Source organism: Parapedobacter sp. ISTM3 (assembly GCF_016533505.1).
Lineage (GTDB): Bacteria > Bacteroidota > Bacteroidia > Sphingobacteriales > Sphingobacteriaceae > Parapedobacter > Parapedobacter luteus.
Map to the genome: position 1 here is coordinate 230,685 of NZ_JAENGN010000005.1, position 57,671 is coordinate 288,355.

General features: G+C 49.5%; 36 protein-coding genes and 1 pseudogene (2 of these 37 cut by a window edge). 19 read left to right on the forward strand and 18 right to left on the reverse strand.

Going from position 1 to position 57,671, the window contains the following annotated elements:
• From JHJ32_RS09405 to JHJ32_RS09435, 7 genes are all read right to left on the reverse strand, one after another.
• Positions 1-553: the beginning of a glycoside hydrolase family 140 protein gene (locus tag JHJ32_RS09405; protein ID WP_200120820.1), read on the reverse strand. Its footprint begins 827 nt before the window's first position; only the first 553 of its 1,380 coding nucleotides appear in the window; the start codon lies at positions 551-553; the stop codon falls past the left edge of the window.
• Positions 550-2,694, reverse strand: coding sequence for a PQQ-binding-like beta-propeller repeat protein (locus tag JHJ32_RS09410; protein WP_200120821.1), 2,145 nt, complete (start codon positions 2,692-2,694; stop codon positions 550-552). The genes JHJ32_RS09405 and JHJ32_RS09410 overlap by 4 nt, the downstream gene beginning before the upstream one ends.
• Positions 2,694-4,886, reverse strand: a complete 2,193-nt coding sequence (locus JHJ32_RS23175) for a GH32 C-terminal domain-containing protein (protein WP_200120822.1) — start codon at positions 4,884-4,886, stop codon at positions 2,694-2,696. The genes JHJ32_RS09410 and JHJ32_RS23175 overlap by 1 nt, the downstream gene beginning before the upstream one ends.
• A 28-nt stretch (positions 4,887-4,914) precedes the next feature.
• Positions 4,915-6,687, reverse strand: a complete 1,773-nt coding sequence (locus tag JHJ32_RS09420; RefSeq protein WP_200120823.1) for a RagB/SusD family nutrient uptake outer membrane protein — start codon at positions 6,685-6,687, stop codon at positions 4,915-4,917.
• A gap of 20 nt (positions 6,688-6,707) precedes the next feature.
• Entirely contained in the window at positions 6,708-10,172 is a 3,465-nt protein-coding gene (locus tag JHJ32_RS09425; protein WP_200120824.1) for a SusC/RagA family TonB-linked outer membrane protein, read from the reverse strand.
• Between the two features lie 214 nt (positions 10,173-10,386).
• The gene (locus tag JHJ32_RS09430; protein WP_200120825.1) at positions 10,387-11,592 is read right to left on the reverse strand and encodes a FecR family protein; all 1,206 of its coding nucleotides are present in this window, start codon (positions 11,590-11,592) and stop codon (positions 10,387-10,389) included.
• 68 nt (positions 11,593-11,660) lie between these two features.
• The gene (locus JHJ32_RS09435) at positions 11,661-12,260 is read right to left on the reverse strand and encodes an RNA polymerase sigma-70 factor (protein WP_079715324.1); all 600 of its coding nucleotides are present in this window, start codon (positions 12,258-12,260) and stop codon (positions 11,661-11,663) included.
• A gap of 166 nt (positions 12,261-12,426) precedes the next feature.
• Here JHJ32_RS09435 and ligD point away from each other — a divergent pair, with 166 nt between their 5' ends.
• On the forward strand, positions 12,427-15,147 hold the full coding sequence (ligD, locus tag JHJ32_RS09440) for a DNA ligase D (protein WP_200120826.1): 2,721 nt from the start codon (positions 12,427-12,429) through the stop codon (positions 15,145-15,147).
• Between the two features lie 87 nt (positions 15,148-15,234).
• Here the strand turns inward: ligD and JHJ32_RS09445 are convergent, their stop codons facing one another.
• The 10 genes from JHJ32_RS09445 to JHJ32_RS09490 all read right to left on the reverse strand — a co-directional run bounded on the left by JHJ32_RS09445 (position 15,235) and on the right by JHJ32_RS09490 (position 33,375).
• Entirely contained in the window at positions 15,235-16,770 is a 1,536-nt protein-coding gene (locus JHJ32_RS09445) for a RagB/SusD family nutrient uptake outer membrane protein (protein WP_233632573.1), read from the reverse strand.
• Positions 16,771-16,853: 83 nt separating this feature from the next.
• Positions 16,854-19,997, reverse strand: a complete 3,144-nt coding sequence (locus tag JHJ32_RS09450; RefSeq protein ID WP_200120827.1) for a SusC/RagA family TonB-linked outer membrane protein — start codon at positions 19,995-19,997, stop codon at positions 16,854-16,856.
• Positions 19,998-20,165: 168 nt separating this feature from the next.
• Positions 20,166-21,317: a FecR family protein gene (locus tag JHJ32_RS09455; RefSeq protein ID WP_200120828.1), complete on the reverse strand. Its 1,152-nt coding sequence runs from the start codon at positions 21,315-21,317 to the stop codon at positions 20,166-20,168.
• 67 nt (positions 21,318-21,384) lie between these two features.
• A complete protein-coding gene (locus JHJ32_RS09460) occupies positions 21,385-21,993 on the reverse strand; it encodes an RNA polymerase sigma factor (RefSeq protein WP_079715328.1) in 609 nt (202 codons plus the stop codon).
• Positions 21,994-22,149: 156 nt separating this feature from the next.
• Positions 22,150-24,312, reverse strand: coding sequence for an alpha-amylase family protein (locus tag JHJ32_RS09465; RefSeq protein WP_200120829.1), 2,163 nt, complete (start codon positions 24,310-24,312; stop codon positions 22,150-22,152).
• On the reverse strand, positions 24,305-26,503 hold the full coding sequence (locus JHJ32_RS09470) for a hypothetical protein (RefSeq protein WP_200120830.1): 2,199 nt from the start codon (positions 26,501-26,503) through the stop codon (positions 24,305-24,307). The genes JHJ32_RS09465 and JHJ32_RS09470 overlap by 8 nt, the downstream gene beginning before the upstream one ends.
• Before the next feature lie 9 nt (positions 26,504-26,512).
• Complete coding sequence (locus tag JHJ32_RS09475; protein WP_200120831.1) at positions 26,513-27,988, reverse strand: RagB/SusD family nutrient uptake outer membrane protein; 1,476 nt, start codon at positions 27,986-27,988, stop codon at positions 26,513-26,515.
• 19 nt (positions 27,989-28,007) lie between these two features.
• Positions 28,008-31,340: a TonB-dependent receptor gene (locus JHJ32_RS09480; protein ID WP_200120832.1), complete on the reverse strand. Its 3,333-nt coding sequence runs from the start codon at positions 31,338-31,340 to the stop codon at positions 28,008-28,010.
• Positions 31,341-31,546: 206 nt separating this feature from the next.
• Positions 31,547-32,704: a FecR family protein gene (locus JHJ32_RS09485; protein WP_200120833.1), complete on the reverse strand. Its 1,158-nt coding sequence runs from the start codon at positions 32,702-32,704 to the stop codon at positions 31,547-31,549.
• Between the two features lie 98 nt (positions 32,705-32,802).
• Complete coding sequence (locus tag JHJ32_RS09490) at positions 32,803-33,375, reverse strand: RNA polymerase sigma-70 factor (protein WP_217698081.1); 573 nt, start codon at positions 33,373-33,375, stop codon at positions 32,803-32,805.
• Positions 33,376-33,932: 557 nt separating this feature from the next.
• Between JHJ32_RS09490 and JHJ32_RS09495 the strand changes: the two genes are divergently transcribed.
• The 8 genes from JHJ32_RS09495 to JHJ32_RS09530 all read left to right on the forward strand — a co-directional run bounded on the left by JHJ32_RS09495 (position 33,933) and on the right by JHJ32_RS09530 (position 46,019).
• On the forward strand, positions 33,933-34,805 hold the full coding sequence (locus JHJ32_RS09495; protein WP_079715336.1) for a class I SAM-dependent methyltransferase: 873 nt from the start codon (positions 33,933-33,935) through the stop codon (positions 34,803-34,805).
• 265 nt (positions 34,806-35,070) lie between these two features.
• On the forward strand, positions 35,071-35,637 hold the full coding sequence (locus tag JHJ32_RS09500; RefSeq protein WP_079715337.1) for an RNA polymerase sigma factor: 567 nt from the start codon (positions 35,071-35,073) through the stop codon (positions 35,635-35,637).
• Positions 35,638-35,713: 76 nt separating this feature from the next.
• On the forward strand, positions 35,714-36,952 hold the full coding sequence (locus tag JHJ32_RS09505; RefSeq protein ID WP_200120834.1) for a FecR family protein: 1,239 nt from the start codon (positions 35,714-35,716) through the stop codon (positions 36,950-36,952).
• 255 nt (positions 36,953-37,207) lie between these two features.
• Positions 37,208-40,696, forward strand: a complete 3,489-nt coding sequence (locus tag JHJ32_RS09510) for a SusC/RagA family TonB-linked outer membrane protein (protein WP_200120835.1) — start codon at positions 37,208-37,210, stop codon at positions 40,694-40,696.
• A gap of 19 nt (positions 40,697-40,715) precedes the next feature.
• Complete coding sequence (locus JHJ32_RS09515; protein WP_079715339.1) at positions 40,716-42,737, forward strand: RagB/SusD family nutrient uptake outer membrane protein; 2,022 nt, start codon at positions 40,716-40,718, stop codon at positions 42,735-42,737.
• Between the two features lie 44 nt (positions 42,738-42,781).
• Positions 42,782-43,888 carry a glycoside hydrolase family 105 protein gene (locus JHJ32_RS09520; RefSeq protein ID WP_233632574.1) on the forward strand — a complete coding sequence of 369 codons (1,107 nt, stop codon included), beginning with the start codon at positions 42,782-42,784 and terminating at the stop codon, positions 43,886-43,888.
• Positions 43,889-43,968: 80 nt separating this feature from the next.
• Entirely contained in the window at positions 43,969-45,222 is a 1,254-nt protein-coding gene (locus JHJ32_RS09525) for a thioredoxin family protein (protein ID WP_200120836.1), read from the forward strand.
• A gap of 200 nt (positions 45,223-45,422) precedes the next feature.
• Positions 45,423-46,019 (forward strand): hypothetical protein, encoded by a 597-nt coding sequence (locus JHJ32_RS09530; protein ID WP_200120837.1) that lies wholly within the window; start codon positions 45,423-45,425, stop codon positions 46,017-46,019.
• Between the two features lie 95 nt (positions 46,020-46,114).
• On the opposite strand, the gene JHJ32_RS09535 is transcribed toward JHJ32_RS09530, so the two are convergent.
• A complete protein-coding gene (locus tag JHJ32_RS09535) occupies positions 46,115-46,630 on the reverse strand; it encodes an ankyrin repeat domain-containing protein (RefSeq protein WP_200120838.1) in 516 nt (171 codons plus the stop codon).
• 148 nt (positions 46,631-46,778) lie between these two features.
• On the opposite strand from JHJ32_RS09535, the gene JHJ32_RS09540 reads away from it, so the two are divergent.
• From JHJ32_RS09540 to JHJ32_RS09585, 10 genes and pseudogenes are all read left to right on the forward strand, one after another.
• Entirely contained in the window at positions 46,779-47,330 is a 552-nt protein-coding gene (locus JHJ32_RS09540) for a ferritin-like domain-containing protein (protein ID WP_200120839.1), read from the forward strand.
• 36 nt (positions 47,331-47,366) lie between these two features.
• Positions 47,367-49,589 carry a catalase gene (locus JHJ32_RS09545; RefSeq protein WP_079715345.1) on the forward strand — a complete coding sequence of 741 codons (2,223 nt, stop codon included), beginning with the start codon at positions 47,367-47,369 and terminating at the stop codon, positions 49,587-49,589.
• Between the two features lie 91 nt (positions 49,590-49,680).
• Positions 49,681-50,703, forward strand: a complete 1,023-nt coding sequence (locus JHJ32_RS09550) for an LLM class flavin-dependent oxidoreductase (RefSeq protein WP_079715346.1) — start codon at positions 49,681-49,683, stop codon at positions 50,701-50,703.
• 655 nt (positions 50,704-51,358) lie between these two features.
• On the forward strand, positions 51,359-52,291 hold the full coding sequence (locus JHJ32_RS09555; protein WP_079715348.1) for a hypothetical protein: 933 nt from the start codon (positions 51,359-51,361) through the stop codon (positions 52,289-52,291).
• 108 nt (positions 52,292-52,399) lie between these two features.
• Entirely contained in the window at positions 52,400-52,951 is a 552-nt protein-coding gene (locus tag JHJ32_RS09560; RefSeq protein ID WP_079715349.1) for a UpxY family transcription antiterminator, read from the forward strand.
• A 3-nt stretch (positions 52,952-52,954) separates the two neighbouring features.
• Positions 52,955-53,344 carry a helix-turn-helix domain-containing protein gene (locus JHJ32_RS09565; protein ID WP_200120840.1) on the forward strand — a complete coding sequence of 130 codons (390 nt, stop codon included), beginning with the start codon at positions 52,955-52,957 and terminating at the stop codon, positions 53,342-53,344.
• Between the two features lie 660 nt (positions 53,345-54,004).
• Entirely contained in the window at positions 54,005-55,255 is a 1,251-nt protein-coding gene (locus tag JHJ32_RS09570) for a site-specific integrase (protein ID WP_101726667.1), read from the forward strand.
• Positions 55,256-55,832: 577 nt separating this feature from the next.
• Positions 55,833-56,905, forward strand: a pseudogene (locus tag JHJ32_RS09575) (DUF932 domain-containing protein).
• Between the two features lie 51 nt (positions 56,906-56,956).
• Positions 56,957-57,364, forward strand: a complete 408-nt coding sequence (locus JHJ32_RS09580) for a hypothetical protein (protein ID WP_024566579.1) — start codon at positions 56,957-56,959, stop codon at positions 57,362-57,364.
• 2 nt (positions 57,365-57,366) lie between these two features.
• On the forward strand, positions 57,367-57,671 hold the 5' portion of the coding sequence (locus JHJ32_RS09585) for a hypothetical protein (RefSeq protein ID WP_200120841.1). It continues 211 nt past the right edge of the window; the window shows 305 of its 516 coding nt (coding positions 1-305); it begins with the start codon at positions 57,367-57,369; its stop codon lies beyond the right edge, outside the window.

Below are 57,671 nucleotides of genomic sequence, written 5' to 3' on the forward strand. Positions count from 1 at the left end.
TGGGATACGTCTTGTAACGTTCGCCAAGGAATTTCCCATATGCAAAAGCGTTTTCCTTCGTAAAAATCTCCGGGCCTACACCCCATTGTTTATCCACTTTATCGCCCCATGTAGGTAGCATGCCGATAAATAGGCCCTTTTCCTGAGCTTTTTGCACCACCCAGTCCACATGAGCAAAATAAGGTTCATTGGGAAGCAGCGGGTTGTTGTCCTTGAGTGGTGTATCGCCCGCCGGCGTGGGTTTGCTGAGGCCATCCAATTCGGCCAATACGACAGCCTGGATCACGGTAAACCCCTTTTCCCTTCGATTTTCAAGGTATTTTTCTGTGTTTTTTTGATCCAACCGGTGGAATAGCTCCCATGCCGTATCTCCGAAATACAAGAAGGGTGTACCATCTTCAAAGGCAATATGCCGTTTTGACGTATCCACGATGAGCTTTCCATGACTGAAATCGACGGAAGGCCCCGTCCATGTGACTTCCTGCGCACACAAGTGCTGTTTAGATAAGCAGCACAGCAATAGCGAAACAAAAAATAAACAGTTGGTCTTCATTTTTTTAGCGTTTGATAATCAGGTAATGTATAAGCGACGTAAGCATCGCCCTTCGGTGTCCCCAGTTTCGTTCCACCGGCCGCAATGACGATGTATTGCTTTCCGTTTACGGTATACGTGCTGGGCGTTGCAAAGCCCGCAGCGGGAAGGCTATCTTCCCAGAGCAGTTTTCCGTTCGTTTTATTAAATGCCCTGAACATACCATCCTTCGTGGCGGCGATAAACAACAATCCGCCAGCAGTGACCACCGGCCCGCCGTAGTTTTCGGTTCCCGTTGGTGGGTGGCCTTGGGCGGTGAGTTCCTTGAATTCGCCCAACGGCTGCTGCCACAACTGTTCGCCCGTATTCAGGTCAATGGCCGTCAGCGTCCCCCAAGGTGGGGCTATCGCAGGATAACCACGGTTGTCCAAAAACTTATTATATCCGTCAAACCGGTAGGGCGATTTCGTCTGCAACGTGTTGGCGACGGTTGCAGTCTCCTGTGCTTCCGTTTTCTCGGTGCCAAGCAAAAAATCAATGATCGCTTGTTTATCCGCCGTATTCAGATGGCCAAATCCCGGCATCATGCCCTTCCCATTCGTCACGATTCTTTCAAGTTCCGGGCGCCGAAAGGATTTCCGTACCTCCACCAATGCCGGGTATCCGCTGGTCGGATGGCCTTTTAAATCCACGCCGTGGCAGCTTGCACAATGTTTATTAAACAGCATGTTTCCTGCTGTGAGTCCCGCCGATTCGTTGTCCGTCCCTTGGGGCGACAAGCTGAATAGCCAGGCCATTTCATTCGCATTGACATACATGATGCCCTTGTCGTCTACTGCCGCGCCACCCCATTCCGCCCCCCCATCAGCGCCTGGAAACAAAATCGTTTGCTTGCCCACCGCCAAAGGCTGAAACACGCCCTTGCTGGCCGCATGATAGGCGGTCAGCAGTTCCGTACGATTTTCAGCCAGCTCGCTGATGTCCTTTTCAGTGAGTTGTTGCCGGGCAAAAGGCTTGGGCAGGGTAGGGATGGGCTGGGTGGGCCAGGCCGCCTCGCCGGGCACATCAGAAGCAGGAAAAGCTTGCTCTTCAATCGGGAATAAGGGCGTCCCGGATACGCGATCAAACACAAACACGTGGCCGGACTTCGTCACTTGTGCTACGGCATCGATTTTTTTGCCCTGCCGGTTCAGAGTCACGAGGTTCGGCGGAGCAGGCAGGTCCCTGTCCCAGATGTCGTGGTGGACAAACTGGTAATGCCAGATGAGCTTGCCTGTACGTACATCGAGCGCCAGCAGGCAGTTGGCATACAGGTTTTGGCCGTGCCGCCTGCCGCCATAAAAATCGAATGCCGGTGATCCGGTAGGTGCATAAAGGATACCGCGTTTGCGATCTATCGCCATGCCCGCCCAACTGTTTGCTCCGCCGATGATTTCGTGCGCCGCACCGTCGTGCCAAGTCTCATACCCCGGTTCACCCGGTTGGGGAATCGTGTGGAACACCCACACCAATTTGCCGGTTTTTACGTCAAAGGCCTGGATGTGCCCCGGTGCGGCGCCGTCTCCTTCGCCCACCCGTATAGGCATCACTATCAAGTCTTCGTACAGTGTCCCCGGTGTGGTGGAGCCCACAAATTTATCTTTTGCCGTCGGTCCGAGGCCAGCCTTCAGGCTTACATGTCCGGCTTCGCCAAATGTCTCGATGACTGTACCAGTACGTGCATCCAGCGCCGTCAGCCACTCGCCATACGAAAACAGAATCCGTTTATCGTTGCCCGATTCCCAATAGCTGACACCCCGGTTCACGTTACCGGAAAAACGGGCACTGGATGTATCGGTCCATAGTTCGCGTCCCGTGGCCGCATCGAGCGCAAAAACGAAGTTTGATGCGGTCACACCGTATAGCACATCGTCTACAATGATGGGATTACATTGCACTTGCCCTGAATCGCGCGTATGGTATACCCATGCCACCTGCAAGTTGGCTACGTTTGACGTGTCGATTTGGCTGAGCGTGGAATAATGATTTCGGTCTGGGCCACCAAGGTATTCGCGCCATGTCGTTTCGGTGGCAGGCGAATGCCCGCATCCCATCACAAACAGCTGGCAGATGCCCACTATCGGAGCCAGGAAAGGAACTGCAAGTTTTCCAAATTTTAACATTACATTTCGGGTTGTATATTCCAAATGGTTAACGAATCGACATTAATCGGCCCTACCTCGCAGAATGGCCTGAAGGTGATTGCCCGGCAATCGCCGCTAAGCACGCCCGTGCAAGACTGTCCATTGACAAATACCTCTATCAATGAACCATCAATGAGCACGCGCATGGATACCGAACGGCCATCCTGAGGCAAAAACGCGGGGGCACTCCCCAGTTCGGGATAGTCTATCGGCATTTTTATGCCTCCTTTCACGCCAAAGCGGTTTGACGTCAGATTCAAAAAAACCGACGCTGTGTCTCCCGGACGTGTACCTGAGGTCACGTAAAATCCGAAAATCCCCCGTTGACCGCCCGGCACCTCGATCAAGATATCGGCCCTTCCGTCTTTCAATGTTACGAATTTTTGTTGGACAGCCGAATCCAGCTGAAAATTAACTGTTTTGCTGTGGAGTTTCCGTAATTTTTCAAGCTCAGGGATCGGCGTTTGTGTCAATCGCCGTTCGGTGAATTCCAGTACCCGTGGGGTGACATGAGTGCCTGACCAACGGATGCCATCTACCTCACCCGAGGCATAAAGCTGCAGTGCGTGGATGATGCGGCGTTCGCCTCCTTGCGGTCCGCAGGAGTCTACCATCAATGGGTTAAAACAGTGAAACGGATTGAGGTAATCGAGCAACATGCCTTCGGGATCGTCGGGTATAAACGCCGCCGAATCCTTATCAAACTCGCCCACCCAATAACGTGCCGGCCGGGTACCCAACATCAATACGTATTTGTCGCCGAAAGGCAATAGATAGGGATATTCGGCGAAGCCCCATTGTTGTTGGTTGTCTTTCGGGTTGCGGTGTTTATGCGCGCTGAACAGCGTTCCGCGGGTCTCCCACTGCATGAGGTCTTTTGACATCAGCAGGACGATATCATCGCCTAAGCTATCGGCTGAACGTCCCCAATGTTGGCGCGTGGTGAGCGCGTAATAGCGATCGCCGTCTTTCCACACGTGGCCATCGTGATGTTCCATATCATCCATCACGAGCCTCTTATTGCCGAAAGACGTCAGGCCGTCATCGCTTTCCGCCATCACGCCATATTTCCCCGACTGGCCCAGGGCCGTATAGAACATTTTGGGTTGCCGGTGGTCCTCCAGCCACAGGTTGCCCAGCCAGATTCCATATGTATCCAACGGACTGTCCGGCCAAAGTGCTATCGGATAATCTTCCCAATGCAGCAGGTCATCACTTACGTAATGTGCCAGTGGCGTATATGCCAATAGCGATATCATATTCCGATAGCTGAATAGGTGGTATTTGCCACCATGATACACCGCCCCCGCGGGGTCCAGGATGGCATCCATGGGTGCCGTGAGATGAAACGACGGCCTTCGCGGATCACGGGCCATATAGTGCCGCATCGCTTTTCCGATCGCGCGCACCCCTTCCACATCACCTGCGCGGGATTGGTCAAAAAACGCATCGTATTGCTCGTACATCACGCTGGCCGGGTCTTGCACGTCTTTGATGCCCCGGGTATGGCAAAGGCCGGCTACAGCCTGATCATCCAGTAGGTAATCCCAATATGCCATATAGCGTATATGGCCGGTAAACCGCCTTTCGAAGAGAAAGTCCTGCACACCCTTCGGGAAATTTCCGACCGGTGGGTCCGTCGCCTTCCATGCCCCGATAAGTACCGCCCCGGGCGCCTGCGGATGAATCGATCCATGTAGTTGCTTGGCCAGCAAGCGCGCGCCACCGACCACTACCTCCAGCTGCCGGTCCGCATAGTTGATCACCAGCTGATGCCATTGCCCCAGCGCCAACTTTCCAACGGGTATTTCGCGGAATAAGCTGCCTTTTTCGTCCACCGTACTTACCATCACTACCAAGGTACGGTCGTCGGTGATGGCCATGGATAGGCTGGGGGTCCAAAAAATCCCCCCCGCCTGTGTGGGTTTTACTTCCAGGGCAATTGTGCCAGCTACTGGCAGGCGGCTGCCGAACCGGCGATGTGCTACCTCCAGGTAACCCTGGCCGGTAAATGATGCACCTTCGTGGTCGTCAAAGCTGATGCCATTGCCGACCAACCTGTCCCATGCCCGCTCTTCCGTATGCAGGTGGGTCAATACACACCGGTAAGTAGCTCCGGCCAGTATGTCGGCTGTGGTGTTGCCTGCCAGCACGCACGCAGGACAACACACCAGCCAAAAAATAAGCCACGCCCTCACCTTAATATCCCGGATTTTGGGTCAGCGTCGGTATTCCACCGATCGAACTATTGATGATTTCCGTCTGTGGCACCGGGAGATATTCACTCTTTCCCCGTGTAAACGAGGCACCATTAAGATACGTCCGCTTTTCTTTTTCCGTTAGGAAATAGCTGTTCAACACCTGATCGGCGACCTCCCAACGGACGAGGTCGTAAAACCGGTGGCCTTCCATGGCCAATTCCAGCCGCCGTTCAAACCGGATGGCTTGCATGGCGTAATCTTTCGAAGGCCAGGAAGCCGTATAAGGTTCAATATGATAGTTGGCCGCTGGAGCGTCCGTGTCCGCACCATTGTCATCTAATTTTTTGACGTAGCAACCATTCTTGGCGCGGTTCCGAACCTGGTTTACGTAGGCGCGCGCCTTTTCCAAATCGCCCAGCTCCGCTTCGCACTCCGCGGCCCACAGCAATACATCAGCAAAGCGGATGACCGTATAGTTGTTGGCATTCGGACCACCAGCCCATCCCGTGGTGGTAGATTGCGTACCTTGTTCTTCTTTCCGGTAGACACGTTTTTTAGGCGAATACGGCCCGCCATCGCCAGCAGGGTTTACCCAGGTCTCACCGCCATGAGGACCCCAGTCGAGGTAGGCGATACCCCTTCTTCCCACGGTATGATCCAGCCGTGGGTCCAGAGGCGTCTCTCCATCAGGTTCGAAGGGTTCGGAAGACCGGATGCCCTCGTCGTTCTTCAGGTCGCTGTCGTTAAACGAATCAAACAAGGGAAAGCCGTCAGCTGAAGTTTTAAAGGCATTTACCAAGTTTTGCGATGGTTGGAAGAACCCGCAGCATTGACCTGGCCCCACCAACGGAAAATTCAGGTGTTCGCCGTAGTTCGCGTTCAACGGCCCACCGCTGCCATCGTTTACCGACATCTGTACAGCAAATACAGACTCTTTGGAGTTTTTGGTTGCGATGTTGAAATTATCGTAATAACAGTCATTCAGGCCATATTTCAAGCCTCCGGAGGTGACACCGTTGGCAATGATGTCGTCAAGTAGCGTTTTTGCTTCCACAAACTTCTGCTGAAAAAGGTAGCACTTGGCCAGGAAAGCCTTAGCTGCCCAGGCGTTTGCCCGGCCCACCTCCGCTTGCGTCACCGGCAGGTTGTCCGCCGCAAACTGCAGGTCGGCTTCAATGAATGGCCATGCTTCCTGATCATTTGGCACGCGCGTATCAAACACCGTTTCGTCGATAATCGGGACACGGTAGTAGATTTTCCGCAGTTCAAACAAGTAGTATCCCCGCAGGAAACGAGCCTCCGCCGTCTTGCTGCTTACAAAATCAGGGTCAAGACCTTCCGTGTTTGCGATTGTCCGCAAGACCTCGTTGGATCTGGAAATGCCGTCATAGAGTGCAATCCACTTATCTGGCACAAAATTATTGGTAGGCAGAATGCTATTACGCTCGAATGCGTTCATCTCCGGTAGATCGGATTGCGTAGATCCTTTATATGCATCGTCCGACGCAACATCGCCGATCAACCAGTTGGTCACTGCCGAGGCCCGACCCTCATTCCGACCTGTCCATCCATCGGTACTGGCACCCACGCCGTCGAGCAACGAGTATGCACCAATGAGCAGTTTGTCAATGCCTTCGGGATTTTGCATCTGCACCTGGCTTGCTGTTCCCAACGGCGGTGTGCTGAAAAAATTTTCCGAACAAGCTGTGAATAATACCGCGATGATAATTCCCTTTCCGACGCGGCCGATAATGTTTATGCTGTGTTTCATCGTTTCGTAGTATCTTGTGTTTATAAACCGACAGTTAGCCCTAGGTTAAAGGATTGAGCGAGTGGATATATCCCCCTGTCCACGCCAATATCACGGTCCGCACCGGCACCGTATTGCGATAGGTTGACTTCCGGATCCAAGCCGTTATAATTCGTCAATGTGAAGAAGTTGGTGGCCTGTACGTAGACGCGCAATTGCTGCATATTCAACCGGCTAGTCCACCGAGAAGGAAATGTATAGCCTATCATCACATTTTTCCCACGCAGGTATGACCCATCTTCTATGAAGTAGGTAGATGCCTGTGACTCAAAACCCGTAGCAATTGAGTTTGTCTTCGGTAGGGTTGCATTGGGGTTTTCAGGACTCCAGCTGTCCAACATCCGGACACTCCGGTTGCCGGTAAGGTTCTGAAAATCTGTCCACCACTTTTGGTAATTGTAAATGTCATTGCCTTGTACACCCTGTATAAACACGGATAAGTCAAATGATTTGTAGCTCACACTGAGGTTCAAGCCATAGGTAAAGTCGGGATGCGGGTTGCCAATAAACGATTCATCGTTTGCATCGATGACACCGTTTTGATCGATATCACGAAACTTGAACCGTCCTGGTTGGTTGTACAGTGCCCGGTCGCCGCCCTGCGTCGCATGCGCGTCAGCCTCCTCTTGTGTCTGGAAGATGCCATCAATGGTATACCCATAGAAGGCTGAAATGGGTTGGCCTACTGCGGTACGGGTGAAAGGAGCTTGCCTAGTGGAAAATCCCGGAATGAAGGTTTCCGAGCCCCCATATAGTTCAGTGACCCGGTTGCGGTATACCGACCAGTTGAGTCCCACGTCATATCGCCAGTTGCTGTTTTGTGATCTGTTGCGGTAGTTGAGGGCGATATCCAGGCCTTTGTTTTGAATACCGCCAATATTTACGGCAGGCCTGCGATTCTGGCCGTCGGTAGCCGGGCTCGGTATCACCAGCAGCAGATCGGAAGATTTCCGGTTATAGGCGTCCACCGTTACGGCAAATTTACCGTTAAAAACGCTCAGGTCTACACCCAGGTTGGTCATGGTTTGTGCCTCCCAACGTGCATCGGGGTTGCCCTGTGCGCCAATATAGAAGCCGGGCACCAGTGCATTGTTCTGGCCATCGATGGAATAGGATGACGTATGCAGGTTTGTCGCATAGGTAGTAAACTGATTGTAGCTATCAATCTCTTGGTTGCCGGTTTGTCCCCAGCCACCCCTAAGTTTCAGCTCATCGATAAATGTTACCCTTTCCAGGAATGGTTCTTCACTGAGTCTCCAGCCGACACTGAAAGCGGGGAACGTACCCCATCGGTTGGCCGTCGAAAAGCGGGAGGATGCATCCCGCCGGATGGTCGCCGATACCAGGTATTTTTCATCAAGGTTATAATCCGCTTTGCCAAAGTAGGAGAACAGGCGGGAGTCCGACCCGCCACCCGTGGCATTTAGCAGGGTTGTTCCCGCGTTGAGGTAGCGGTAGTTGATATCTTCAAAGGCAAAGTCTGCTTTTTCTGTGATGGTATTTCTGAATCTGCTCTTCACGGCCTCTGTGCCGGCCAGTACGTCCAGGCGATGCCGATTGCCGAACGTCTTCTGATAACCCACGGTATTGGTCCACACCACATTCGTCGTGTAGCTGTTGGTCACACTCAACTGGGCCTGTTGTGGTAGCAGGAAAGATTCAGGCGCGGCGGGCGAAAAGTTGGAGAAATTAAAGTTCGCGTAGTCGATGCCCAAACTGGTTTTTAGCGTCAGTCCATAGCCCAACTTCGCCTCAGCAAACGCATTCCCGAATAACCGGGCATTGTATGCGTGATTATCCTTATTGCGGTATTGCCTGGTATAAGGATGATCTGCCCAGGCCCGTCCGCCCGCAAAATTACCCCCTACGTCGTACACCGGCATGAATGGTGCCATTTGGTAAGCCAATGCCGGACTGTTTTCGGCGCGGATGATGGTAGACACATTGTCGGTATACGCAAACTGCAGGTTTTCGCCTATGGTGAGGACGTCCATGATGTTGAACGTCGTGTTTGCCCTTACTGAATAGCGTTTAAAATTGGTATGCTTGAAAATCCCATCTTGGTCATAGTATCCACCCGTAATGGCGTAGGTGTTTTTATTGCTGCCACCAGACACGCTGAGGTTGTGGCTTTGTATGTGCCCGAGCTGGGTGACCACGTCCCACCAATCGGTTCCCGCTTTGTTTGTTTTAGCAAACATAAATTTCGTGGTACCGAATCCCGGTGCGGTTGGGTCATTTGTGTAGTTTTCAAGCGCAACACGGGGATCTCCCTCCATGGCACCACCCTGCAGCAGGAGGTAATCCGGTATGACTGGGTTGGGGCCGCTGCCAAATGTAGCGTCGGCCGGGTTTCCGGTCGTTGGATCCACATTGCCGATATTGCGGTAGTTTTCCCACGTCAAATCGGCAAATTGTTGTGGTGAAAGCATTTCTGGGCCGCTTGATGGCCGCTGGACGCCGTAGAAGGACTCGACAGTCAGCCTGGACCTGCCTTCCTTTCCTTTTTTAGTCGTGATAATGACCACGCCATTGCTCGCCCGAGCCCCATAAATGGACGCCGACGATGCATCTTTCAAGATTTGCATGGATTCGATATCGTTCGGGTTGATTTGGTTCAATCCACCTTGTGTAGGCACGCCATCGATGATATACAACGGATCGTTACCACCGGTAATCGAACCCACGCCCCGGATGCGTACCATCACATTGCCACCGGGGGTACCATCATTTCCTACCGTCACGCCGGCTACCCGGCCCTGCAATTGTTGGGCAAAATTGTTAGCGGGAACTTGCTTCAGTTCATCTACCGCCACTACGGCGACAGCGCCGGTGATGCTCGCCTTCTTTTGGGTGGTGTATCCTACCACCACCACCTCATCCAGATCGCTCACCGTGGCTTCCATCGTTACATTTACGACCCGTTGATTGGTTAAGGTGCGCTCCACGGTTTCATATCCCAATATGGTAAACACCAATGTTGAAGCCTGATCCGGTACGGTGATTCGGTAATTCCCGCCCGCGTCGGTCGTTGTTGCGGCCGTTGTACCCCTTGCTGCTACGGTCACGCCCGCTAGCGCCGTTCCGGACTGATCGGTCACCTTTCCGGAAATCTCTAAGTTTTGTTGCGTGGATTCACGTTGAGGTTTTGTGGGCGACTTATGCGCGATAACAATAGTCTCTTCTTCGATGGACCAGACCAGGTCACGGTCGGCCAAGATTTGGTCCATCACATGGCGTAGGTCGGCCTGCTTGACGATCGCATTGATACGCGTGGCGGCGATATCATCGCCACGGAAGAAAAACGAGTAGCCCTGCTGCCGTTGGATTTCTTTCATCACCTCGCGCAGCGTGGTATTTTTGACGTTGAGCGTGATCTTTTGTGCCTTGCTTTCCGCAATAGTATTGAAAGTAAACGCAATACTCAAGAAAATCACTAATTTCATAATCAGCAATGATCGATAAATCATATATTTGTCTTGTTTGGATGGTGAATAAATGGGTTAAAGGGAGTGTTTATAACGCTCCGCAACACTTATCCAGACAGCATTATCGGATGGTGTCGCGAGCATCATCCGTTTTTTGTTGATCTGGAATAGAAGCTGTCTTTTAGTTTGTCATGTTGTCATTTTTCATTTATTAAGGTTAGTTATTAATTGGTTATTCACTTAATACGATTAATTGGTTTCTACCGTTGATTTGGGTTATTTCAAACCGGACGCCGCTTTTTTCCAGGATTTTCAAAATGGAGGCTAGGGATTTATCCCGTCCGATCATGCCGAAAAAACGCACTATGGGCATTCGTCCCCGATATACCACGTCGATATCATACCATCGGCCCAGTTGCGCAAATGCCGCCTGCGGCGACAGGCCGTCAAAATAGAACAAGCCGTCTTTCCAAGCGGTAAAGAGCTCGGTGTCTACTTTTTCAATAGCGGTAGTCGTTCCGCGTGTCGTGCTCTGTTCGCCTGGTGCGAGCTGGTAAATGGCATTGCGGACCGTCCTGCTGTTTGCGGCGAGGTTGACGATTTGCACGGCCCCCTCCACGAGCGTAGTTTTGGTTTCCGGGTCATCCGGATAGGCGGAGATGTTGAACTCCGTGCCCAGCACCTCGATTTCCTGCCCGCCGCTGATCACCTTAAACGGCTTGTCGGCGTCTTTCATCACGGAGAAATACGCTTCGCCGGTGATATCTACCACGCGCTCGTTGCCGGTAAATTTGCTGGGATATTTCAGCGCGCTATTGGCGTTGAGCCATACGGTGGAACCATCGGGAAGGGTCACGTGATACGTACCTCCTTTGGGCGTCGACAAGGTCAGTATCTCGGCGGGTGCCGACGTCCAGTTACCATCGACGATATGCGGCACAATCGTTGTGGCACCGTCGGCGTAGGTGATGTTGTCTTCGCCTACGATGATTCCTTTTTGAGACACACTTAAGTCAATTTTCCTACCATCAGCCAACGTCAGGGTAGCCCGATTCCCGCCGGGGGGGATTGCTTCCGGTGTGATTTTCACGATAGCATCCGTTTCCGGGTGCTGCCCTCCGTCCGGCATTAGCCGATCGCCGAAAAAGAGCCACGTGCCCAGGAGTACGACAATCACGGCGGCGGCGTAAGGGAGCCATAGCTGCCACAATGAATGGGTACGGGGATGACTATCCGCACCGACGGCGTCCAGGATTCGTGCCAGCATGCGCTGCCTTAGCTCCTCCGGTGTGTTGGCAAAAGACGTTTCTATTTCATAGGAATCTTTAGCCATTTGCGCATTGAGCCACTGGTTGAGCTGTTCCTGCTCCGTGGGGGTGATACGACCATCGATCAGTTTTGCCGCCAATGTTTCTATTTCAGCACGAGACAATGCCATTTATAACCGGTTTTGGTTATATAGTCTATTTTTTTTACCGGAAGGGTGTATCCGGCGAAAAAAAAATGTCACAACCCACGCCCTGCTATCAACGCGAGCATCAGGGGTAAAAAAGCCAATAAGTCATTCCGGAGTTTTTTGTTGGCGTTTTTAAGGTGCATTTTCACGGTATTTTCAGATAAGTTTAGGGCTTCGGCTATGGCCTTCACGCTCATGTCCTGTTCCCGGCTCATTCGGAATACAAGTTGGCACTGCGGAGGCAGTCGGTTGATACTCTGTTCGATACGTTGCCGCAATTCCTTCGCGATAAATGCACTCTCCGGCGATACGGCTTCCATCGGATCCGTCCATTCTTCTTGGTGCACTACTTCCTGGCGCCGTTGGTTGCGTGCCATCGCGCTCAGCGACTGATATTTGACTGCGACCGAAAGGTAGGTATTCAACGTGTGGCTAAGTTGGATGGTTTCCCGACGATTCCATAGGCCAACGAATACGTTCTGCACGCATTCCTCCGCTTCCTCTGCGCTGCCCAACAAGTTAGCTGCCACTACAAACAACTTATCCCAATATCGGTTATAGATGGCCACCAAAGCCTTCTGTTTGCTTTGCTTCAGCAGCATCACCAGCTCATCATCGTTATAATCGGTATAGTTATAATCCGTGCTCACACCCCTGCAATTTGCAGCCTAAGTTAAGCATATTTTAGGGATGTACAATTCCTTTCCGCGTAGGCATTTTTCCAAAACTGAATCCGGCCCAATGGTGTTATTCAGATTGATAGGCCATCAAGCGGGCAACCGGCTCGAATGATTGCAAAGAAATAAGGTTGTTATTATGGCGCTTGAACAATACCGTAAAAAGAGGGATTTTAAAAAAACCAATGAGCCGAAGGCTGGCAAAAGCCCCGACAAAAAGCAGCTCACCTTCGTGATACAGAAGCACGACGCTTCACGCTTGCATTATGATTTTCGCTTGGAGTTGGGGGGCGTACTAAAAAGCTGGGCTGTGCCGAAAGGCCCCTCTACCGATCCGGAGACCAAGCGGCTGGCCATGATGGTTGAAGATCACCCGATGGATTACCGGTTGTTTGAAGGCATTATCCCCAAAGGTGAATACGGCGGTGGTACAGTCATCGTTTGGGACGAGGGTACTTATGAGCCGGTAGAGCCGCTGAAAACCAAGAAGGCGCAAGAGAAGCATCTGCTCGAGCAGCTCCACAACGGATCGTTAAAAATCCGGTTGCATGGCCAGAAGCTGCAGGGTGAATACGCGTTGGTCCGGACGCGTGGCATGGGAGAAAACGGTTGGCTACTTATCAAACACAAAGACGAGTTTGCCAAAAAGTCCGATATCACCAAGAAGGATAAATCCGTGCTTTCGGGAAAGACCATTGCTGCCGTGGCGAAAACGAGCGATAAGGTTTGGCAGAACGGGCGCGAAACGGACGTTAAGGTATCCGGGTCTAGCCGGAAAAAAACACCGAAAAAACCTAAGGAGGCGGAAGACCACCTTGCAGAAGAAGCGGAGGAAAACACCGAACCACAAAAACTGGACGTGGCGGCACTGCTCAAGAAAGCGCCAAAATCACCGGTCCCTGACAAAGTTAAGCCGATGAAAGCTACCCTTATTGATGAGCCTTTTGACGATCCGGACTGGGTATACGAAGTGAAATGGGACGGCTACCGGGCCGTTGCCCATGTCAGTAAGAGGGGGGTAAGCCTGGCTTCCCGCAACAGCATCCCTTTTGATAAATATTACCCCCTGATAGACGTGTTAAAAGGGTGGCGTATCAATGCGCTGATTGACGGTGAAATTGTCGTGTTAAATGACAAGGGGCTTTCTGATTTTGGTGCTTTACAGAATTGGCGGAGTGAAGCGGATGGCAATCTGGTGTATTATGTCTTCGATATCCTGTGGTATGAAGGCAAAAACTTAATGGGCTTACCGCTGTTGGAGCGACAGGCCATCCTGCATGACATCCTGCCGACGGACGATGATCGCATCCGGCTGAGCAAGGTCTTTGCTGCGCGTGGAATCGATTTTTTTGATGCGGCTGAGCAGGTAGGGCTGGAAGGCATCATGGCTAAGAAGATGGACAGCAAGTACACGTCGGACCTACGCTCAAAAGAATGGCTGAAAATCAAGGTGCAGCGCCGGCAGGAAGTCGTCATTGCTGGATTTACCCGCAACGCCGGCACCTCCAAGGTATTCAGCGCCCTCGTATTGGGGGTGTACGACGGCAAGAAGCTACGCTATGCAGGTAAAGTCGGAACGGGTTTTTCCGACAAGACGCAAAAGGAAATGATGAAAAGGTTCAAGCCGCTGATCACCGACCATAGCCCTTTCGACAGTGAACCAGACGTCGATAAACCCTCGCGTTTTCGCCCGCAACGCCTCGGGGCCAAGCCGACTTGGTTGAAACCTAAATTGGTATGTGAAGTCAATTACGCGGAGGTGACCAGCGAGGGAATATTCCGCCAGGCCTCGTTTAAAGGCATGCGGGAAGACAAAGACGCCAATGAGGTGGTGCTTGAAAAGCCCGCGGACGCCGAAGCCACGGTAGCTGAAGCCGAGAACGAAGCATTGGATACCACGGTGAAGCCTGCCAAAAGTGAGCGGCGTACCCTGCTGAATCCGCGCGAGGAGACACAAGTTCGCAAGATAAACGGCAAAGCGGTCAAATTTACCCATCTCAGTAAGGTGTATTGGCCGGATGATGGCATTACGAAGCGGGATATGTTTAACTACTACTACCGTATGGCCGAGTACATCCTTCCATACCTAAAGGACCGCCCGATGTCGCTAAATCGCTTCCCCAACGGCATTAAAGGCCCCAGCTTCTATCAGAAAGACGTCAAGGGCAAGGCTCCCGAATGGGTCACGAAAACTTATCCCTATGTGACCAGTGAAGGCGAGCATAAAGAATACTTGGTAGGTGATGATGAGGCTACGCTTCTGTGGATGGCCTCATTGGGATGCATCGAGATGAACCCCTGGTTCAGCCGTGTCCAGTCGCCCGACAATCCCGACTATTGCGTAATCGACCTTGACCCCGATAAAAATACCTTTGAGCAGGTTATCCAAGCGGCGCAGGCGATCAAAAAAGTGCTGGATGCCATTGAAGTGCCGGGTTATGCAAAGACATCAGGATCTACGGGAATCCATATCTATATCCCGCTTGGGGCAAAATATACCTACGATCAGTCACAGCTGTTTGCCAAGTTAATTGTCAGTCTGGTACACGAGCAGTTACCCGATTTCACAAGCCTGGAGCGGAAAGTAAGCAGCCGGAAGGGAAAGATGTACCTGGATTTTTTGCAGAACAGGCCTGGGGCTACGATAGCCGGGCCTTATTCCCTGCGGCCAAAGCCTGGTGCTACCGTGTCGATGCCGTTGGCTTGGGATGAAATGAAGCCTGGCTTAAAAATGAGCGATTTCACAATCCACAATGCGTATGACCGATTGAAGGAAACAGGCGATCTGTTCAAGGACGTGTTGGGCAAAGGCATTGATCTCGATAAGACGATCAAAAAAACGCAGTCTATCTTCGGCTGATGTGCTACGGTGTAAGGGTCATGGTGCCAATAGTTGCCCCGTTGCCCATCTGGAGAGGCAACGGGGCGGCATGCGTATACTTAGCCATCAGTACCCCGGGTTTTGCACCAAATCGGGCTCTACGCGCAGTACGGTTTGGTGAAATGGCCACAGGTAATTATGCGGTGCAAATGAACGGTCTTCAATTTTCAGCGAAACGAGCTGTCCGTTGATCAGGCGTGTGTGTCCCAATGCGGGTTTGTTAAGTACATCTTCAGCTATATGCCACCGCAGGATATCGTCATACCGGAGGCCTTCGCCAGCGAACTCAATGCGTCGTTCATTGCGCAGGAGATCTACCCATTGGTCATGCGAGTAACCACTAAACCGGGGTAGTGTTACATCGGCAATCGTCATATCCAACCCAGCGCGTCTACGGACCTGATTGATACAGTCCTTGGCCAACTCGTCAAAATCATTTAGCATAAGCTTCGCTTCGGCATAAGTCAGCAATACCTCGGCATATCGAATAAGACCGAAGGTCAGTGTGCCATCACGGAAGGCATCGGCATCAGAGACGAATTTGCGAAACCAGAAGCCGGATTTACTGGCGCGTTGATTTTCGTAATACATCGGATTACCGGGGTTGTAAACGTCTATCGGCTCACCATAGAAGATGTCTCCGGGTCCCATGATGCTGGCGGCATAGCGTGGGTCTCGGTTGAGGCCGGGATTCAGTTCATAGTCCTCCTTCGTATACAGCGGGCATTCGTCTATTGGCCGGCCTTGGAGCGTCCAATAGGCATCTACGAGCGACTTCAGTGGCACGGCGTAGGACTGGCCGTTTCCGGTGCGAAAATGGGGCCCTAGATCCCTGAATGAATAAGTAGCGCCATTGCCTACGCTTTCCCGCTCCATGTGGATGATAAATTCGCGGTTCCGGGTATCCCCTTCATATTGGAACAAGTCGCCATAGTTTGCGTAAAGTTCATATTGTCCGCTGTCCATGATCTCTCGCGCCAGCTGTGCCGCCAGTTCATAGCGTTCATTGAACAACGCATACCGCATGATCAATGCTTTAAACGAATTGCGGTTGAACATGTATTTGTTAGTGGTGTATTCTCCTTCCGGCAAGCGGGTGGTGACTTCCGCCGCCATGGCGAACAAATTGTCCAGCACTTGCTCCTTGGGCATTGGCTCGGCTTTGGCCTCCTCTACGGATGCTGGCTCCAGTACAAACGGAATATTTCCCCATCGCATCACCGCCTCGAAATAATGCCAGATGCGCAGGCCCTCAAGGATCGCTTTATAGCGTTGGCGTACCGCTTCATCTTCCACATAGGGCACGTCTATGTTGGCAATGTAGGTGTTTAGCCGCCCGATGTGTTTCATGTGAATGGTCCAATAGAATTCAAACGCGCGGGTGTTGCTGTTCATGGTACCATTCGCAATCCGCTGGTGGTGGTCATCCTCATTGCGCGCGTAGGCATTGTCTGACCGCGCATCCTTCATGTAGAAGAGCAATTTACGGTCGTCCCTATTGGTAAATACGTCCAGGTAAGTGCTGTAGACGACCCGCCGGAGGTCATCCTCGTCAACGAAGAATTCCTCGAAGGTGGTTGCCGTGGGGTCTGTTTTATCCAAGAATTTCTCGCAGCCTGTTAATCCAAAACAAACTATAACGATGCTAATCAGTTGCTTTTTCATTGTGAATTTCTCATTTCGTTCTATAAAATGCCTGCCCGTATGCCAATGCTGTAAATAGCCATTCTGGGATAGGCTCCGTTACCCCCGTCGCGCTCCGGATCCAATCCTTCCCACCTCGTGAAAGTAAACGCATCCTGCGCATTGACATAGATGCGCACATTTTCTATCCCCTTGGTGACTCGTGGGATGGTATAGCCAAGCTGGAGTGTCTTGATGCGCAAGAACGCGGCGTTGCTAAGCCACACGTCGCTGAGCACGGCATTTGCGCTGGCACCGGTCCACACCCGGGGAAAGCGGCTATTGGGATTGTCTGGTGTCCATCGGTTGTCCATGTACTCCTGCCGTGGCGTTCCCAAGCCATTGTTTGAGCCATCCATCAGTACGGGGTAACCTTCCATGCCCGACACCCAACCGGTCCGTTTACCTACTCCCTGTGCCAGTAAGCTGAAGTCCCACCGTCTGAAGCGCAGATCAACCGTAAATGCGTAGTTCATGTGGGGAAACGGGTCGCCCAGATTCACTCGGTCCATTTCGTTGATCACGCCGTCGCCGTTTTGGTCAATATAACGAATGTCGCCAGGGAGCGTGTTGGGTAATTTGGCCGTCGTACTATTCACTTCCTCCTGCGTCTGGAAATAGCCATTGCTTTGATAACCATAATAGTTGTCCAGAGCGATCCCACGATACCAGATTCTATTTTCGTTGTCTTTAAAAATCAACGTATCGCTGGCACCGTACCCGGCTTTGAGTACCTGATTCCGGTTGTCAAACAGCATCCCGCTTACCGCATAGCCAAAGTCACCGAGTTGGTCCGACCAGCGTGCACTCAATTCCCAACCCTTGTTTTCCACCTCACCGATGTTGACGGCAGACTCCAGACCGTTGGATCCGGTAAGCGGCGGTACCGGGAACCGACCATAAATCAAGTCGTAGGAAAATTTGTGATAGATTTCTGCCGTCAGGCTCAGCCGATCGTTCAGGGTCGCAACGTCCAACCCGACATTCCATTGCCGTTGTTTCTCCCAGCTAAATTCAGGATTCGGTACACGCTGCGCCCAGCCCCAGTCGTCTACATCCTCCTGCCAGAGGTAAGGATCCACATTTTCATTACCTATCAATCCATATGAAAAGCGCAATTTTAAATTTGTAATCGCACCCGATTCCCGCAAGCTGCTAAAAAAAGATTCGTTCTGAACGTTCCACGCTACGGCCGCCGATGGGAAAAAACCCCACCTATGCCCCGGAGCAAACTTGCTGCTGCCATCGGCACGGGCGGTGATTTCCAACAAATACCGGTTGTCAAAAGCATAATTGGCCTTACCGAAGAAAGAAGCCTTGCTCACTTCACGGTAGTCCGTATAGTTGTAGGTCATGATTTCCGAGCCGGCAATCAGGTAGAGCTTGTCTTTTTGCTGACGCAGTTCCTGCTCATAGTTCAGGTTGGCTCGGGCGGTCAGCTGGCTTACGCTTACCCCTTGTTCGGCGCCGACGTCATTGGTCCATATGTCAGCGGGCTTTCCGTCACCATCGCGAAACATGAATGTGCTCCGTTTCCATTTGGCCGATGATTTTTCAATTTTGTATGAAACGTTTCCTTCCAACGATAGGCCGGGGTTGATAAAATACCGTGGACGGAGGTTGATGGTGCTCACGTCATACATGTTGTTGCGTTCGCCGCCATACTTTATGGAAGCCAACGGATTGAGGTTATTATGCAGAATATAGTGATCTGGAAGTTCGGAATCATAGAATATCGGTTGTGTAGGATTCATCCGCCAAGCATTTGCATAGAGGCCGTTACCATCGCTATTGGCCATCAAGCGATTCACTTGAAGACGATGGGCATAAAAATCAGCCAATAAAACAAATTTATCTGCAACATTGACGTTAGTGTTGAACCGGGCACTGAATTTTTCAGAGCCTTCATAGTCGTTAAGACCATGTTCATTGATATAACCCAGCATAAGGTTGAATGTGCCCACGCCGCCGCCGCCAGACACGCTTGCGGTGGTATTATGTGAACCCGCCCGCCGTTCCATGACTTCGCCCAGCCAATCGGTCTGCGTATATTGGCCTTGGTCGGCCCGGGCAATGTCTTCCGTAGAGAACAGCGGCGTTTGCCCCTGTATGGTGCGCGCTTCATTGTTTAGCCGCATATAATCGGCCGCGTTTACCCAATTTGGTAAATCGATAGCACTGTTTATTGCTGTCCAGGAGTGGAGATCTACCCTGAACTGGCCGGTGGAACCTCGTTTCGTTTCAATGATGATTACCCCATTTGCTCCTCGCGACCCGTATAACGATGCCGAAGCAGCGTCCTTGAGTACGCTGATGCTTTTGATCTGGTTGGGATCCAGATCGGTAAGGTTTTGCTCCATTCCGTCTACAATCACCAATGGATCTGCGTTTTGCAGCGTGCTGGTACCTCGGATAGCGATGGGCCCCGGTACACTACCAGGTAGGTTTGTGCCCTGCATCATCGTCACGCCTGGCAATGTACCGCTGAAAGCCTCCTGAAGCTTAAATATCGGCCTATTTGTTGCCCTGTCCATGTTCAGTTCGGCAACTGAAGAGGCCACATGGCGGCGCTCGATGGTGCTATAGCCCGTTACGACCACCTCTTCTATCTGTTGGCTTGCCTCTTGGAGTACTACGTCCACCTTAGACCGTTCTCCAATGCTAATTTCTGTGTCTGCAAAGCCAATAAGGCTATAGATCAGCGTAACGGCACCCGTCGCTTGAATGCGATACCGGCCGTCTTCGTCTGTTTGGGCTCCAATATTGGTTCCCTTTACCAATACGCTCACGCCGGCCAGCGGTACACCTTTGTTGTCGCGGACGATTCCTTCGACTGCGCGTTGCTGGTTGACACCCTTGGCCTTCACAGTCACCTGATGGCCCGAAATCGTGAAATCCAGTTGTTGTTCGCCAAGTACCGATTTGAGCAACTGGCGCATGTCGGTATTAGTCGCGGACACACTGATGGTTTTGCCTTTGACCAATCCATCGTTATAGAAAAAAACATAGTCTGTTTGTTGTTGGAGCTCAGCGAATAACTGGTTCAGCGTACCCCGTTCGATGGTGACGGTGACGGTTTGCGAATAGGTATTGGCATGCGCAGCAACGAGTCCTGCAAAAAATAGCATGGCGACTGTTTTGGTCATGGTCCATATTGTTTTAAACTTTCCGCCATGAAGACCCCTGAGCCTCCAATGGCAAGGATTTTTTCGTATCATTGCATATAGGTTATTTAATTAAATGATTGCGTTAAGTGATCTTAGCGGGTGGGTGCTGGAACACCTACCCGTTCTCGTTTATAACTGGTCGTATGCTTATTTGATCGTAATCCTCCTTCCTTTTTGTTTAATTTCACTGGCCTCGACGTTCAATATATCACGTAATATAGCTTGCAAGGGCCGTTGTAGGTCCAATACGCCCGAAAACCGATCTGCTCCTAATGCCCGATGTTGAGCCAATGTAATCTCCACATTGTAAAAACGTTCCAGTTTCCGCAGGATGCTCGCTAGCGTTGCGCTGCGAATGACAAGCCGCTTTTGGGTCCAGGCAGCATGGTTCTCCAGGCTATTGAGATTGACGTCCAACTGGCCTTGGCGTTTATTAAAGGTGGCTACCGTCCCTTTTTCGAGGATGCGGGGTTTGAATCGCGCTGCCCCCATTGGGGTGAGCTCAATTTTCCCTTCTACGAGGTAAGCACCGGCCTCCTCATCGTCTGAATAAGCACTGACGTTAAATGAAGTGCCCAGTACCTTCACTTGCATGTTTTCCGAATACACATAAAACGGTCTATCCGGTTGGTGGGCCACTTCGAAAAACCCCTCGCCGATGAGCGATACTTCTCGTTTATTTTCCGGAAACCGATGCGGAAAGCTCAATACCGATCCTGCATTGAGCGTGACGCGCGTTCCATCTGGAAGCTCAATCGTCGTACGCTGGCCGTAGGGCACGGTCATCGACGCATAGTCTCCGCGCGTTTGGATTGTATTACGGATGGTCAAGCCATTTTCGTCCGTCGTTTCCACCGTGTCGCCAACAATGCGGATCGATGACGCATTGGCCAGCGAAATTGTGGCATCTTGGTCAAAGGTAAGCAGCGGAGCGCCATCCGTGGCCGCGCCAGCCCCGTGAAGTCGGCGGGCATGGTTCAATAGTCGTTCGTCGGAATGATCCTCGTAATAGCGGAATAGGAGTAACCCTGCCGCAACGATAATCACGGCCGCGGCCGATCCCCATAGCCGGTATCGTCTGCCTAACACGCTGCCGGCATTCGGACGTTCGCTTTCCCATCGCGTGGTCACATTGCGCCACAATTCGTCCTTCTCGGGGGTAGATAGCGGTTTGCCTTTTACCGACCGTACTAAGGAGACGATTGCTTTTGCAATCCATTGTTGCTTATCAGTGGGGTGGTATTTATGCCCTTCGACATTAAATTCGTCGTCCAAATAATCTTCGGCTTTTTTTTCCATACGTTATAACTGGCCTCTATAAATAAAGAGCGCTCAAACGCATGTGTATAGACAAAAAAAGATTTTTTTATTTGCTTGGACCGGTGAGTAGCCATAGAATAGAAGAAATCGATTCTTTCGTGACCTCCAGCTTCTCCCGCAACTGCTTAACCGTCCGGTAAATAAGCGTACGGCATGAAGCGACGGAAATATCCAGCACCATTGCGGCCTCTTGATAGCTGAGGCCTGCACGAAACCGCAGATAGAGGGCTTCCCGTTGATGAGCCGACAAGTTGGCGAGTTCCTTCCGGAGCTTGGCGTATAGCACGTGTTCCTCCTCGCGCTGGATAAAATTCGTTTCCGGGTCCCACTCAAAATCAAACATGTGTACAGCTGACTGCTCGCGCAACTGGGTATTACCCAAGTCACGCTTTATCGCGAGCGCCAGTTTGCGGCGCAGTGAGCTAAACAGATAGGCCTGTACATGCACTTCTGGATTCAGGTTAGCCCGATATCGCGTGAGGTCAAGAAAAAGGTCCTGTATGGCATCCTTAACCAATTCTTCGTCCGTGCATAAGTGAAGACCGAACGTGTACAACTCTTCTACCAGTGCATCAAACATGACACGCAGCGCCCGATCATCGCCTTTAATAAATAATTTCCAATTGGTTAAGTACAGTACGTTTTGTTCGGACATCTCCCAATCAAGCGCTTTTTATGGGGAACTAATGTCGGCAACATAATCGGTTTTAACAAGTACGCATGTACGATTGACCGTTAGAAAAAAAGCCCGTTATCTTACCTGATAACGGGTCCATGCCCAATCGCGGTGAGCATTATCGATTGCTGGTTTTCATTGGCCAACTTCCGGGACTACAACGACCGCTTCATAATCTTCCAGTCGAGGCAACGAAAAGGTCAACCGGTGGTTTTTCCATGAGAAGGGTAGTTCGGTATTGCCCTTTAACGTGTATACCTTGGCCGGTTTTTGTTCGAGCAGCACATCAAGCTCCGTGTTATGGATTGGATACGGGGCAAAATACGTGTTGCCATTATAACCACTCAGGTTGATCAAATGCAAGATATGTCCGTCGGGCTGGCGCTGTTCGTTTACAGCTTCGTCGTTCCAATGGAAAGCCTTCCATATCAGTTCGACTTTGGCAGGGGCATTGGTTTTGATGACTTCTCCAGCTTGCGGATAGGCCTTTTCCAGCAAAGCCAGCCACAGCAGCTTATACTGCTCGTAGCCTGTTTGGAAATAGAGTTTTCCAATATGACCGGGCAGCAAGACATGTGTACTTTTTCCGGTAGCCTTCATTGCTGCCGCTGTATAGCCTGTATCTTCATGCCCACCTACGTTTTCGGGAGGGCCTGGGCGCCCTTTCGACAAAATGGGGAATAATGTTTTTGCCGTGGGAAATTTATAGCGCCCCAGGTTGTACTGCCAGGAAAGCATGGTTTGCTTGGGCAGTCCGGCAAAACCGTCCTGTGTATCCACCCATAAGTAATTGCCGGTGCCATCGTATTCGCCCTCAACTGGTACGGCCCCAAAAAATTGCTCGAGAAAGTCGGGGTGATTGATAAACGCCCTATTCGTGGCTATCAGGCTGGTGCCGCTGCGCGCCGCTGAAGCCAAGACGGCCAGATCTGCAGGGTTGAACCCGGCAATGCTGGGTACCACAATCGCTTTGTACTGCTTCAGCCGATCGGGCTGGCGATGCAACGTGTAATGGCCGATGATGTCGAAAGGAATGTGAGCTTCTTTAAGCATCAACTGCAGCCCCCGGTATTCCTCGGCCATATCGCCATGCACCCAAAGGCTGGGCGATAACACCGCGACTTTCGCCTCGGAGGTATAGCGCCCATAATACCGTTCGTGGTCCCGATGAAATCGGTAGACCTCCCGCATCACATCAAAATTACGAGCATCGGCGTTCCCGGCAATTTGGCCCATCATGCTTACGTCCAATCCCGAACCGTTGGCAATATTTTCGTAGAGCCGGATGCGCACCTCTTCAGGCTCTACGGCATTAAAGCGTGAGCGGAATGAGATTTGTTGGATCGACGCATTGCTGACAATGTGGCCGGGATAAGTTCCCAGCGTATTGGCCACATTATCCGAGGCGGTGTACGGCCAATAGGGGATAGAAGCATTGCGCTGTGATTCATGGCGGATGATATCAACAAATTTGTCTGTATAAGTACAGATGGCTATCTGGGGGTTTTTGCCTTTCACCACTTGATGGAGCCGCTCCGCCCACCGGTCGAGTACCGCTTGTTTATATTCCAAGTAGCGCAGGAATACCGGATCCTGCCGGTCTTCTTTTTTCGGCAGGTCCAAGCCGCCGCTGAACTGAGCAAATCGCTCCCGTTCAAAGGGATTGTGGTCAATCCCGAAGTACTCACCCGTGTAGGCGTTTGACGTCTGGTACCCTGGCATGTTTAGAAAAATACCATCGATAGGGTACATGTCCATAATTTCCTCGATGATTTCAAAAGCCTTTTCTTGGACATACGGCGCATTGATGGATACCACATAAATATCGTCGTTTACCATACGCTCGTCATCGGCTGAGCGGTAACACCAATCGGGATGCTTGTCAAACACCTGCTTATGCAGGCGGCTGAAATCCACGCGTACGATGACTTTGATAGCCCGTTCATGGCATTTCTTAACGATGTCGCCAATGAGGTTATCGGCTGCATGGCGATTGCGGTAATGGTACTCCAGTTTGGTGGGGTAAAACGCCATGATTCCGCCGACATTGATGATCAGCGTATTTGCCGCCATGTCCTGAAGGTCGGCCACGAAGTCGTCAGGATCTATCTCTGCGGCTATAAAGTCGGGCAGATTGGTCTGTACCACCCGCAGGTTATTCCGTCTCCACCAGCCCGGTGTCTCCGCCAATGTGCAAAAAGGCAGGCATAATGCCAACCATAAAACAGCCTTTGCCAGCCACCCCGCCGCGGCGGGACGAGCCGGGAGGCCGTGTGATCTTTTCGTTGTATCAGTCATTGTTTTGCTTAAAATTGGTTGCTATCTGTATATCGCGTATCACCTGTGGTCGCAGTTGCTCCCAAGAAAATGTCTTGAATTCGTCGCCGTAATATTCGGTGGCTACATGCGGCACAGGAAGGTATCGGCCTTTGGTATGGAAGATTACCCCATCCCAATGTTCGACGCAGCGTTGCAGTAATTGTATTGCTTCCGTACGCTTGGCTTCCTCACCGGTCTGTTGTAGAAATTCGAGTGCGACGCCAGCGCGGATTTTATCTGCAAAATACAGGCCCAGGTAGGCCCAAGTGGCCATGTCATCCAACTCGGAAACCAACGCGCCGCGATGATGCGGTATACGCTGCCGGATGCCGGCGATGAGTGCCAACGCCGCGCGGCTATCCGTTTCTGATTGTCTGGCCAGCTCGGTGGGAGTAGTCTTTGCCGTATCCAGCCCTCCCTGTAGGGTCTTTGTCACGTACATCTTGATGGCCATCAAATTGGAGTCCAGCACATCGTGAGATAGCAGCTCGGCAATGGAAATAAACGGTGAACTCCGGTCGAACGGCGCTTTGGGGTTAGCAGGTTCGGCGGCGATAAAACCTTCGCTATACAACGTATAATCCCAGGTAGACCGGTAGAAGCTGGCCAACCGCAGCGGCAGTTGGCTGGCCAATTGATAAAGGCTGAACAGTTCTGCTGCCAGGGGTCTTCCATAGCGAACGGCCAGCTGGTCCTCGAATACAGTATCCGGCGTATGCGGGTCATACAGCAATCGTCCCCATAGTGTATAGAACAGCCATTGTTTTTCGAAAGCGTAGTGCCAGGTGCGATCTGGCCCAGGCAGGGATGCATAGTCCAGCGCCGGGATGTATCCTTCGGAGCCGATGAAATAGCCGTTTACGACATCCAGCTTGTTTTGTAGGATATGCGTTCGTATAAAATCGGCCTGGCCCCAGCGGAGAATAAAAAAGTCCTCATTGCGCACCATCCATTGAATGCGGTAACTTTCCGGCTCCGGCTCCCAGAAGCGGCTGTCCAATTCTCCCGAGTGAAAGTCGTGCGTAATGGCGAGCTGTGGTGTGGAGTGGCCGTGTGACCAGTTGAATTTGATTTCTACCAATGCGGGTTCTTCCAGCCCGGCATTGTCCAGCAGATTGCGCATGGCCATTGGGTCGCCGGCGAGGACCGAACGGTGGAGGAACTTGACCGGCCGGGACGCTTCTTTCATGCCTTGTACGAACGTGCTCGCTATCCAATCCTCGCGCTCCTGGGGAGACATCGCATCGGGGAAGTTGCCCATCCAGTCGGCCAGCGTTACACCGATACCCGTCAGATCGGGATATTCATCAATAAGCTGACGCACGCTCTCGCGGGTATAAGCCGCCACCATAGGCGATCGATCATTGTATTCGGAAGCGCCATACGCCTCGGCAAATTCCGGAGACACCACGATATTCCAATTGACAACAAACGTCTGTATACCGCGGTCTTTTGCCATCCGGAATAAGGCAGTCCAAAACTGTTTCCAATCCGCCAGCTCGTCATCGCTGAATGGCGTCGCTTTGGGAAAAGACGCCGATCGTACCATGAATGGGAACGGATGGTTATTCCATAGCGACAGCACATTGAAGCGGTTGTCCACCATCATATCCAGGAAACGTTCCCAAAACGCGAGGTCGCGGCACACGCCAAGGTGCACATCTGTTGCTTCATTTTTCCGGTAAGGCGACCAGGGGAGGTTGAACTTCAGGATCCGGTATTCGAGAAGCGGGTTAGCTGTTTTCTCCTTCATTGACCGTATCGTACCATGCGCCAGCCAATGGTCCAGCACCTCACGTAGACCATATTGAGCACCGATGGAGTCGGCGCCAATAACATACAAGCGCTCCGATGGCTTATGCCATTTCAGGGCATATCCTTCCGGCTCCAGGGTATCCCTGTTTACTCCCTGCAGCCTACGCGATAAACCGCTTTGCGGCTTATCCTGTTGTAGCACCACGATTCCGCCTGTCGGCGGAAGCCCGTCAAGGCTTCCGACAGAAACTACTGCACCTCGCTGAGCAGCATGGTTTTTTACCCGGTTTGTCAACAATGTCAGCGGTTTGCTGCCATTATCGAAGTATACTGCCACACTATCCTTGGCGTAGGCACTTGGGATAGCCGCCAAGCACCAAACCGCTATACACGTCCATTTTCGTATCAGGAACATAAGCTTTTATTAATTATATCCTGGGTTTTGCGGGAATATAGCGGGATTATTGATAATCTGTACTTGGCTCAGGGGCACGGGAAACAGCGTCATGAAGCTTTGCATGCCCAAAGGTTGCAAGGTCTCGAAAGCCCTACCGGTGCGCACGAGGTCAAACCATCGATGGCCTTCGAAAGACAGCTCTAATCGCCGCTCGCGGTAAATCAGTTCGCGGGCCTCATCCCGATTGCCGGTAGCGACCGGCTGTACGCCCGCACGATGGCGTACCAAGTTGAGCTGTTCAATCGCTTCCGGTGTTTTTCCGTTCTCGTTTAACGCCTCGGCATACATCAGCAAGACATCCGCGTAACGGATTACTTTCCAGTTTGCCCGGCTGTCGCCCACCAAATTCACCGAGGTCACATACTTCAAGGTGTAATTTTGGGAGGTGGCAGCAGGCAGGCGTACAAAGTCGCCTTGGCTATTGGTAAATCCGCCGGTGGTGCCCACTGTGACGTTTCGGCGCTTGTCTTCCGGCTCAAAGAGCGCCCGTAGTGCCGGGGTAGGGGAGAACGTCTCGGCCAGCTCACCGCCTCTTATGCCATAATGGTCGGCCATTGCGGACGAGTTGGGCATGAACCGGTGGGTGAATACGCTGCCCTGATTGCCCATGCCCTCTTCATATTCGATATCAAAGATATATTCGCTGTGGTGCTCGTCTTTTGTATAATCAAACAGATCATCATAATTTGGGAGAAGTGCGTAGCCTAAGGTGGTCACCTCCCCGAGTATTTGTTCTGCCTTCGCAAAGTCGTGGATGGTCAGGTACACACGGCCCAGCAGCGCTTTGGCTGCCCCACTTGTAGCGCGCCCGACGTCGGCACCGCCGTAAGCAGTCGGCAGCCGTTCAGCGGCATCCAATAAATCGGGGATAATAACATCGCGGTATACGTTTTCGGCGGCTTCCCGGGGTAGGTTGTAGGCTTCCTCCGTGGTCAGCGGTGTCGTAACCTTGGGTACCGCCCCGAAAATGCGCACCAGATCGAAATAGGCCAGTGCCCTCAAGAACCGCGACTCCCCGATGTGGCGGTCTCGCTGCGGCAGGGATTGTGCATCTATATTTTGGATATGGTGAAGTACCAGATTGGCCCGCGTAATGGCCACATAATAATTGCTCCATGTGGTGGCCAGCACGGGCGTGTTGTCTTGCATGGCAAATACATCCGCAAAGTACCAGGGATCATTCTTGACCACCTCCTGGGTGACGTCCTCGCCCGGTACATCGGCAAATATCCAAAAGTCGTCGTATTGTGTTTGCAGCGCCGTATATACGGCCGTGATGGCATCGCGGAAATCACCGTCTGTCTGGTAAAGCAGATCGGTTGTGGTGCTTGATTCGGGCCGGATATCGATAAAATCGTTTGAACAGGCCGAGGCGCCGATTAACGCCACCGCACAAGTCAATCTGCACACCAGTCTGCTAATATTTTTTATGTTGATAGTCATATTCTTTCGATTTTGGGTCTTAAAAACGAGCATTCAATCCAAGGATGAAACTTTTGGGCAGCGGATAATTGTTGTAATCGATACCCGGCGTCAATGCATCGGCTCCCGTACTCACGTCGGGGTTGAACGATGTGTTTTTTGTGAAGATGAAAGGATTGTTTGCGCTGAAGTAAATGCGTAGCGATCCCATGCGCCATTTTTCAACAACGGCGGCGGGCAGTTGGTAGCCCAGCGTAATGTTATTGATCCGCAGGTAGCTACCCGAATCGAGGTACCGTGTGCTGACGGTACGTACACCGCCGGTCGGCGCATCATTGGGGCGCGGGGTTTGTCCGTCGCCGGGGTTTTGTTCGGATTTCCAGTAGTCGAGCTGTGTGTCCAAGGTTTTGCTGCGTGAACGGGTGGTGAGCCGGATATCATTTGCTGTGCTGGTTATCTGATTGCCGTATACCCCCTGCAGATTGACACTCAAGGAAAAATCCTTGTAGCCAAAGTTATTGGTCATGCCATAAAAAAAGTCTGGATAGGGCGAGCCAATGATCGTATAATCATAGCTGTTTATCACGCCATCGGGCACACCGTTGGGGCCGCTGACGTCTACAAAACGCTGGTCGCCCACACGTGAACGATCCGGTGCCCCTGGATTATAAATCGGGCCAGCGTCAAGCTCCGCTTGGTTGCGGAATACGCCATCGGTAAGCAATCCGTAGAACATGCCTATTGGCTGCCCCACCTGCGTGATGTGGCGTGCCGAAATGATGGGGTCTCCTGTGGGACCAAGCCGCAGTACCTCATTGCGGTAGGTCGAGAAGTTGACATTGGTAGACCACGTGAATGCTTGTTCGATATTCCGTGTGCTGACCACCACTTCCACCCCGGAGTTTTTTACTTCTCCGATATTCATTAAGGATGTGTTGAAACCAGTGATCGCCGGTACATTTACATTGAGCAGCAAATCCGTATTCCGCGAATTGAAGTAGTCCGCGGTGATGCTGATGCGGCTGTTGAACAAGGAGGCATCCATGCCTACATTTATGGACCGTTGTTTTTCCCAGGTCAGGTTTGGGTTTGCCAATCTTGCGGGCGCGTAGCCACCCACAGCTGCGCCGCCAAAATTATAGCGATGATACAGCACGTTGGCGTAGTGCTCGTAGTTGCCGATGTTATTATTGCCAGTTTGGCCAAAGCTAACACGCAGTTTCCAGTCGTTAATGGCATTCACATCTTGAAGAAATCCTTCCTCAGATATCCGCCAGGCCACGGCTGCCGATGGGAAAACGCCATACTTGCTGTTGGCACCAAAGCGCGAGGATCCATCCGTACGCACGGAGGCTGTGAGCAGGTACTTGCCGAGGTAGTTGTAGTTTACCCGGGCGAGGTAGGACACCAATGACCAATCGTTGATGCCTGCACCGCCATCTGTCAGGATGCCGCTCACTGCGCTCAAATAGGGGACGAGGTTATTCGGAAAATTATTGCTTTCCAGGAAGTTGTCCTGTATCCGCTCTTTCTGGCTGGAAAATCCGACGAGGCCCGTCAGTTGGTGGTCGCCGAAGGTTCGGTTGTAATTGACGGTAGTCTCAGTGATCCAATTGAGCGACTGCGCGGTATTATCCTGGCCGTTCGGCGGGCTGTTGAGGAATACCGGCAGTTGGGGGACAAACGTGGTGTTTTTTAGGTTGCTGTATGTCGCTCCGGCCATCACCTTGATATTCAGGTGGTCGGTGAAGGAGTACGTCGCGTTTACATTGCCAAGGAATCTCCCCATTTGCGCTTTGTTCATCAACTCATTGGCCAGTGCCAGGGGGTTAAACAAGTTGGTGGAGGCGTCCAAATCGCGGTAGATAAAATAGGAACCGTCTTCATTCAATACCGGGTAATAGTATTGAGCAGAGGTCGCCTGCGCAATGATGCTTTGATTGGCACCACCTCCCCATCCGCTTTCTGTCACCCGGTTTTCGTCGGTAAAAGCACCGTTCAGGTTGAGCTGCACTTGAAGGCGTTCGTTGAGCTTGGCATCCAGGTTACTGCGGAATGAGTAACGCTTAAAGTCGCTATTGATGACGATCCCTTCCTGATCGAGATATTCGCCGCTAATGGCATAACGCATCTGGTTATTCCCGCCGTTTGCTGAAAGCTGGAATTGGCGTTGAGGTGCCGTGCGGAGGATGTAATCCATAGCGTCCACATCTGTCGTGTTGGTACCGTTGAGCACGTCCAACACTGTTTGAGGTACCGGAAAATTCCATGTGCCGGGATCGCCGGATACGTCGGCATTATTGTCCAGATTGCGATTTCTTACGCCGTCAAAATAATATTGAGCTTGCTGTTGCACATTCATAAACTGGGGCAGTTTCGACACCTGCTGTATACCATACAGTGCGTCGAAGCCGATTACCGAACGGCCTTCCTTGCCCCGCTTGGTATTTACGATGATTACGCCGTTGGCGCCACGGGATCCATAGATTGCTGTTGCGGAGGCGTCCTTCAGAATATCCATACTTTCGATGTCATTCGGGTTGAGTGTTTGGATATTGTCCGTAGGAAATCCGTCAACGACGTAGAGCGGCTGCGATCCTGCGGAGATGCTCCCTATCCCCCGTACGCGGATTTGTGGCGGCGCACCCGGCGCACCAGATACTGGCATGACCTGCACGCCCGGTACTTTGCCGAGCAACGCTTGGTCGAGACGCGAGACACCCAAATCCTGGATTTCTGCGGAACCCACGGAAGCGACCGATCCGGTAAGGTCTTTCCGCGATACGGTGCCGTAACCCACGACGACTACTTCATCCAACTCCGAGGCGTCTTCTTCCAAAACGATGGTCAGCGTTGTTTGGTTCGCTACGGGCTGCTCCTTCGAAAGGAACCCCACGTAGGTGATCACCAATATGGCCCCCTCGGGAACCGTCAGCGCAAAGTTGCCATCATTGTCGGTGGCGGTGCTCACATTTGGTGATCCCTTTAAGGTTACGGAAGCCCCTGAAAGCGGTATCCCTGTGTTGTCTGTGACTTTTCCCTTGATGGAAAGCTGTCGTGCCTGAATCCGTTCGTGCTGTTTTTTCTTTTGAATAATCACCATGGATTTATCCACACGGAACGTGACGTCCTGTCCCTCAAAGCAGGTCGCCAGGATGTCCATGACCGAGGTATTGGTTTGCCGTATCGTTACCTTTCGCTGGTCATTCAGTTCGTCGGCCAGGTATACGAAATCCAGCTTGGTCTGTTTGTTCAGTTCAAAAAGCACTTGCTTGATTGTTGCATTTTCCATGTTAATGGAAGCCTTTTGTGCCAGCACGTTAGCTTGCACGTGGCAGAGGGATAGCAACACGAAAAGCGTTGACAGCTTCATGATTATAATCGGTTTTAATCTGTAAAGTAAGGGTACACCGCTCGATGGAGCAGCATAATTTTTATATATTTGCATATAGGTCTTTTAAATGATCCAACATTCATTTTCATGGGCCTGCTCAATCCAGTAATTACTGGCGGCCAGGAGTGCGGGAACACTTCTGGCCTCTTTAAACAGGGTCATCATACATAGGTTAATAATCAGTGTTATTTCATGACCGATATCCTCCTTCCTTTTGTCTCGAACCGCACTTCGCCCAGCGCTTCCAACGAAGCCAGGACGTCCTGCAGCGGGCGCGAACGCGCGATACGACCGCTGTATTTGCGTGCGGACAATCCGTGCTGGAAATCGACATCGCAGTTATACCAGCGGGCGATGTGGTTCATGATGGTTGTTATATCTTGGTTTTCGAACGAAAAATAGCCGTTTTTCCATGCCAATGCATCTTCCAGATCTACCTTGCGTTTTTGTATCGCAGCTGTCGTGGCGTCGGCATATGCCTGTTCTCCCGGCTCCAGGGTCAGTGCTTGATTTCCGTGGGAGACGGCCACACGGCCGGTTTCCAGCGTTATGGCCATTCCCGGCTCATCGCGATATGCCATGATGTTGAATGTCGTGCCAAGTACCTGTACATCAAAAGCACCTGAAACCACGTGGAATGGCCGCTTGGCATCATGCGCAACGTCGAAGTAAGCCTCGCCGACGAGCGTTACCCGGCGTTCAGCACTGCCGAACCACAGCGGATAAGAAAGCGATGAGCCCGCATTCATCCATACGGATGTCCCATCGGGCAAGGTCAGGCGAAAATTCCCGCCCTTCGGCGTGTGGAGCGTATTCATTTCCTTGCTTGCTTTTTGCTGCGAGCCCGTTCTTTCGCCTGCGTCATAGGCTACAGTACCATCCTGGAGGTATTTGATTTTTACATTACCATCGGCAAGCAGCGCATCGCCCTGCAGTTCGTCCAGCCGTACCGTACGACCGTCGGCCAGTACCAATATCGCGGCGTCGGTCCCGGCAGGTACGGCGACATCAGCAAGTTCCTCGTTGATACGAAGGGTATCATCCGTGTTGGACGACAGGTACAAGGCCAACGCAATACCTAATGCACAAAGTACGGATGCCGCAGCCAACGCAATCCGCCATCGGTGTCGCAAGGGCAGGAGAGGGTGCGCACGGTCTACGCGTGCAGCCCATCGTTGATACAGATACTTTTGCATCTTATCCCGGTGCTGCGCATTTTGCCATGTCCAACTTCCCCGTTGGCTTTCCGCTTCAAACCACGCACTAAGAAACTCATCCTCCTCAGGGGATGTTGCTCCGTTTGCAAAACGGTGAAGCAGTTCTTCAATTTCCTTTTTCCGCATGTCCACAGGACCGATTTATTAACTGGTATATAGCTAAGATTAAGCAAAGGGCATTTGGTAGTATAAAAAAAATAAAAAAAAGAAAGAGACTATTCAAGTCACGTGAGAAACCGCATTGCGATGAGCGGCAAAACCTTGATAGTCAATCGGATCAATTTAAGGGCGTAATTAATCTGTTTTTTTACAGTATTTTCCGAAATATTCAATTGTGCGGCTATTTCGCGGTTGGTGAGGTTTTCCGTCCGGCTTAGCAGGAATACTTCCCGCATGCGCGGGGGCATTCGCGCAATTTGTTTGTCAATGGATAACTGAAGTTCGGCGAGGGCAAGCGAATCTTCTGCAGAGCCGCACTGTCCATCTTGCAGGAATTCGCCTAAGCTATCAATAAATCGCTGTCGGTTTTGCTGTAAGGCGATAAATCTAAGGGCGCCGTGCCGTGCCATGGTAAACAGGTAAGCCTTGACGGATTCGACATGCCGCAGCCGTTCACGTTGTTCCCATACTTTGAAAAATGTGTCCTGAAGTACATCGGCCGTGTCATCTTCGTCTTTCAGCACATTGGCGACGTAGCGAAAAAGGGCTTCCCAATGGCGATGATACAATTGATCAAACGCCCCTCTTTCGCCATTGGCCAAATCGCTGGCTAGCCTCTTATCATCTGCTCCATCCATCAGTGTGAAAACTCTTTCCGGCTGTTTATTGTTGGTGCCATCTCCCAAATCGGGGCCGTAAAAATAAAGAAAGCTTTAGCTACTACCAAATCGGGCAAACATGTCATGTTGCCAACCTCCCATTTAAATGGGAGCAGATAATCGCTGTGGCCTACATGGAGGTGCCCGGTGATTTCATGGGGGCCCGTCTGGAAAGCCGTAAAGAATGTCCGGAAAAACGTAGCATCTCGACTTTCTTAAAAAAAGAAACCCGTTACCTTGCAGATAACGGGAATCCGCCCCATTGGGGTTAGGGGCTATCAACCTAAACCTAATGCAAAGGTAAATAAAATAACGATAAGCGCAAGCAGGGGATAGATCCGGGGGTGGAATATTAAGGCGATTTACGGTTATCAACGTGATAATATTCACCGTTCTATACCGTATTTCCGTGTAAAAGTGTGTAACAAATCGCCAGGGTTGCATAGAATGGGAACAGTTTGACAATCCCGTCTTAAAATCAATTTTTAACCGGTAATATTGTTTGTATTTAGGTCATAAATTAAAATCTAAGTTGTATGAGATCGGACATTACCCCTTATTTAAAAGCCCAGGCAACGTTTAAAGATGACGGGAAACATTATGTCTTTCCCATCTCGAGGATGTCATACTCGTTAAAAGCCAATGAATATTACTTCAACCATCCAGAGTGGGCAGAAGAATATTTAACCTACTGTCACCGAAGTGATGCCTTTAAAAGCAGATGGCGGGAAGCCACTGGAAGTTGGACAAATAAAGTGGTCATTGATGTTGGTTGTGGCCCGGGAAACATCAATGCAACGTTGCAAGAGAAACCCAAAATATTGATAGGCGTGGATGTAGCTTCGGGGTCACTTGACTTGGCGCGAAACCTGGGCTATACAACGGTGCTGGCCGATGCAAACAACCTTCCATTTAAATCAGCTGTCGCGGATATCGTGGTATTAAATGCTACCTTGCACCATTGCGAAAACATGGATGCTGTGCTGAAAGAGGCAGCAAGGCTGGTAAAACCGGGCGGGTTGCTGGTGACGGACCACGATCCGCAACGCTCGGCGTGGAATTACAAAGGTGCAGCGAAAGTATTGTGGCTGACCAGGCTGGTATATTACCGGCTCATCGGACACAGCTTCCATAAATCTTCCGAGCAGCAGAAATGGGCGCTTGCTTGCGAGACTCACCACAAACCCGGCCATGGTGTGACGCCTTACCTGTTTGAAAGTGTACTGGAACCCCTTGATTTCAATGTAAATATCTACCCGCATAACCACCATTTGGGTAAAGAAGTATTTGAGGGTAAGACGGGGCCTGTTGAACTCAAATACAAATTGGGTAATCTCCTATCCGGCAGAAACCCATCTTCCCCGGCCAGCGCACTCACATTGATGTGCGTTGCCAGGAAAAATGGTTAAGTGAGGCCCGTCCGCTAGTGCTTGGTCAGCCGTATTGTTCGAAATCCGTATCGGGGGATCGAAAGTGCAATGGTTTTAATAAGTTAGCTAAAACGATTCAATATTACGGTATTTTTTACAATATTTGAAAAATGTACCGCTATTTTTGAAAAATACGCGTGTTTGCTCGCTGAGTGATGTGATCTCCATTGATCAAACACGATGGACAAGCCACGGCCGCCAGATAAAGGCCAGCTTTGGATAAATATGTTAAAATTCGCACCAAATGGCCGCTAACCTTTATATCGATAGTTCGCAACTCGCGGTCTTGTTTAAGAATTACCACCGTGCGTTATTGTACTTTGCCCGGTCGATGGTCCATGAGCAACAGATCGCCGAGGAAATCGTTTCTGATAGCTTTGTGAAGCTTTGGCAGCGGCGAGATGCTTTTGATGGCACCGATAAAATCAAAGCGTTTCTGTATATCGCCACCAAAAACGCCTGTCTGAACTATGTACAGTCCGCCCACGTGCGCCGCGACATGGATCCGGAGGCGATCCACTTGCTGGAAAGTACGGAACCTGAAACATATGTGCGTATCGTGCGGGCAGAGCTGATGCAGCAGATTTATGCTGAGATGGTCAAGTTGCCGGAGAAGCAACGAGAGGTCTTCCGGCTGACGTATATTGAAGAGCTGACAACGGACGAAATCTGCGAACGCCTTCATATGACCCCTACAGCTGTCTTTGCCAATCGTTCCAGAGCAGTGGATACCCTTCGACGGATTTTCAAAGACAAAGAGCTGTGGCTTTGCTTGTTCCTATTGCACGAACTTTTACGAAATAGCCCTTAGTTAAAAAAAACACTTTCCATGTAAGGTTTTGCGTTCACATTTGTTTTTATCGATAAATGTGAGCCACGTAACACCAATGGAAATCACGAACCGTATTGTTTACTTGCTTCGCGGGCACATCAGCCGGGAGCTGAATGCGCAGGAACAGGCCGAGTTGCTGGCCTGGGGCAACCGCGATCCGGCATTCCGCCGTTTGTTGGAGGAAGTGGTCAGCGAGGAGGGGCTGAAGGCAGCGTTGCAGGCGTTCGATGCGGTGTACGGTACTGATCAGGCGGCCTCAATCAGCCGCATGGAACGCCGTATTGCCGACGGTATACGTGCAGCTGAAGAAAAGTCACTGAAGCGACGAGCAACACACCGTTTGCAGAGATGGATCCCTTACGCCGCAGCGGTTATTTTGGTGCTGGCAGTCGGTATTTACGTTTTTAGGTACCGGGTGGGCCTTCCTTCTAAAACAACGGATACGACACACCTCGCCGCTGATATCCAACCCGGAGGGAACCGCGCAACACTCAAACTTTCGGGTGGGCGCACCATTAGCTTGAGCGAAGAACAAGGGGGGATTGTTGTGGTTGACGGTGATATTACTTACGAAGATGGTAATACCGTAACTGCCCTGGCTGATAGGACCAACGGTCGGTCGGACGCTGTGCAATTGGAGCTTGCCACCCCCAACGGAGGGACCTATTCCATCACCCTGCCCGATGGCTCGCGTGTGTGGCTCAATGCCGCTTCCACACTGAAATACCCCTCGCGTTTTGACGGCAAAGAACGGATCGTAGAACTCGAAGGCGAAGCTTATTTTGATGTTAGGTCAGTGAAAAGCGACAGCGGGGGGGAACCCTTTAAAGTCATCACACAAGGTCAAACCGTGGAGGTCCTGGGTACCCAGTTTAATATCTCAGCATACCCCGATGAATCGGAGACCAAAACGACGTTGGTAAAAGGACGTGTGCAGGTGACATCGACCATCGGTAACCGGCCACCTATCGAAATGGAGCCTGGTCAACAAGCTATCACACATGGGGCATATACGGATGTGAAGCAAGTAATGGCAGACAAATATACAGCTTGGAAAGATGGTTTTTTTTATTTCGACCGCCTGCCAATGCGTGAAGCCATCGCTCAATTGGCCCGCTGGTACGATCTCGAAATTAGCTATAAGGGCAAATTGTCGGAAGACAACATGTTCGCTTATGTCGAGCGAAATAAACCCTTGAGTGCCGTTTTACGCGCACTGGAAAAAAGCGGGTTGAAGTTTGAGATGGCTCAAACGGATGGACGGGCACGATTGATTGTTTTGGGAGAACGATGATACCAATTATATAACGATGAAAGGAGGGCTGTAAATGAAAACATAAAGACTACTTATCCATCAGATTCCATCCATACAAAAAACGGATGATGTTGATAGCATCATCCGTGGATTTGTTTGGATTTGATAGCCGGCTTGTTATTCTAAGGACTGCCGGAAACCAATTGTTAACCATCCAAACATCGCAAATATATGATTTTTACACCATGTGTAAACGGCTCTCGTTGGCCATTTAGATACCGATTATTGCTTGTTATGAAATTAGCGATTCTCTTAACGGTCGCCTTTACATGGCACGCTGTTGCCGAAAGTAAGGCACAAAAGGTTACCCTGAAAGCCCAGAATACCACGTTGCGCGAAGTCTTGCGGGAGATCCAGCGGCAACATGGGTATTCCTTTTTATTTCGGGGCGACCAGATTGCAGATGTACGTATCACCGCTCAGCTAAAACAAGTCGATTTGGCTGATGCGATGCACCTTATATTGGATAAACATGGCCTGACGTGGTCATTAGACGAAGGTATTATTACCATTACGAACAAGCGTTCACGCGCCATGACCCGAACGGGCTTGCTCCAGCAACGCGTCGTTTCCGGAAAGGTGTCAGACGAGCATGGCAATCCATTGGAAGGTGTGACCGTTACGGTGAAAGGTACACCGCTTGCCGTCTCGTCCGACGCTGCGGGCGACTATCGGATCGCAATCCCTGATGAAGCGACAGTGCTTGTTTTTAATATTTTGGGGTATCAGTCGGCAGAAGTTGCTATCGCGGGTCAAACCACCATCTCCGTGTCGTTGCAGCCCGCCATGAGTGATTTGGACGAAGTGGTGGTTGTGGGCTACGGGACGATGCAACGAAAAGATCTTACCGGTTCGATCATCCAGGTCCGTCCGGACAGGATTGCCAACGAAAATCCACGTACCGTCCAAGACATCCTGCGGGGCACGCCGGGTCTGAACGTCGGTTTTAGTCCATCGGCAAAAGGGGGCGGATCGTTACAGATACGCGGTCAGCGCTCCGTGTATACCGACGGTAATCACAATAGTCCGCTACTCGTGCTCGATGGTATGTTCTTTTATGGCGAGCTATCGGAGATCAATCCCGACGACATCGAGCAGATCGATGTGTTGAAAGATGCCTCCGCCGCAGCCGTCTATGGGTCTAAAGCGGCCAACGGGGTCATCATTATTTCGACCAAACGGGGTAAGCCCGGTAAGCCCGTTGTCAATTTCACGGCCAATTTAGGCGCTACCGGGCCGAGTAATTTTCGCAAAAGATGGGACCCGGACGCCTATATGCAACACCGCCAAGACTGGCTAACAAAAAACACCTATGGCGTCAATCCGGAAACCGGAACATATGAAGCGTATCAAACAGGTGTTTTTGCCGATCAACCGGGCTTCTTTATGCGCCCAGACCAATTGCCGTCCGCTATTTCGCTGGATAGCTGGCGCGCTTACAGCACCAATGATCCAGGAGAATCTGACTTAAGCATCTGGGCAAGGCGTTTGGGCTTCCAGGGCAACGCGTTACAAAATTTTCTCGACGGCAAAGTTGTCGATTGGACCGACCGCACCTTTCGCACGGGATTGGATCAGGACTACAATGCCAGTGTCAGCGGAGCAAGTGAGCGCACAAATTATTATTTCTCTATGGGCTATTTAAGAAACGAAGGTGCTGTGGTGAGCGATAATTACCGGGCTATTCGTGCCAATATGAAGGTGAATTCCAACGTAACCGATTGGTTCGAAATCGGGGCTAACGTTAACTTCCAGGACCGTTCTGATGGTAATGTTGACATCGATATGGATCAGACGATGCGTAATAGTCCGTACGCGGACTATGCCGACGAACTGGGCAATCCGCTGCAGTTTCCGCTAAGTGCTGAATTTAGCCAGCGTGGATACAATTACGATTTCCAACGGCAGTTTTTGGAATTGGACAAAGGGTACACCGTGTTCAATACGATCGTGCAAGCGAAAGTCAAGCTGCCGTTTAATATCGTTTATTCCTTTAATGCATCGCCCCGCTATCAATTTTTCTATGACCGCTATTTTATGTCGGCAGATTTACCTGGATCCGACCCGAAGACACGGGGCGCTAACCGGGAACAAGCCAAACGTTTTGATTGGTCGTTGAACAATACCCTTAGCTGGGAACACACATTTGCAGAGAAACACCGTTTCAACGTCACGCTGGTGCAGGAAGCCGAACAGCTCCGTTATTGGCAGGAGCGCATTGAAGCACGGAATATCCTGCCTTCCGACGCTTTGGGTTTTCATGGCGTAGGTTTTGGCAATAAAGAGGAAAGTAACTATTCCAGTAACGATACGCACGAGACGGCTGACGCACTGATGGCACGGCTGTTCTACAGCTATGACGACCGCTATATGCTGACGGCGACCATCCGTCGCGATGGTTATTCAGCCTTCGGTTCGACCGACCCTTATGGGATCTTCCCGTCATTGGCAGGGGCGTGGACCTTCAGCAACGAATCGTTCTTTCAGAAATGGAAGCCCATTATGAGCACGGGTAAATTACGGGTTTCCTATGGTAGAAACGGGAATAGATCCTTAAATTCTCCGTACTTGGCGCTAGCCAATCTTTATCGGGGAGCCGGAAGAATGCAGGGTTATATCGACGCTTCCGGTCAGCTGCAACTCTACCGCTACCTGATGATGGATCGGCTGGCCAACCCGAATCTGCAATGGGAAAAAACGGCAGCGTGGAACTTCGGACTGGATTTTGGCTTTCTGAACGATCGCATATCCGGTACGTTCGAATATTATCATATGCAGACCAACGATATGATTATGGGACAACGGTTGCCTACGTTCTCAGGATTCAGCTCAATAACCACGAACCTGGGCCAGGTGAATAACAGCGGGGTAGAGCTAGCGCTCAATACCCGCAATATCGCGCGCGAAAATTTCCAGTGGTCAACTACTCTTGGCTTTTCGTATAACAAGAACCGGATCAAACACCTCTATTACGACTATGAAGATGTGGTAGATGCAGACGGTCATGTGATTGGCCGTAGGGAACGGGACGATATCACAAACGGCTGGTTCATTGGTCAATCCATTAATACCATTTGGGATTATCGAGTTACCGGCATTTGGCAGACGCATGAGGTTGAAGAAGCCGCAAAATATGGGCAGCGACCGGGTGATCCGAAAGTCGCCAATAATTATACCGCAGACGACGTGGTCAACGCAGATGGCTCGATCACGCATGTCTATAATGACCTGGATAAAGAGTTCCTGGGCGAAACTGTTGCACCCTACCACTGGTCTTTGCGTAATGAGTTTGTTCTTTGGAAAGAACTGACCTTTTCTTTCCAGATTTATTCCTATATGGGCCATAAAAGTTTGTCTGGCAATTACCTGAACAACGACGACGATGGTGGACGTATGCAATATGCTTTAGCCAATCTGCCCGAGAAAGAATATTGGACCCCTGATAATCCGACCAACAAATTCGGCCGTATTGAAGCTTCTGGACCTGTAGGTGCCGCTGGCGCACAAAAATTGTATAACCGTTCCTTTATCCGCCTGGACAACATATCCGCCGGATATACGCTTCCACAACAATGGACTTCCATGTATAACCTAAACCGGGTCAAAGTATTTGGTGCCGTTCGGAACACGGCGACCTGGGCGCAGGAATGGATTTACGGAGACCCTGAAACCGGTGGTTGGGCCTCCCGTACATTTACCTTTGGTTTGAACGTAACCTTTTAAGCGATTAACAACGACAGAGATGAAGAAGATAACACAACAACTACATCGCATATCATTAGCCCTGCTTTTTGGGGGGACCTTACTGGCCAGCAGCTGTTCGCGGGATTTTCTGAACCCGGATCCGCTATCGTTTTACGAACCCAACACGACATTTAATACCCGATCGGGGTTGGAGTCGGCTTTAGCCATTTGCGACCGCCACCTAAAATTGTATTGGATGACAGACCATAACGAAATGCTGGCGCTCGGTACGGAGTACATCTTTTCCGAACTGATGGTCGCTGCTGCGACCGACAAGCGCAATATGCTTGCTGATATAGCCAATATGCTTACACCGACAAGCGATGATGGTAGCACTCAACATAACCTGGACCGGACCAATAGTCTATGGTATTTTTGGGACGAAACCTACAAAGGTATTATGTACGCGAATACCATTATCCATTATGTCGACGACGTGGAGGAATTGGACGAAGCCACGAAAAACATGTTTAAGGGGCGTGCATACTTTCACCGCGCCTTTCGCTACATGGCCCTTGTGTTTCAATACGGTGATGTCCCATTAGTTACCAAATTGCTGGAAGTGCCTAAGCAGAATTACCGCAGCACCGAGCGGGAGGCGATCCTGCAAATGATTACCCGGGACATGGAGCTCGCCGTCGAGTGGGTGCCCGATCAAAGTGAGATTGGTATAGTTGGTATGGTCAATAAAGGCGCTTGCCGGATGCTGCTTGCAAAATGCTACCTGGCCATTGGCGAATATGCGAAAGCCAAAGCGCAAACCGACATCCTCATTGACCAGTCCGGCTACGCCCTCATCCAAGGTGATGAGTTCGGCACCTTTAACGACGGCGGCGAACCGCGAACCTGGACCATTACGCGCAACGTGATCTGGGATATGCACCGCGCGGAGAATAAACTTCGCTCAGACAACAGGGAACTGATTATGGGAATGCCGAACCGGGGTGCGGAAGCCGAGTCCTTTGTGAAAATGCTGACCATGCGGATATTGTATCCCTTTGTATTTGACAATAGGCTCCAAGCCAAGGATGGTCGGCAGGCGTTGCTTAATATCCGCCGCAATACAGCAGACTACGACCCCGAATACGACTACATGCGGGCCTTCGGACGCGGCATTGCGACGTTTCGTCCCACCCGCTTTCAGATGACGGGACTGTGGCGTGTGAATGGCGTAATGGACGAGACGGACTTGCGCCATAGTTCCGAGGCGGGCAATTGGATACGCATGGAAGACTACCGGGTGAACAATAAGGCTTCGACAGAATTTGGTAATCCCCTCACGCTTTTCAACCCTGATAATGGTGTCCTCCTGTGCAGCGATACCATTCGTCGTTGGTTTGATGTACCCCATTATAAATTCTACTTGGATGACCCGGTCGCTGAAGCGAATATTATCGGGTCTGACGGGCATCGCGGTGCCACAAACGGTGGTAATGCAGACTGGTACCTTTACCGCTTAGCAGAAGCGTACCTGCTTCGTGCGGAAGCCAAATACTATATGGACCCAAATGATGGAACGATCAAAGACGATTTGAATGCCGTAAGACAACGTGCAAAATGCACCCAATTATACACAGGCCCGGTTACGATAGGGGATATCATGAATGAGCGCGCACGTGAATTGTATTGGGAAGAATGGCGCAATGTAGAATTAAAGCGGGTTTCACTTTGTCTGGCTCGCAGCGGTAAACCCGACGAATGGGGTAACACCTATAGCTTGGACAACTATGACAAGCAGAGTGGAACAGATCCTGTAGGCGGAAGTTACTGGTACCAGCGTATCGTCCACTACAGCATGTATAACAAAGGGCCTATCGAGATTAATGCTCCCGGCAATAGCAGCCCCAACTATACGATGGACAAAAAGAATATGCATTGGCCTATACCGAATTCGGCAATTACGGCCAACATAAAGGGGCAGCTTAGCCAGAATTATGGATATGATGGCTATAATCCGGCTACCCCGAAATGGAGTAACTGGGAAGATGCGGTTGCGGATGAAGAGCGGACGGAAGATTAAATCAACGTGTTCGGAAACTCGAAACTTAATCATTAAAAATTAAAATGATGCGTAGCAACCTATTGATATTATTACTTCTTCTTCCTCTTCATTTCCTGTTTGCCCAAAAAAATGCACTGGAGGATTTTCCAGATGGGTATAGTCCCGAAGAGGTGGGTAAACTAATCGCGTACCGGTTTGTGTATGCCAACCATGCACTGCACGCCGGAAAATGGATCGGCTATCCGGAGACATTTTATTGGAATGGCGCGCTGAATTTCGCTGAACTGACAGCCGACGAAATGCTGGCTAGATTTTTGCAAAACAGATTTGAACTCCTATTCTCCACAGAAAAGGAACTGTTGCCCATCAAAAATCATGTCGACCTGAATATGTTTGGCAGCTTACCCTTGAGGCTCTACCGGATGACAGGTGACCAGCGCTATCTGCAACTGGGTCTTCCTTATGCCGACACACAATGGCAGGTTCCGGCGGATGCAAAGCCCGAAGAAAAGGCCTGGGCGGACAAGGGATACAGCTGGCAGACACGCCTATGGATCGATGACATGTACATGATTACCATTGTGCAGACGCAAGCCTACAACGTGACCGGAGACTGCAAATACATTGATCGGGCAGCCAAGGAAATGGTACTTTATCTGGAAGAGTTGCAACGTCCGAACGGCCTGTTTTACCATGCCCCCGATGTGCCCTTTTATTGGGGGCGGGGCAATGGTTGGATGGCCGCGGGCGTCACGGAATTGCTCCGGCATTTGCCAGCGGATCATCAAGACCGGCCGCGCATCTTGCGAGGCTACCAAAAGATGATGGAAAGTTTGAAAAGTTTTCAGCGCCCCAATGGCATGTGGAATCAGCTGATTGATGAACCGGATTGCTGGGCGGAAACATCCGGATCGGCCATGTTTGCATATGCGTTTATTACGGGGGTTAAGCAGGGATGGCTAAACGCTGATGAATACACGCCCGCAGCCCGGAAAGCGTGGATGGCGTTAGTGGACTACGTTGATGAGCGGGGGAGCGTTGCTGAGGTTTGTGTGGGAACGAACAAGAAGAATGACAAACAATATTATTATGACCGCCCACGCAATGCAGGTGATTTTCACGGTCAGGCTCCGTATCTTTGGTGTGTGAACGCGCTTTTGGAGAAATGACTAAATATGTTGGGCGGACTCAGATTTATCATATTGAGCAGGTATACTAGCTGGTATACCTGCCTTTTAAATTTTTGGTTATGATTGGCGTTTTAATGATGAATGCCCCTTCGTGGTATAAAAATACAGTATCGATTACAGTTTTTGTGTTTGGTATTTCACTTGCATCGGCCGAGACTGATTCCTTGAGAAGCTATGCTGGAAGTTTTGATAAAGCGCTCCAAGCGGCGGAATCAACAAACAAAACACTTTTGTTGTATTTTACGGCAGCATGGTGTGCACCATGCAAATTAATGGAGAAAAAAGTCTTCGTCGATAAACAGGTGGTTTCCTTGATCGATTCCTTATTTGTTTTTTACAAGGTTGATATTGACTCGGCTTCAGGTAAACATTTAAAAAAGCGATTTGACATCCGTACTGTACCTTCATTTTCCGTAATTGATGGGATCGGCGAACGTACCTATCATTTCTCGGGCTACAACAACGCTGAAAATTTAATCCGACAGCTGAAAGAAGGGCTTGATCCTGAAAACGCGCCAATCAATCTCTTGAGGAAACAATATGAGAATGGAGACCGATCGATCGGATTTTTACGCCGATACTTAAACACATTGGAAGAATATCACGATTCCGGGGCTGACTCCGTATATGCGCTGCTCTGTAAACTGAGTAGTCCGGAAGAAATGAAAGGTGAGTTTATATGGGCAAAGATGAATGCTTATATAAATAGTGATACGACAGAAGATTACCGATTTCTTAAGGATCACAAAAGCGAACTTGTATTCTTATATGGAGAAGAAAGGGTGAATCACCTATTGGCCAGGCCGTACAGCATCCAATTGGAAAATGCAGCACTGGAAAGCAATGTGCCGGCGTTTTATAAACTAGCAGGAAAACTTAAAAATGGAGACTTCGGTAATACTGACCGGCTATTATACGAGAATGAAAAACTCTTATTTCTGCAAATCGAGGACTATGATAAGTTTATCAGTTTAATCGAAGCGCAGCAATACCCATCATTGTACCCAGATAGATACGATAGACTGATTGACGGAGCAACATGGGTTGTATTAAGAGATATTAACCATGGCCCTTTGTTGGAAAAAGCAAAAATGTGGATCAATGAAAGCTTGAACCACAAAATTAGCAGCCAGCAATATATAATTGCAGGGCAACTACATGAGAAAACTGGCGACTTGACCGTTGCTTTACGCTTTTATGGGAAAGGCTTGAAACAGTATAGGCTGGACAATCCAGCCGCAGAAATGGAACCAACTGGTCTGCATATGCTTATAGCGGATGTTGAAGCTAAGATTAAAAAAGGACAACAGTAAGCCGAGTGATCGGTGTATCCGCTAATGACAGTTATCCGCATTACCTGAAGAAGCATTATTAGAAGGGCATCAATTAACAGAGCTGCACGCGGCCAACATGTAATTGATGACTGAAATTTAGTTGTTAATGAAATGTCGAAGTATAGAATAGGGGGCTTGTCTCCTGTTCTTTAATCTTAGCGTATGAATAGTGTACGGGTTTGTGTTTTATTCAGTTGCGCGTTAGTTATGTTTTTTTTGCCGGTTGCGGCGGAGAAACGGAGCTCAACACCAAGGTCATCCTGAAAGGTGAAGTGTTTATTCCAGCGAATGGCAGGGTGTATTTGCTCGATTATGAAACCAAAAAGAAAATTGCTCAGGCCCCTATCTTCCGCAATGCTTTTACATTAACGGTCGACAGTATCCCCGCCGACAAATATATTCTGAAAATCGAGTGGAGACGGAATCTCACTGCTGTTGCAACAGAGTCCCGCTTTCGTCCGAGCAAGGAGTGTTGTGTGATGAAAACACTATACCTTGACCCTGCCCAAGATAGTCTATACCGAATTATTGGGCCAGACCAACTGTCTGCTTCGGCAATTGACAGCATAAACAACGGTTATGAAAGTCTTACCACTAGGATGAAGGTCCACTCGGAGGCGTTTGATACGCAGATGCGCGAAAAAGTAGACAGCCTGCAGCAGCTATACACGGATACTTATAGGTTAAAAAAAGACAGTTTAACCAAAGCATTAAGCTATGCATTAGCAACCAACAACAAATTACCTCTTGAATTAAAACGGCGAGATCGTAGCTAAAAACATCCCTTTAGATACGTTAGCGAATTTATTGCGTAAAGAGCTTTCAAGTGCCAGAAACGTTAAGGGTGACGACTTCGACCGCTTCTTTCACTTCATTGGGCGTTCGTTTTAATTTCCCTCTCGTGTCGGTTTTGAAATGATTCGATAAGCTGTTGGGCTTCCAGATTGCCTTGCTGGGCGGCGTGGTCGGCGGCTGAGAAACCACGTATATCCCGTGCGCTATGATCGGCGCCATGTTCCAGAAGAAGTTTGGCTATGGGAGTGCGTCCGAACATCACGGCAAACATGAGTGCGGTGCCGCCATTGCCGTGCTGCACATCCAAATCGGCATGGTGCTTAATGAGCAGCCCCGCCAAATCAGTGTACCCTTTGAACGATACGCCCATCAGCGCCGTATTGCCGCCGTTGTCTCTGGCATTGACGTCTGCCCCTGCTTCCAGAAGCAGTTTTGCGGCATCGTAGTGGTCATGATAACAGGCAATAATCAATGGTGTGTGGCCCTGCTCATTGCTGGTGTTGACGTCTGCTCCTTGTTTTACCAGTTCGCTAATCACGGCTGTATTTCCCTGCCGGGCTGCCGGAATGATGTAGTCGTTTAACCTTTCCATGTAGACTTAAACCAACGAATGGCACCGAAGGTTTTAATCCGGTCGGAAGTAGCTCCGCAAAAGCACAAGAAGATGAAACAAACGGTTCCGTATATTGTTGGCATTCATACCACCAGGCAGCTAATAGTTTCAACTAAAATAGGCAGACATGAAAACGAAGACAAACCCCGAAACAGCAGCCAAAACAGGCACATTGGACAACGCTGAACCCACATTGCACACCTTGCTTTTGGACACCGTCCGCGACTTGTACTGGGCGGAAAACCATTTAATAAAAGCACTTTCCAAAATGAGCGCCTCGGCCTCGTCTGAGGCTTTGAAAAAGGCCATCACCAAACATTTAAATGAGACCAAAACGCAGGTTGGCCGGCTGGAGAAAATTTTTGAAATGCTGGGCGAAAAGGCAGTTGCCAAGAAATGCGACGCCATGGAAGGCCTGACCAAAGAAGGTGAAGCAATTATCGAGACCACGCCGGCAGGTACACAAACGAGGGATGTGGGTATCATCTTCGCGTCCAAAAAGGTCGAACACTATGAAATAGCGAGCTACCTCGGTGCTTATCAGTTAGCAACAACCTTAGGGCTCAGCGAGGTAGGCGAACAGTTGCAGGAGACACTGCAGGAAGAGCAGCAAACTGATAAACTACTTGCCGAAATGGTAGGCGAAATGCTTGCAGGCACGACGGAAAAGATGGCATAAGCCAAATTATTTGATACTAACTAAGTAACTAAAGAAATGGCCAGAAAAACAAAACCGAGTGCACAGGACACTCCGAACCCCGCGCAACCTACCGAAAAAAAAGTACACCCTGCTAACGAAAAAACTGATGAAATGGCTCCCAACCGCGAAGTATCGCGGGGTGAGTTCATGGCTACCAATCACGGTGTGCGGATAAACAACGATCAAGATTCACTAAAAGCTGGAGAGCGGGGATCGTCCTTGCTGGAGGACTTCATACTACGGGAGAAAATTACCCACTTCGACCACGAGCGCATTCCGGAGCGTGTAGTGCATGCCCGCGGATCGGGAGCGCACGGAGTTTTCAAGGTATACAAGTCTTTGTCTCACCTGACCAAGGCGGATTTTTTGCAACACCCAGAACTGGAAACGCCGGTCTTCGTTCGCTTTTCAACGGTCGCCGGCTCCCGTGGTTCGACCGACCTTGCCCGGGATGTGCGTGGCTTTGCGGTAAAATTCTATACCCGCCAGGGAAATTTTGATCTCGTGGGCAACAACATGCCGGTCTTCTTCATCCAGGACGCATTGAAATTTCCGGATCTGATACACGCCGTAAAGCCCGAGCCGGATAATGAAATACCCCAGGCGGCGTCTGCACATGACACGTTTTGGGATTTCATATCGCTCATGCCCGAGTCAGCCCACATGATCATGTGGCTGATGAGCGATCGCGCGATACCACGTAGCTACCGGATGATGGAAGGGTTTGGTGTGCACACCTTTCGCTTCGTTAATGAACAGGGCGAGTCGAATTTTGTGAAATTCCATTGGAAGCCGCTGTTGGGTGTTCATTCCGTGGCTTGGGACGAAGCGCAGAAGATTTCTGGTAAAGATCCGGATTTTCATCGGCGCGACCTCTGGGATGCTATCGAAAGCGGTTCATTTCCCGAATGGGAACTGGGCATTCAGGTCGTGCCCGAAGCAGATGAGCACCGGTTTGAGTTCGACCTGCTTGATCCGACGAAGATTATTCCTGAAGAGCTTGTCCCCGTGGAGCGTGTGGGCAAATTGACGCTCAACCGCAATCCGGACAACTTTTTTGCGGAGACCGAGCAGGCCGCATTCCACGTTGGGCACGTGGTGCCTGGCATCGATTTCACCAATGATCCGCTATTACAGGGGAGGTTGTTTTCATACACGGATACCCAATTGATTCGCCTGGGCGGTCCCAATTTTCAGGAAATTCCCATTAACCGGCCCATTGTGCAGGTACACAACAACCAGCGCGACGGCTATATGCGGCAGACAATCAATAGCGGGAAGTCCAGCTATAATCCTAACAGCTTGGGCGACGGCTATCCGGCGCAGGCGCCTGCGGCGGAAGGAGGCTTCACCTCTTATCCTGAACGCATAGACGGCCGTAAAATACGGGCCCGAAGCAAGAGTTTTTTTGATCATTTCAGCCAGGCACGACTGTTTTACCACAGCCAGTCCGAACCTGAGAAAAACCATATGATTGATGCATTCAGCTTCGAATTGGGCAAGGTGAAAACCGTGGAAGTGCGTCAGCGCATGATTGGTGTGCTCGCGCATGTCGATAGGGCGCTTGCGGCCGCGGTAGCTTATGCCCTCCGGTTATCCGTGCCAGCGAATACTGGCGAGCCACTTAATCACAGTTTTCCGGCAGACGCTGATCCAAGCGACTACCAGCCCATACCGGCGGAATCTCCGTTGGCGAGATCGGAAGCGTTGAGCATGGCCAATACGCCTAAAGACACAATTGCAACGCGCAAGATAGCGGTGCTTGCCGCTGATGGTGTAGACGAAGCTTCCCTGGGTACGGTGCAGGCTGAATTGGAGGCAGAAGGAGCCGTTGTGGAGATCATTGCGCCGAGGCAAGGCTTTCTGTTGTCTGCAAATGACGTCGAAATCGGCGTGCACCATAGCCTTTTGACAGCAGCCTCGGTGCTGTATGACGCGGTATACGTGCCCGGAGGAACAAATAGCGTGGGCACCATTGAAGGTGAGCCGACGGCTATTCATTTTCTCAACGAAGCATTCAAGCATTGCAAGGCGATTGCTGCGGATGCTGGAGCGCGACAGGTACTTGACGCTACTTACTTTGCCAATAAACTCCCCGATGACAACACGCCCGAAACCGTGATGCGGGAAGGGATTGTCATCGAAGCAGATCCTGCAACGCTGGCGATGCATTTCAAGGCGGCAATCGCGCAGCACCGCTTTTGGGAGCGTGAGAAGCCCAGGCAGGTGCCTGCCTAAGAACATTTCGGGTAGGTTTGGGAGCAAGCCATCGGCTAAGCTGTGCGCTTCATGCCGGAAAGTTGATAATCCTTATCTTTGTCATCAGTTTATGAAGAAAATAGGGTTTTTATCGTTCGGGCATTGGGCCAATCATCCGGCTTATAAAACGCGCACAGCAAGTGACACCTTGCTGCAGTCCATTGATTTGGCTGTCGCTGCCGAAGAAGTCGGTTTGGATGGTGCGTATTTCCGGGTTCATCATTTTGCGGCCCAGTTGGCATCGCCATTTCCGTTACTTTCAGCTATTGGAGCCAAAACGAACCGCATTGAGATTGGAACCGGTGTCATTGATATGCGGTATGAAAATCCACTGTATATGGTGGAAGATGCCGGAGCTGCTGATTTGATTTCAAGGGGGCGGTTGCAACTGGGAATCAGTAGAGGTTCGCCGGAACAAGTGATCGACGGTTGGCGCTATTTCGGTTACGAGCCGGTCGCGGGTGAAACCGATGCAGAAATGGGACGCCGGAAAGCGCTGGAATTTTTGGATAAACTGAAAGGTGTTGGATTTGCCCAGCCGAACCCCTATCCGATGTTCCCAAATCCTCCAGGTCTGTTGCGCTTGGAACCACACTCGGAAGGATTGCGGCAACGCGTATGGTGGGGGGCGGCGTCTAATGCCACGGCCGTTTGGGCGGCCGAAAACGGAATGAACCTGCAAAGCTCTACCCTGAAATACGACGAAAGCGGCAAGCCTTTCCATGTACAGCAAGCCGATCAAATCAGGGCGTATAAAGAAGCGTGGAAAAAAGCGGGTCACCAGCGTGAGCCCAGGATATCGGTGAGCCGTTCTATTTTTGCTTTGGTAACTGATCAAGATCACTATTACTTTGGACATGAGTCCAACCGGGTCGACAAGATCGGAATGATTGAGCAAGACAAACGCGCTATTTTCGGAAGAAGTTATGCGGCAGAACCGGATCAACTCATCAAAGAGCTGGCCCAGGATGAAGCCATCCAGGAAGCGGATACCCTCCTGCTGACGATACCCAACACATTGGGGGTTGATTATAACGTGCACATATTGACTGCTATTCTGGAGCATGTTGCGCCCGGTTTAGGCTGGCGTTAATATTCAAACTGCGGTCAAGTGCATCCGCAAGACCAGGTATGCTTCCGGGTTTCTTGGGGTATTGCCTACGGTATGTCCGCGGTACCTGCAAATGCCGGTAGAAAGCCATACCATCGCCCGCCATGTTTTTATGACTCCTCTGCCTTTTTCCTGCCATCATCCGTGCACAATGCGGTGCGGATCCGGGATGTATCTGGGAAAAAGCCGGATCCGCTCCGCATACGCCCCGGATCCGCCCCGCATCACGGCAAAACAATGGCCGGAAAAAGGGCGAAGAAAAGCAGCCGAAAAAGGGAGCGACAGGCTTGTCCGGAAAAAAAAGAATAATAAAAAATATATTCCGTATGTGCGGAGATGGTTTAAAAAAGCCATCGCCTAATGATTTTTTTAGCTAAAACTGCTTGGCAGTGATTTAATTAAAAAAAAAGTATGTTTTGTTCATTCATCAGTTATGCCTATCTTTAAAACGTGAAATATTTGAAGCCCTTTCAGGATCCAAACTGATAACGTCGCGGGGCGCATAGGCTGCTGCTCAATAAGGATGCGAAGTAAGCAAAGCGACGGAAGACAAGCAACGGTGACACGAATAAAGCCCAACTTATACCTGCCTGTAGTAGGTAGGTGAGTCTCATTGCTATTAAAAATAAATAAAATTATGCTTACGAAAAAGTTACCGCTACTCGTTATTTCCCTTGTTTGTTGCGTTGTTGTCGCCGAGCTTGTATTAAGGTATCATTATGGTTTTTGTGACGCTGTGTTAATCAGAGAAGATCCGGATTACGAATACATTGCCCAGCCGGGCCAAAATCGATTCCGGTTCAAAAAACACATAAAGACCAATGCGGTATCCATGAGAAGTGATGAGATAGATGCTGCTGCGGCGATTATTTTAGGCTTTGGAGACTCTTTTATCAACGGGGGTACGGTGACCGACCATAATTCGCTTGCCACTACGCTTTTGTCGGATACCTTAACGAGCCTTTCTGGAAAAAAGATTCAGTTTTTGAATATCTCTGCTGGAACTTGGGGGCCAGACAATTGTTTTGCGTACCTAAATAGACATGGAAACTTCGGAGCGAGGGCGATATTTCTTTTTGTCAGCTCACATGATGCCTATGATAATATGACTTTTGATAAGGTTGTGGGCGTTGATAATAGTTTTCCAAACAAACAATACACTTTTGCGTTATCTGAATTAATGGAACGCTATGTAATACCAACAATCAAGGATAAGTTGGCGCAGAAAGAACTAGGTTCAGAAAAAACGGAAGTTAATAAGCACACAAACAGCGATAAATTTAATAGCGGATTTTCGTCCTTTGCTTCATACTCAAAGGAATTCAACATTCCATTAACCATCTATCTTCATGCTGAACAGTCGGAATTGGGAGCCGGTTCGTACAACGAACAAGGAAAAGAAATCATCGAATTTGCAGAAGGAAATCAAATACCACTAATAAAGGACTTGGAATTAGGTTTGAGTTCGGATGAGTTCAGGGATTATATTCACATTAACGACAATGGTCAGCGAAAATTAGCGGCAAGGGTACTATCCTACATGCAACGCAACATGATGATAGGACATTGAAATCCGAATACCTAACAGGTGAAGGCCGGCGTGCCAAACAAGCACTGACCAAAACAGACGACAGAATATTTTAGGTAGGCCGACTTTGGTTGGCGAAAAGTGATTATCATGGAACGTAAAGAATCTCTTAAAAGAATGAACTCGCGAAATTGGATGGTTATTTACACGCGGTCCAAATGGGAAAAAAAGGTCGCAACGATGTTGGACAATCAGCATATCACGACTTTCTGCCCGTTAATTAAACGTCGCCGTAAATGGGCAGACCGTCAAACCGTAGTAGAACTGCCACTTTTCAATTCCTATGTATTTGTATATGCAAACTTCCATGAACAGCTGAAGGTGCTGCAAACGGCGGGTGTGGTTTGTTTTGTAACCCACAACGGCAAGCCGGCAGTTGTTCCGCAATTGATCATTGAACAGGTTAGGCAATCGGTTAATTTGTATGATGATATCGAAGCAGTTAGGCTGGAGGAGCTTAAAATAGGAGATATCATTAGTATCAACGAAGGAGCACTAAATAATCTAAAAGGAGAAATTGTAGGAGTAGAGGGAGGAAAGGTATTGGTAATCATTAAACAATTGAACTGTGCCTTGGTAGCTAAAGTAAAGGTTCCATATGAACAACTTACTGTCTTGCAAGGTGTCAGTACCACTAGGTGACGGATGAAAGAACAACTGCATCAAGGGCAATTGCTTGAACGCATCGTTAGGAGAAATGGCTATTCGGTGTCCGAATTTGCCAAGATGGTTCATGTAAACAGAAAGTCAGTTTACAATTGGTTTAAACGGAAACAGCTTAGTCCGGACATTCTGTTTAAAGTTCGCTCAGTCATTAAAACTGATTTTACGAACGAGTTTTCTAAACTGGCGAATACAGTTGTTTTGGACGATGAGCATCTGCCAGTTGATTCAATGCACCAAGAATCTGAGCCCGGCTTCGAGGAAACCGATGAACTTGGGGCAGCGTACCATTACTGGAAAGACAAATACGTTGATCTTTTAGAGAAATACAACGAGTTTTTGGTTAAGATGTATAAATTTTACGAGAAGTAAACATCAACTTAAGGTGCTCATTATCCGATCTATAGATCTTGTTTGCGGGTTTGTAACTAACGTGTGAAAAAAAGTGAAATATTTTTCACACTTGGTCTTTCGCCCAGATTGCCGGAGCAATACGTGATTAAAAAAAATCCCCTCTCACCTATCCTAAGCCTATTTTGAATACATAATTCATCGGTGGAATTAGGAAGTCAGAACTCTACATAATTTCACAATTATTAAACAATTGTCGATAGGCATTATTTTATTACGCTCTATATGGTTTATATTTGATTATTGAGAAAATTGTTTGGCTAAAACATTATGCTGAACAATAGCCTACAGAGTGTGGCGCATGTAAGCGGAGTGGCGAAGCTATATATCCGACGGAAAAAATCTCACAATCCTTTTTTAAAAAAAGATTAGATAAAAGCAAAATTACGCAAAATGGTTAGAACCGTTGCTATACAATGCTTTATAAAATAGTAGTCCAAGTTCAGAAGTCGGTGTCCGATAGTTTTTGGGCGTGAAAATACAAAGTTAGGTTACTAAATCGTTACTGATTGACTTCGGTAACTACATAGCTTAACCGATTATATTTCAGTCTTTTGCACCCTTTTCTACATTCCCTTGTAACTCAATGTAATTTAATTTTAAACGTTAAACATTTGAGTTATGGAGCAGACAAAAAAATCGACGTTCAAACTGCTTTTCTATTTGAAAAAGAACGAACTGAAAAAGAACGGTAATGCCCCGATTATGGCACGTATTACCATTGACGGAACCCCTAAAACTTTCGGTACAAAGTTAGAAATTGACCCCAATAATTGGGATTTAAAACACGGAAGAGTTCAGGGCAAAAGTGCGCAGGCATTAAGCATCAATAAAAAACTGGATAACATACGTGGGCGTATCGACAAGATTTATGAAGATATGCTGAAGCACGAGGGCTTTGCGACCTCCCAAAAAGTGAAGCTATCGTTTTTGGGTGTTGGTGTAATGGATGATGCAATATTAAAAGTCTTTAACGACCAAAATGAGGGTTTTAAAAAAATGGTCGAAAAGGAAGAACGTTCCCAAAGTACCTATAACAAGTACATCACGGTTTACAATCATCTTACCACGTTTATCAAAGAACGCTATCATCGTGATGATATGGCATTTCGGGAATTGACTGCCGATTTCATTCGTGAATTTGATTTTTACCTCCGGTACGATTTGCAGTCTTCGCATAATACGGTTTGGGTTTACACTATGCCTGTATTAAGTCTGGCGGAACTGGCTATTAAAAAAGGCTTGATACGTGATAATCCATTTCAGGATTACGAAATCAGTATGGAAGAAACCGACCGGGGTTATATCCTTAAAGAAGATGTAGAAAAGCTGATGATGTGCGTACCACCGCACCCACGGTATGAACTGGTAAAAGACCTGTTCATTTTTAGTTGCTTTACTGGGCTTGCTTATGCGGATATTAAGAAACTGACAAGGAACAATATTCAATCATTCTTTGATGGTCATCAATGGATTATCAGCAGGAGAAAGAAATCAGATATTGCTTCCAATGTTCGGTTAATGGAAATCCCTAAACGTATTATTGAGAAGTATCAGGGTACGACAAGAAATGAATTTATCTTTCCGGCTCCGACCAATTCAACCTGCAATACTCACATAGGTAAACTGGTTGAAAAAGCTGAAATTATTACAGAACAAAAAGTAACGTTTCACACCGCAAGACACACTTTCGGAACAATGTTTTTGACCGAGGGCGTACCGCTTGAAAGCCTTAGCAAAATGATGGGACACAAAAATATTTCCACCACACAGATTTACGCTAAAATCACAAGCCAAAAAATCAGTAAGGATATGGATTTGGTTACGCCGAAATTCAAGGCTATGGAAGAAGCATTTATGATGGCAATCTAATCAGCTTTTATCTCATCACCAGAGCAGAACTTCACGGTTCTGCTTTTTTTATGCCCATACTTCTTGTGTAGGTAAAGCACATTTACTTCCTCTACCCAGTCCAGCGCTGTAAAAGAGCTTATTACCTACTTGCTAAATAGAAAATTGAAAAACGAAACCCATATCTAATGTCCTTCTGCTATTCCGTTTTTCAAATCTCTATTACAGGCTATGATAGCCTGGTCATTAATGCCATAAAAAACTTAGAGTAGAAAATTTCCACAATCAACCGGTAAAAAGGCAGCTAAGTTATAGCGGGCAGCCACCCCACACGCCCAACCAAAAGACTACGGCATAATGGCAAGGCAAAATGCTGGCTTCGCCGAGTTGCTGTGTGTTGCCTTGCCACCCTCCGGGACTTATTCCGTTTCCTTTCGGTTTTACGCTGTTGCCCGCTTGGATTATCTGCTTTCTTTTTTCCGGTTTTTCTTTTGGAAAAATTTATGCGAAGCGAAGCGGAGCAAACCACAACGGGAAGCGGGAAACGAGAAAAGCGAGTGAGTAAATAACATTTTTTCAAACATCAAAATTTAGCATTATGGCACACAACATCAATTTCAACGAGCAAACAGGACGTCATTCATTTTTCAGCGTTCAAGAAAAAGCGTGGCACGGTTTGGGGCAAATCGTAGAGCAGTACCCAACAAGCGAGGAAGCAATCGTACACGCAGGTTTAGATTACGAGGTTATCAAATCCCCACTGTTTACACAGGGCAGAACAATGAGCATAGGCGACAGCGGAGAGCTGATTGAAGCCAACGACATCTTAGTACCTAATAGTTTCGCCACACTCCGCACCGATACCAATACACCGTTGGGCGTAGTAGGCAAAGACTATCATATCGTACAAAACCGTGAGGCGTTCAATTTCTTTGATGCTATTGTAGGCGGAGGCGATGGTATATTGTATGAAACCGCAGGAGCATTGGGCAACGGGGAACGTATTTTTATCACTGCCAAGCTGCCCGACTATATCCGAGTAGGTAACGGCGACGATGTTACCGAAAAGTACATCTTCTTAACCACAAGCCACGACGGTAGCGGAAGTATTACCGCAGCATTTACCCCTATCCGTATCGTATGCCAAAACACCCTTAACGCATCATTGCGGAGTATGACCAATGTAGTGCGTATCAAACATACGTCAGGAGCAAAACAACGTATCGAGAACGCCCATAAGATTATGGGACTTGCAATACTTTGAGCAACCAATTAGAGGGCATTTTTAACCAGTGGACAAAAGTACGAGTAACAGACCGTGAAGTAAGAAAGTTAATCCAGTTGGCACTATGCCCGAACAAAGAAACGCTTGACCTGCTGAAAAAAGGTGCGGAAGATGAGGTTTCCACCGTGTTCAGAAACACCGTAGATGATGCCTTTCAGTACGCTATGATAAGCGACACTCAACAAATGGAAACTACCAAAGGCACATTGTTCGGGGCTTATAATGCCGTTACAGGCTACTTTCAGAATGTACGCAATTATAGGGATAGCGAAGCCAAACTACAATCTATTGTAATGGGTGGTACAGCACAGCTAAAGACCCAAAAAGCCTTTGAACTGTGTACAGACTTTGCCTATTCAGGAGCAGAGATTTTAAACTTCAATTAATCATCTAAGGCGACTGCCTGCAAAGGTGGTCGCCTACTAAAAACAAAAGATATGAAAGCATTAGATAAAATGGATAGCCTCGATAAAGTGGGCTTATTATGCAAACTGTTTCCCGCAGAACTGGAGAACCTGCAAAACGCTATAAAAACGCAATGCGACTACTTTTTGCAAAATGAAACCGCCTTTCGTGAGGGTTGGTATCAAAAGGGATTTTTCACGGCTGAATTTTGGTACAGGCTTGTGCAGAATGCACAAAAAGGAACAGCCCAAAATGAACCTCTTTGGAAACGCCCGAACTGGTTTACAGACCATTTTTTTGACGGACACAATTCAATTTTCGCTATTCACTGCCTGATTGAATATACAGAGGATGCACAATGCAACCTTCAATTAAAACAGACGATACACCTGCTTTTCGGGACTGACAAATTTTTACAGATAACCTTAAACGATAAATAATTATGGCTAATTGGTGCAACAATACGGTTGATTTTGAGGGAACATCCGAAGCAATCGAACAGATAACACAGCTATTCAAATCAATGGCTGAACAGGAACAGAAAGACGACTGCGGGCAATTACCCGATTTCGTACAGGACACTCACGGAGATTATTTCTACAATATCAGTCAGGACAATGAAAGTGCGGGCGTATTCCAGTATGAAACAAAATGGTCGCCAAATACGGAAGCCGTGAAGCAGATAGCCGAACATTTCAAAGTGAATTTTACACAGGACTATGAGGAATTAGGATGCTTAGTATATGG

Coding starts and splice junctions, on each gene's coding strand:
- JHJ32_RS09485 (WP_200120833.1), bottom strand. CDS start 32,704: ATGCGGAAAAAGGAAATTGAAGAACTGCTTCACCGTTTTGCAAACGGA.
- JHJ32_RS09465 (WP_200120829.1), bottom strand. CDS start 24,312: ATGACTGATACAACGAAAAGATCACACGGCCTCCCGGCTCGTCCCGCC.
- JHJ32_RS09425 (WP_200120824.1), bottom strand. CDS start 10,172: ATGAAATTAGTGATTTTCTTGAGTATTGCGTTTACTTTCAATACTATT.
- JHJ32_RS09525 (WP_200120836.1), top strand. CDS start 43,969: ATGATTGGCGTTTTAATGATGAATGCCCCTTCGTGGTATAAAAATACA.
- JHJ32_RS09450 (WP_200120827.1), bottom strand. CDS start 19,997: ATGACCAAAACAGTCGCCATGCTATTTTTTGCAGGACTCGTTGCTGCG.
- JHJ32_RS09430 (WP_200120825.1), bottom strand. CDS start 11,592: ATGGCATTGTCTCGTGCTGAAATAGAAACATTGGCGGCAAAACTGATC.
- JHJ32_RS09455 (WP_200120828.1), bottom strand. CDS start 21,317: ATGGAAAAAAAAGCCGAAGATTATTTGGACGACGAATTTAATGTCGAA.
- JHJ32_RS09535 (WP_200120838.1), bottom strand. CDS start 46,630: ATGGAAAGGTTAAACGACTACATCATTCCGGCAGCCCGGCAGGGAAAT.
- JHJ32_RS09410 (WP_200120821.1), bottom strand. CDS start 2,694: ATGTTAAAATTTGGAAAACTTGCAGTTCCTTTCCTGGCTCCGATAGTG.
- JHJ32_RS09480 (WP_200120832.1), bottom strand. CDS start 31,340: ATGAAGCTGTCAACGCTTTTCGTGTTGCTATCCCTCTGCCACGTGCAA.
- JHJ32_RS09570 (WP_101726667.1), top strand. CDS start 54,005: ATGGAGCAGACAAAAAAATCGACGTTCAAACTGCTTTTCTATTTGAAA.
- JHJ32_RS09500 (WP_079715337.1), top strand. CDS start 35,071: ATGGCCGCTAACCTTTATATCGATAGTTCGCAACTCGCGGTCTTGTTT.
- JHJ32_RS09550 (WP_079715346.1), top strand. CDS start 49,681: ATGAAGAAAATAGGGTTTTTATCGTTCGGGCATTGGGCCAATCATCCG.
- JHJ32_RS09420 (WP_200120823.1), bottom strand. CDS start 6,687: ATGAAACACAGCATAAACATTATCGGCCGCGTCGGAAAGGGAATTATC.
- JHJ32_RS09520 (WP_233632574.1), top strand. CDS start 42,782: ATGATGCGTAGCAACCTATTGATATTATTACTTCTTCTTCCTCTTCAT.
- JHJ32_RS09495 (WP_079715336.1), top strand. CDS start 33,933: ATGAGATCGGACATTACCCCTTATTTAAAAGCCCAGGCAACGTTTAAA.
- JHJ32_RS09515 (WP_079715339.1), top strand. CDS start 40,716: ATGAAGAAGATAACACAACAACTACATCGCATATCATTAGCCCTGCTT.
- JHJ32_RS09555 (WP_079715348.1), top strand. CDS start 51,359: ATGCTTACGAAAAAGTTACCGCTACTCGTTATTTCCCTTGTTTGTTGC.
- JHJ32_RS09490 (WP_217698081.1), bottom strand. CDS start 33,375: ATGGATGGAGCAGATGATAAGAGGCTAGCCAGCGATTTGGCCAATGGC.
- JHJ32_RS09565 (WP_200120840.1), top strand. CDS start 52,955: ATGAAAGAACAACTGCATCAAGGGCAATTGCTTGAACGCATCGTTAGG.
- JHJ32_RS09470 (WP_200120830.1), bottom strand. CDS start 26,503: ATGTTCCTGATACGAAAATGGACGTGTATAGCGGTTTGGTGCTTGGCG.
- JHJ32_RS09510 (WP_200120835.1), top strand. CDS start 37,208: ATGAAATTAGCGATTCTCTTAACGGTCGCCTTTACATGGCACGCTGTT.
- JHJ32_RS09560 (WP_079715349.1), top strand. CDS start 52,400: ATGGAACGTAAAGAATCTCTTAAAAGAATGAACTCGCGAAATTGGATG.
- JHJ32_RS09505 (WP_200120834.1), top strand. CDS start 35,714: ATGGAAATCACGAACCGTATTGTTTACTTGCTTCGCGGGCACATCAGC.
- JHJ32_RS09580 (WP_024566579.1), top strand. CDS start 56,957: ATGAAAGCATTAGATAAAATGGATAGCCTCGATAAAGTGGGCTTATTA.
- ligD (WP_200120826.1), top strand. CDS start 12,427: ATGGCGCTTGAACAATACCGTAAAAAGAGGGATTTTAAAAAAACCAAT.
- JHJ32_RS09460 (WP_079715328.1), bottom strand. CDS start 21,993: ATGTCCGAACAAAACGTACTGTACTTAACCAATTGGAAATTATTTATT.
- JHJ32_RS09540 (WP_200120839.1), top strand. CDS start 46,779: ATGAAAACGAAGACAAACCCCGAAACAGCAGCCAAAACAGGCACATTG.
- JHJ32_RS09545 (WP_079715345.1), top strand. CDS start 47,367: ATGGCCAGAAAAACAAAACCGAGTGCACAGGACACTCCGAACCCCGCG.
- JHJ32_RS09475 (WP_200120831.1), bottom strand. CDS start 27,988: ATGACTATCAACATAAAAAATATTAGCAGACTGGTGTGCAGATTGACT.